This window comes from Streptomyces sp. NPDC093071, from assembly GCF_044754545.1.
Taxonomy (GTDB): Bacteria; Actinomycetota; Actinomycetes; order Streptomycetales; family Streptomycetaceae; genus Streptomyces.
This window is the reverse complement of sequence record NZ_JBIVPH010000016.1, coordinates 1-56802: the sequence shown is the minus strand read 5'-3', so window position 1 is coordinate 56802 and position 56802 is coordinate 1. Positions and strand designations below refer to the sequence as shown.

Annotated in this window: 46 protein-coding genes and 1 pseudogene (1 of these 47 only partly in view); 26 read left to right on the top strand and 21 right to left on the bottom strand. The window is 75.1% G+C overall.

All coding sequences use genetic code 11. The features are described from left to right. Both ACIQD7_RS33430 and ACIQD7_RS33425 read right to left on the bottom strand, forming a co-directional pair. On the bottom strand, positions 1-1424 hold the 5' portion of the coding sequence (locus tag ACIQD7_RS33430) for an AAA family ATPase (protein ID WP_402447019.1). The gene continues 487 nt to the left of window position 1, outside the view; the window shows 1424 of its 1911 coding nt (coding positions 1-1424); the start codon lies at positions 1422-1424; its stop codon lies off the left edge, out of view. A 330-nt stretch (positions 1425-1754) separates the two neighbouring features. Continuing rightward, the gene (locus ACIQD7_RS33425) at positions 1755-2384 is read right to left on the bottom strand and encodes a uridine kinase (protein ID WP_402446955.1); all 630 of its coding nucleotides are present in this window, start codon (positions 2382-2384) and stop codon (positions 1755-1757) included. 452 nt (positions 2385-2836) lie between these two features. On the opposite strand from ACIQD7_RS33425, the gene ACIQD7_RS33420 reads away from it, so the two are divergent. From ACIQD7_RS33420 to ACIQD7_RS33410, 3 genes are all read left to right on the top strand, one after another. After that, complete coding sequence (locus tag ACIQD7_RS33420) at positions 2837-4207, top strand: peptidase C39 family protein (RefSeq protein WP_402446952.1); 1371 nt, start codon at positions 2837-2839, stop codon at positions 4205-4207. 75 nt (positions 4208-4282) lie between these two features. After that, a complete protein-coding gene (locus ACIQD7_RS33415; RefSeq protein WP_234352161.1) occupies positions 4283-4432 on the top strand; it encodes an SCO1431 family membrane protein in 150 nt (49 codons plus the stop codon). A gap of 207 nt (positions 4433-4639) precedes the next feature. Beyond that, positions 4640-5812: an acyl-CoA dehydrogenase family protein gene (locus tag ACIQD7_RS33410; protein ID WP_402446949.1), complete on the top strand. Its 1173-nt coding sequence runs from the start codon at positions 4640-4642 to the stop codon at positions 5810-5812. Positions 5813-6648: 836 nt separating this feature from the next. Here the strand turns inward: ACIQD7_RS33410 and ACIQD7_RS33405 are convergent. After that, positions 6649-7017: a hypothetical protein gene (locus tag ACIQD7_RS33405; RefSeq protein WP_121828827.1), complete on the bottom strand. Its 369-nt coding sequence runs from the start codon at positions 7015-7017 to the stop codon at positions 6649-6651. Between the two features lie 226 nt (positions 7018-7243). Between ACIQD7_RS33405 and ACIQD7_RS33400 the strand changes: the two genes are divergently transcribed. The 4 genes from ACIQD7_RS33400 (at position 7244) to fxsA (ending at position 11289) form a co-directional block, all read left to right on the top strand. Beyond that, complete coding sequence (locus tag ACIQD7_RS33400; protein ID WP_017242178.1) at positions 7244-7684, top strand: Lrp/AsnC family transcriptional regulator; 441 nt, start codon at positions 7244-7246, stop codon at positions 7682-7684. A gap of 76 nt (positions 7685-7760) precedes the next feature. Then, positions 7761-9404: an amidohydrolase gene (locus ACIQD7_RS33395; RefSeq protein WP_402446946.1), complete on the top strand. Its 1644-nt coding sequence runs from the start codon at positions 7761-7763 to the stop codon at positions 9402-9404. Positions 9405-9834: 430 nt separating this feature from the next. After that, positions 9835-10611, top strand: coding sequence for a polyprenol monophosphomannose synthase (locus ACIQD7_RS33390; protein ID WP_161371717.1), 777 nt, complete (start codon positions 9835-9837; stop codon positions 10609-10611). 81 nt (positions 10612-10692) lie between these two features. Next, positions 10693-11289, top strand: coding sequence for an FxsA family membrane protein (gene fxsA / locus ACIQD7_RS33385; protein ID WP_402446943.1), 597 nt, complete (start codon positions 10693-10695; stop codon positions 11287-11289). Between the two features lie 98 nt (positions 11290-11387). On the opposite strand, the gene ACIQD7_RS33380 is transcribed toward fxsA, so the two are convergent. The 4 genes and pseudogenes from ACIQD7_RS33380 to ACIQD7_RS33365 all read right to left on the bottom strand — a co-directional run. Beyond that, on the bottom strand, positions 11388-11762 hold the full coding sequence (locus ACIQD7_RS33380; RefSeq protein ID WP_026278069.1) for an RNA polymerase-binding protein RbpA: 375 nt from the start codon (positions 11760-11762) through the stop codon (positions 11388-11390). A gap of 255 nt (positions 11763-12017) precedes the next feature. Next, the gene (locus ACIQD7_RS33375) at positions 12018-13385 is read right to left on the bottom strand and encodes an MFS transporter (RefSeq protein ID WP_402446940.1); all 1368 of its coding nucleotides are present in this window, start codon (positions 13383-13385) and stop codon (positions 12018-12020) included. Between the two features lie 73 nt (positions 13386-13458). Continuing rightward, complete coding sequence (locus ACIQD7_RS33370) at positions 13459-14223, bottom strand: glycerophosphodiester phosphodiesterase (RefSeq protein WP_402446938.1); 765 nt, start codon at positions 14221-14223, stop codon at positions 13459-13461. A 134-nt stretch (positions 14224-14357) separates the two neighbouring features. Then, positions 14358-15077 (bottom strand): annotated as a pseudogene (locus tag ACIQD7_RS33365) (YitT family protein); the annotation flags it as partial. Between the two features lie 103 nt (positions 15078-15180). On the opposite strand from ACIQD7_RS33365, the gene ACIQD7_RS33360 reads away from it, so the two are divergent. Beyond that, positions 15181-16680: a PLP-dependent aminotransferase family protein gene (locus ACIQD7_RS33360; protein WP_402446935.1), complete on the top strand. Its 1500-nt coding sequence runs from the start codon at positions 15181-15183 to the stop codon at positions 16678-16680. A gap of 95 nt (positions 16681-16775) precedes the next feature. Here ACIQD7_RS33360 and ACIQD7_RS33355 read toward each other — a convergent pair whose 3' ends face one another. Further along, positions 16776-18431 (bottom strand): hypothetical protein, encoded by a 1656-nt coding sequence (locus ACIQD7_RS33355; RefSeq protein WP_402446932.1) that lies wholly within the window; start codon positions 18429-18431, stop codon positions 16776-16778. A 37-nt stretch (positions 18432-18468) separates the two neighbouring features. Next, positions 18469-18663 carry a hypothetical protein gene (locus ACIQD7_RS33350; protein ID WP_030215129.1) on the bottom strand — a complete coding sequence of 65 codons (195 nt, stop codon included), beginning with the start codon at positions 18661-18663 and terminating at the stop codon, positions 18469-18471. A gap of 310 nt (positions 18664-18973) precedes the next feature. Here ACIQD7_RS33350 and ACIQD7_RS33345 point away from each other — a divergent pair, with 310 nt between their 5' ends. The 4 genes from ACIQD7_RS33345 (at position 18974) to ACIQD7_RS33330 (ending at position 24106) form a co-directional block, all read left to right on the top strand. Next, the gene (locus ACIQD7_RS33345) at positions 18974-19366 is read left to right on the top strand and encodes an ankyrin repeat domain-containing protein (protein WP_121828819.1); all 393 of its coding nucleotides are present in this window, start codon (positions 18974-18976) and stop codon (positions 19364-19366) included. 263 nt (positions 19367-19629) lie between these two features. Next, entirely contained in the window at positions 19630-21045 is a 1416-nt protein-coding gene (locus ACIQD7_RS33340; protein WP_402446929.1) for a HEAT repeat domain-containing protein, read from the top strand. 713 nt (positions 21046-21758) lie between these two features. Next, entirely contained in the window at positions 21759-22880 is a 1122-nt protein-coding gene (locus ACIQD7_RS33335) for a glycosyltransferase family 4 protein (RefSeq protein WP_402446926.1), read from the top strand. 95 nt (positions 22881-22975) lie between these two features. Beyond that, the gene (locus tag ACIQD7_RS33330) at positions 22976-24106 is read left to right on the top strand and encodes a glycosyltransferase (RefSeq protein ID WP_402447016.1); all 1131 of its coding nucleotides are present in this window, start codon (positions 22976-22978) and stop codon (positions 24104-24106) included. A gap of 58 nt (positions 24107-24164) precedes the next feature. Here the strand turns inward: ACIQD7_RS33330 and ACIQD7_RS33325 are convergent, their stop codons facing one another. From ACIQD7_RS33325 to ACIQD7_RS33315, 3 genes are read right to left on the bottom strand one after another with little or no spacing between them, the layout of a single operon-like run. Beyond that, positions 24165-25028, bottom strand: a complete 864-nt coding sequence (locus ACIQD7_RS33325; protein ID WP_402446922.1) for a biotin-dependent carboxyltransferase family protein — start codon at positions 25026-25028, stop codon at positions 24165-24167. Then, the gene (gene pxpB, locus ACIQD7_RS33320; protein WP_402446920.1) at positions 25025-25690 is read right to left on the bottom strand and encodes a 5-oxoprolinase subunit PxpB; all 666 of its coding nucleotides are present in this window, start codon (positions 25688-25690) and stop codon (positions 25025-25027) included. The genes ACIQD7_RS33325 and pxpB overlap by 4 nt, the downstream gene beginning before the upstream one ends. After that, complete coding sequence (locus ACIQD7_RS33315) at positions 25687-26457, bottom strand: LamB/YcsF family protein (RefSeq protein ID WP_402446917.1); 771 nt, start codon at positions 26455-26457, stop codon at positions 25687-25689. Before ACIQD7_RS33315 ends, pxpB begins: the two co-directional genes overlap by 4 nt. A 230-nt stretch (positions 26458-26687) precedes the next feature. On the opposite strand from ACIQD7_RS33315, the gene ACIQD7_RS33310 reads away from it, so the two are divergent. From ACIQD7_RS33310 to ACIQD7_RS33290, 5 genes are all read left to right on the top strand, one after another. After that, a complete protein-coding gene (locus tag ACIQD7_RS33310) occupies positions 26688-27407 on the top strand; it encodes a GntR family transcriptional regulator (protein ID WP_402446914.1) in 720 nt (239 codons plus the stop codon). A gap of 67 nt (positions 27408-27474) precedes the next feature. After that, complete coding sequence (locus tag ACIQD7_RS33305; protein WP_402446912.1) at positions 27475-29019, top strand: hypothetical protein; 1545 nt, start codon at positions 27475-27477, stop codon at positions 29017-29019. Further along, on the top strand, positions 29016-29588 hold the full coding sequence (locus ACIQD7_RS33300) for a hypothetical protein (protein ID WP_402446909.1): 573 nt from the start codon (positions 29016-29018) through the stop codon (positions 29586-29588). Before ACIQD7_RS33305 ends, ACIQD7_RS33300 begins: the two co-directional genes overlap by 4 nt. Further along, on the top strand, positions 29585-30511 hold the full coding sequence (locus tag ACIQD7_RS33295) for a hypothetical protein (RefSeq protein ID WP_402446907.1): 927 nt from the start codon (positions 29585-29587) through the stop codon (positions 30509-30511). Before ACIQD7_RS33300 ends, ACIQD7_RS33295 begins: the two co-directional genes overlap by 4 nt. Before the next feature lie 88 nt (positions 30512-30599). Continuing rightward, positions 30600-35213, top strand: a complete 4614-nt coding sequence (locus ACIQD7_RS33290; protein ID WP_402446904.1) for a hypothetical protein — start codon at positions 30600-30602, stop codon at positions 35211-35213. 72 nt (positions 35214-35285) lie between these two features. On the opposite strand, the gene ACIQD7_RS33285 is transcribed toward ACIQD7_RS33290, so the two are convergent. Next, the gene (locus tag ACIQD7_RS33285; RefSeq protein WP_402446901.1) at positions 35286-35654 is read right to left on the bottom strand and encodes a hypothetical protein; all 369 of its coding nucleotides are present in this window, start codon (positions 35652-35654) and stop codon (positions 35286-35288) included. Between the two features lie 436 nt (positions 35655-36090). Here ACIQD7_RS33285 and ACIQD7_RS33280 point away from each other — a divergent pair, with 436 nt between their 5' ends. The 4 genes from ACIQD7_RS33280 to ACIQD7_RS33265 are packed head-to-tail and all read left to right on the top strand — an operon-like array spanning position 36091 to position 40567. After that, entirely contained in the window at positions 36091-39111 is a 3021-nt protein-coding gene (locus tag ACIQD7_RS33280; protein ID WP_402446899.1) for a nitrate- and nitrite sensing domain-containing protein, read from the top strand. Next, positions 39108-39545 (top strand): roadblock/LC7 domain-containing protein, encoded by a 438-nt coding sequence (locus tag ACIQD7_RS33275; protein ID WP_121833550.1) that lies wholly within the window; start codon positions 39108-39110, stop codon positions 39543-39545. Before ACIQD7_RS33280 ends, ACIQD7_RS33275 begins: the two co-directional genes overlap by 4 nt. A gap of 10 nt (positions 39546-39555) precedes the next feature. Further along, a complete protein-coding gene (locus tag ACIQD7_RS33270; RefSeq protein ID WP_121833551.1) occupies positions 39556-39981 on the top strand; it encodes a DUF742 domain-containing protein in 426 nt (141 codons plus the stop codon). Beyond that, positions 39962-40567 (top strand): ATP/GTP-binding protein, encoded by a 606-nt coding sequence (locus tag ACIQD7_RS33265; protein WP_121833552.1) that lies wholly within the window; start codon positions 39962-39964, stop codon positions 40565-40567. Before ACIQD7_RS33270 ends, ACIQD7_RS33265 begins: the two co-directional genes overlap by 20 nt. Before the next feature lie 44 nt (positions 40568-40611). Here ACIQD7_RS33265 and ACIQD7_RS33260 read toward each other — a convergent pair whose 3' ends face one another. After that, on the bottom strand, positions 40612-41415 hold the full coding sequence (locus tag ACIQD7_RS33260) for a M15 family metallopeptidase (RefSeq protein ID WP_402446894.1): 804 nt from the start codon (positions 41413-41415) through the stop codon (positions 40612-40614). A 118-nt stretch (positions 41416-41533) separates the two neighbouring features. On the opposite strand from ACIQD7_RS33260, the gene ACIQD7_RS33255 reads away from it, so the two are divergent. Then, positions 41534-42034 carry an NUDIX domain-containing protein gene (locus ACIQD7_RS33255; protein WP_399759077.1) on the top strand — a complete coding sequence of 167 codons (501 nt, stop codon included), beginning with the start codon at positions 41534-41536 and terminating at the stop codon, positions 42032-42034. A 24-nt stretch (positions 42035-42058) separates the two neighbouring features. Here the strand turns inward: ACIQD7_RS33255 and ACIQD7_RS33250 are convergent, their stop codons facing one another. Beyond that, a complete protein-coding gene (locus ACIQD7_RS33250; RefSeq protein WP_402446892.1) occupies positions 42059-44335 on the bottom strand; it encodes a glycoside hydrolase family 31 protein in 2277 nt (758 codons plus the stop codon). Between the two features lie 214 nt (positions 44336-44549). Between ACIQD7_RS33250 and ACIQD7_RS33245 the strand changes: the two genes are divergently transcribed. Further along, complete coding sequence (locus ACIQD7_RS33245; protein WP_402446890.1) at positions 44550-46520, top strand: acetoacetate--CoA ligase; 1971 nt, start codon at positions 44550-44552, stop codon at positions 46518-46520. Between the two features lie 54 nt (positions 46521-46574). Here ACIQD7_RS33245 and ACIQD7_RS33240 read toward each other — a convergent pair whose 3' ends face one another. Both ACIQD7_RS33240 and ACIQD7_RS33235 read right to left on the bottom strand, forming a co-directional pair. Beyond that, entirely contained in the window at positions 46575-47690 is a 1116-nt protein-coding gene (locus ACIQD7_RS33240) for a CU044_5270 family protein (protein WP_402446889.1), read from the bottom strand. 2 nt (positions 47691-47692) lie between these two features. Then, entirely contained in the window at positions 47693-48451 is a 759-nt protein-coding gene (locus ACIQD7_RS33235; protein ID WP_402446886.1) for an RNA polymerase sigma factor, read from the bottom strand. 122 nt (positions 48452-48573) lie between these two features. Here ACIQD7_RS33235 and ACIQD7_RS33230 point away from each other — a divergent pair, with 122 nt between their 5' ends. After that, on the top strand, positions 48574-50226 hold the full coding sequence (locus ACIQD7_RS33230) for a serine protease (protein ID WP_402446884.1): 1653 nt from the start codon (positions 48574-48576) through the stop codon (positions 50224-50226). 128 nt (positions 50227-50354) lie between these two features. Here ACIQD7_RS33230 and ACIQD7_RS33225 read toward each other — a convergent pair whose 3' ends face one another. Continuing rightward, a complete protein-coding gene (locus tag ACIQD7_RS33225) occupies positions 50355-51674 on the bottom strand; it encodes an aminotransferase class I/II-fold pyridoxal phosphate-dependent enzyme (protein WP_402446882.1) in 1320 nt (439 codons plus the stop codon). An 88-nt stretch (positions 51675-51762) separates the two neighbouring features. On the opposite strand from ACIQD7_RS33225, the gene ACIQD7_RS33220 reads away from it, so the two are divergent. Together ACIQD7_RS33220 and ACIQD7_RS33215 are read left to right on the top strand one after the other, a co-directional pair. Beyond that, positions 51763-53085, top strand: a complete 1323-nt coding sequence (locus tag ACIQD7_RS33220) for an MFS transporter (protein WP_402446879.1) — start codon at positions 51763-51765, stop codon at positions 53083-53085. 23 nt (positions 53086-53108) lie between these two features. Further along, a complete protein-coding gene (locus tag ACIQD7_RS33215; RefSeq protein WP_402446877.1) occupies positions 53109-54011 on the top strand; it encodes a hypothetical protein in 903 nt (300 codons plus the stop codon). Positions 54012-54085: 74 nt separating this feature from the next. Here the strand turns inward: ACIQD7_RS33215 and ptsP are convergent, their stop codons facing one another. The 3 genes from ptsP to ACIQD7_RS33200 form a co-directional block, all read right to left on the bottom strand. Further along, on the bottom strand, positions 54086-55756 hold the full coding sequence (gene ptsP, locus ACIQD7_RS33210; protein ID WP_402446875.1) for a phosphoenolpyruvate--protein phosphotransferase: 1671 nt from the start codon (positions 55754-55756) through the stop codon (positions 54086-54088). An 81-nt stretch (positions 55757-55837) separates the two neighbouring features. Next, positions 55838-56287, bottom strand: a complete 450-nt coding sequence (locus ACIQD7_RS33205; RefSeq protein ID WP_121833518.1) for a PTS glucose transporter subunit IIA — start codon at positions 56285-56287, stop codon at positions 55838-55840. Between the two features lie 251 nt (positions 56288-56538). After that, positions 56539-56802, bottom strand: a 264-nt coding sequence (locus tag ACIQD7_RS33200; protein WP_402446873.1) for a hypothetical protein, incomplete at its 5' end; no start/stop codon positions are given.

Below are 56802 nucleotides of genomic sequence, written 5' to 3'. Positions count from 1 at the left end.
TCGCCGTACGCGTCGCCCTTGCTGTAGCCGGTGTTGGAGAGCGCGTAGGCCTCGTCCACGAAGAGCACCCCGCCGACCGCCGAGTCGATCAGCTCGTTCGCCTTGACCGCCGTCTGGCCCAGGAACTCCCCGACCAGATCGGCCCGCTGGGCCTCCACGAGGTGGTCGCCGCCGAGCAGCCCGAGCGCGTAGAAGACCCGGCCCAGGATTCGGGCGACCGTGGTCTTCCCGGTGCCCGAGGGCCCGGAGAAGACGAAGTGCCGCTTCGGCGGCTGGACCGGAAGCCCCTGGTCGGCCCGGAGCCGCGCCATCTCCAGCTGCGCCGAGAGCGCCTTGACCTGCCGCTTCACCGGTTCGAGGCCGACCATGCCCTCCAGCTCGGCGAGCGCCTCCGCGAGCAGGGCCGGATCGGTGGGCCCGGCCGGGAAGCGCGGCGGCTCCGGCTGCCGGGGGACCCGGGCCTTGTGCCGTACGGCCTCCGGGGGCGCGGCCGGCGGCACCGGCTCGGGCGCGAGCCGCAGCCCGTCGCCGAGCCCGCCGCCGTCGGGTTCGGCGCCCGGCACGGTGTCCACCGCGTCCTGGCCGAGTCCGCCGCCGACCGTGCCCAGGGCGACGGCGGCGAGCCCGGCCGGGTCCTCCGGGCCGTCGTAGCCCTCGAAGCCGTCGTACGCGGTGATCGCCGCCAGCCGCGCCGCCGTGTCCATGAACGCCGGGTCGATCCGGTGCACGGCCCGGTAGAGCGGCAGGGCGGCGGCGCTGCGCCCGGTGCCCTCGTGGGCGCGGGCGAGCCAGTACCGCAGCTCCTTGCGCTGCGGCTGCTCGCTGCGGCAGCGCATCAGGGAGGCCGAGAGCAGCGGTTCGGCCTGGCCGTACATCTCCAGGCGCACCCGGGCCATGCCGCCGAAGAGCCCGGCCTCGATGCCGAGCAGCGGGTCGTCGACCAGGGGCTCGGTGAGCCGGACGAGCTGGTCCCAGTCCTTGACGAGATAGGACCGGCAGGCGTGCAGGAAGCGCACCTGGGGGTCGGTGTCGACCGGGGGGAGCCCCGCGAGGGCCCGGTCGAGCTCGGGCACGTGGCGCCCGTCGAGCCAGTGGGAGGCGTGCGCGAGCAGCAGGTCGCGCGGGCTCTCCAGGACCGGCTGCACCCACCAGCCCAGCCAGTACCAGGAGTTCAGGGTGCGCCGGTAGCGGGTCCGCTGCTCGCCGAAGCGCTCGCGGTGGCGGTACATGCGCAGCAGCGCGGTCGTGGTGTCGACCCGGAGCGCGTGCAGCCCGAGCCAGGCGTCCGCCATCCCGGGATCGATCCGTACCGCCGCCCGGAACTCGTCCTCCGCCTGCGGATAGGCGCCCATCGTGTAGGCGTCGACTCCGCGCAGCCAGGCGAGCTCGGCCGGGGGCTGCGAGCCCTGTGTGCCGATGTCCATCGGGTCCCCCACAACCGTCATCGCATGGACGGGATTTGACCGCACCTGCGGGCATCGTACCTGCGCAGGGGGTGGGCGCTTAAGGAGAAGCGCATGATCCGGAAGCGGTGACCCTGGGTGAGCGCCGGGGAGCGCGAAGGGGCCCGGAAAGGGTCCGGAAGGGGGTCCGAGGGGGCTCCGGGGGCAGAACGAAGCCCCCGATCACGGGGGAACAACCGGGGGCTTCGCGTCCGCGGCGGCTCCGAAAAGCCGCACATTCAGAACGTAAGACCTGTACGCCCCTGGGGTCAAGCGGAGTTGGGGCACTTGCGCAAGCGGAGCCGGAGGCCCTCAGTTCACGGACAGAAACCCGTCACGGTGGGTGATGATCTGGTCCGTGCCCGCTGTCACACGGGGCCCGGGAAGCCACTCGTACCCCTCCCGGCACTCCCGTACCAGGGTGTCGGCGAAGGGCCGGGAGGGGTCCTCGGAGAAATGGCGAGTCTCCGCCACGGTCCAGCCGTCCCAGAAGGCCGCCTGCTCCGGGCCGTCCCGGCGCCGGCCCCGCTCCCAGGACTCCGCCGCGCCGCGCTCCATCCACAGCAGGCGCGCCAGGAAGGGCCGCACCTCCCGCCGGCCCGCGCCGACGCCCTCGACGAGGACCACCGGCGCCGGGGGCAGCGCGCGCGGCTCCCCGAAGCGCCGCAGCCGCCAGTCGTACGGACGGTAGGCCGCGGCCCCGCCCCGCGCGAGGGGCTCCAGGACCTGCTCCCGCAGCCGGCCGGTCCACGCGAAGAGCTCCTCGTGGGTGGCGAGGTCGTCGAGGTGGAGGACGGGGGCGTCGCCGAGGGCGGCGGAGAGGCGGGCCGCGAGGGTGGACTTGCCGGAGCCCGCGTGGCCGTCGACCGCGACCAGCCGGACCGGCCCGCAGGAGGGCGGCAGCCGGAGCAGCGCGTGCGCCGCGCGGTCGAGGTCGTCCATGGGCCCAGGGTAGGGGAGTGGGCACCTCCCCAGGTCAGGGAGGTGCCACCGTCAGTGGACGAGACCAATATTGGTGCGGCGACGCGGGGCGAAGTGCTGGCGGAGGCCCGCCGGAAGCCGGGATAGTGGGCCCGCGCGCCCGTGGTCCGGGGGCGCGCGGACGACGGCCCGGGGCCCCGCACGCCCGCGTGCCGCCACCTCCGTACGCCGACGGACTCCTCCGCCGAACACCAGCTTTCCGACGCACCAGCACCCGGCACACCAGCTTCCCGGCACGTCAGAACCTCGAAGCATCAGCACGCCGACGTACCAGCACCCGGCACACCAGCGCCTCGAAGCACCAGCACTCCGACGCACCCGCACCCGTACCCGGACCCGTACCCGCACCCCGGCCCGTCCGTACGCGCCTACGGGTCCGCACGTCCACCGTTCTCGACTGGGGGTCACCGCCCATGACCAGCTCCACCCCGCGCAGAACCCTCCTCGCCGCGGCGCTCGCGGCCGCCGCGGGAACGGCCGCCACCGCCGTCCCCGCCGTCGCCTCCGCCGGTCCCGGCACCGCCCGCCGGGGCCACGCCCCCGCGCCCGGCCTCGTCGACAACCGCTTCTGGTCCTCGTACACGGACTGGCGGTGCGGCACCGCCGACGGCACGAAGGCGGTCCCCGGCGAACGTCCGGGCCTGGTCCTCGCCCGGCCCGCCGGCCGCGCCGACCACACCGATCCGCACACCGGACGGACCTCGGCCTGGGAGTACGCGAGCTGGACCTCGCCCGTCCACACCTCCACCGTGCCCGCCACCGAGGTCATCGCCTCCTGGAACGCCCGTACGCCCCCCGGCACCTGGATCCAGGTCGAACTCTCCGGCACGTACTCCGACTCCACGGCCACCCCCTGGTACGTCCTGGGCCGCTGGGCCTCCGGCGACGGCGAGGAGGACATCCGGCGCACCTCGGTCGACGACCAGACCGACGGCAGGAGCAGCGTCTGGACCGACACCTTCGCGATCGACGACCCGGCGGGCGGGCTGCGGCTGCGCGCGTACCGGCTGCGCCTGACCCTGTACCGGAAGCCGGGCAGCGGCCTCACCCCCACCGTGTGGCGGATCGGCGCCATGGCCTCGGACGTCCCGGACCGCTTCACCGTCCCGGCCTCCGCGCCCGGCCCCGCCCGCGAGCTGGCCGTGCCCCGCTACTCGCAGAACACCCACGTCGGGCAGTACCCCGAGTACGACAACGGCGGCGAGGCCTGGTGCAGCCCGACCTCCTCCCAGATGGTCGTCGAGTACTGGGGACGCCGCCCCACGGCGGAGGACCTGGCCTGGGTGGATCCGGCCTTCGCCGACCCCCAGGTCTGCCACGCGGCCCGCTTCACCTACGACCACCAGTACGAGGGCTGCGGCAACTGGCCCTTCAACGCCGCCTACGCCGCCACCTACCCCGGCATGAACGCCGTGGTCACCCGGCTGCGCTCGCTCACCGAACTGGAGGACCTGGTCCGGGCCGGCATCCCGGTCATCACGTCGCAGTCCTTCCTCAAGGAGGAGCTGACCGGCGCCGGCTACGGCACCTCGGGCCATCTGATGACCGTCGTCGGCTTCACCCCGGACGGCGACGTCGTCGCCAACGACCCCGCCTCGCCCGACAACGAGGCCGTCCGCCGGGTCTACCGGCGGCGCGAGTGGGAGAACATCTGGCTCCGCACCAAGCGGTACAACGCCAGCGGAAAAGTGGCGTCCGGCACAGGAGGGGTCTGCTACCTCTACTTCCCCGACCGCCTCTCGCCCGCCCGGCGCAAGGCCCTCGCGGCCCTCGGCGTCCTCTGACGCGGCGGCGCGGCCCGGGGCGACGTGACGGACGTCTCTACCCCCGGGCCGCCCCCGTGGCGCATGGTGGTCGCCATGACCTCCACCACCCACAGCCCCGCCCTCGTCCGCGCCCGCACGGGCGGTCCCCGGGACGACGACGGCCCCAAGCTCCTGGAGCACGTCCTCGGCTGGACCCTGGTCGTACTGCTCGCCGTGCTCGTCACCCGGGCCGGCCTCATGTGACGGCCCCCTCCGGACCGGGCCGGTCTCATGGGACGTCTTCCGGACCGGATCGGTCTCATGGGGCGCCTTCCGGACCGGATCGGGCCGCGGCGTCGGTGTGATCCCCCGGCGGCCGTGTGATCCGGGCCCGCCGGGCGGGCATACTCCCCGCGACCCCGGCATCCCGCGCGCGACCCGCCCGCGCCCGGCAGGGAGGAGCGTCCGGCCGTGCCCGACACCCCCGCGGACGGCGTGGAGCGCCGGCTGCTCACCGACGAGGCCCGTGAACTGCTCGCCCTGGTGCGCGACATCGCCCGGCGCGAGATCCTCCCGTCCGCCGCGGCCGAGGAGGCCGCCGGGCGCTTCCCCCGCGAGCTGTTCGCCCTGCTCTCCCGCTCCGGACTCCTCGGACTGCCCTACGACCCCGCGTACGGCGGGGGAGGCCAGCCGTACGAGGTGTACCTCCAGGTCCTGGAGGAGCTCGCCGCGGCCCGGCTCACCGTCGGCCTCGGCGTCAGCGTCCACACCCTCTCCTGCCACGCGCTCGCCGGCTTCGGCACCGGGGAGCAGCGGGCCGCGCACCTGCCCGCGATGCTGGGCGGCGGCCTCCTCGGCGCCTACTGCCTCTCCGAGCCCTCTGCCGGGTCCGACGCGGCGGCGCTGCGGACCCGGGCCGTCCGCGAGGGCGACGGGTGGACGATCGACGGCACCAAGGCGTGGATCACGCACGGCGGGATCGCGGACTTCTGCACGGTCATGGCCCGCACCGGCGGACCGGGCGCGCGCGGCATCACGGCCTTCCTGGTCCCCGGGGACGCGCCGGGCCTGGTGGCGGACCCGCCCGAGCGGAAGATGGGCATGAGCGGCTCGCCCACCGCGCAACTGCGCTTCGACGGCGTACGGGTCCCCGACGCGCGGCGGCTCGGCGGGGAGGGGCAGGGCTTCGCGATCGCGCTCGACGCCCTGGACTCGGGGCGGCTCGGCATCGCCGCCTGCGCCGTGGGGCTCGCGCAGGCCGCTCTGGACGCGGCCGTCGGACACGCGCGCGAGCGGCGCCAGTTCGGCCGGCCGATCGCCGACTTCCAGGGGCTCCGCTTCCTCCTCGCGGACATGGCGACCCAGGTCGAGGCGGGCCGGGCGCTGTACCTGGAGGCGGCGCGGCTGCGGGACGAGGGGCGGCCCTTCGGGCGGTGCGCGGCGATGGCCAAGCTCTTCTGCACGGACGCCGCGATGCGGGTCGCGACGGACGCGGTGCAGGTGCTCGGCGGGTACGGCTACACGGCGGACTTCCCGGTGGAGCGCTTCCTGCGGGAGGCCAAGATGCTCCAGATCGTCGAGGGGACCAATCAGATCCAGCGGGTGGTCATCGCCCGTCACCTGGTCGGACCAGAGTCCCGCTGACCCGGACGGTCCGGTCCGCCCAGACGGGCCCCGCGGCGAGCCGGGCCCACTCCTGGTCGCGGTGGCCGGGCAGGGTGCGGCCCTGACTCGCCCAGAGGGAGAGCACGTCCTGGTAGATGGGCGGGTGCGCCGGGACGGGGGCGGGAGCCGGAAGCGCAACGGGGACCGGGGCCTGGGCACCGACCGGGACCGGGGCGGCGACCGGAACGGGAGTGCTGATCGTGACCGGCGGATTGGCCGGAAGGGGAGGGCTGACAGGAGCCCGGGCCGGAGCGGGGGCGGGGAGCGAGACCGGAACCGGAACCGGGGCCGAGAGCGGGGCCGGGGCCGGTGGTGGGGCCTGGGGCCGTACGCGCGACTGCACCTGGAGCCGTGCCTGCGCCTCCGGCCGGACACGCGCCGGGGCCTGTTCCCGCGCCTCGGGCAGGACGTGCGACCGGACCTGCGCCTCGGGCCGAGCCTGGCCCTGTGCCTGGACCCGGGGCTCCGCCTCCGTCTCGGCCTGGGGCTGCGCCTGCGCCGGTACGGGCACGGGGAGGGGCGCGGGGACGGGAAGGGGCGCGGACACGGCGGTGGTCGCCGGTGCCGCGGCCGGGTGAGGAACCGATTCTTCAATGCGCGGCTCGGCCTGCCGGTGCCGACCGTAACCGCTGGGAGTCGTGTGCAGCGTGGTCATGCCCGGACCAACGCGCTCCGGCGGCCCGGGGTCACCGCCGAGCGGATTCGAGCGGCAGTTCGCCCGGTACCCGGCGGGGGTCGGCGCGCCGGTCCGGCCGCCGGGTTCCCCGTACCGCACCACGGCGCGGCACGGGGGAGACGTCCAGTGGCGTACGGCCTCAGGCCGCGCGGCGCATCTGCGGCACCCTGATCGGGCGCGAGCCCGGGCCGCCGACGTGCGAGAAGGGCTGCGTGCGCCAGTCGAGTCCCTGGGGGAGCGTCAGGAGCAGCGCGGTGTCCTGCTCCTGGACCTCCAGGGTGTCGTCGGCCGGGCGCGCCTCGGAGGCCGCGAGACCCGTGCCCGGGCACACCGTGAGGACGAAGGGGTTCCACGGCGTGGGGCAGAGCGCGTGCTCCGGCAGCACGTCCTCGTCCGCGAGCAGCGCGAGGGGCTGCACGCACTCCGGGCAGACGACCCGGAACATCTCAAAGGTGTCGTACGCGTCGAGCTCGTCGGACGTGTCGACCGAATCAACAGGCTCCTGCATGGAGAATCTCCCCCTCGGGTGGGTCGGCCGGATCTGTGCGGCCTTCGACCACAGCAACCACTTCCCATACGAAACTCCGCATAATCGTGAGGCGGCATCCCGGGCCGGGCGCAAACCTGTGGCGTTCGTCACATGCCCGTCGCAGGTGCCCCGTGACGGCGCATAGCGCCCCATAGGGGCCGCCCCGGGCTGTGCTCCGGCCCCTCGGGAGCACTAGGGTCACCGCATGGAGGAGCTGGATCGTCAGATCGTGGAGTTGCTGGTCAAGGACGGGCGCATGAGCTACACCGACCTGGGCAAGGCCACCGGCCTGTCCACGTCGGCCGTGCATCAGCGCGTCCGCCGTCTGGAGCAGCGCGGTGTCATCCGCGGCTACGCCGCCGTCGTCGACCCGGAGGCCGTGGGCCTGCCGCTCACCGCCTTCATCTCGGTCAAACCCTTCGACCCCAGTGCCCCCGACGACACCCCCGACCGGCTCGCCGACATCCCCGAGATCGAGGCCTGCCACAGCGTCGCGGGCGACGAGAACTACATCCTCAAGGTCCGGGTCGCCACCCCGCTGGAGCTGGAGCACCTGCTCAGCCGCATCCGCTCCCAGGCCGGCGTGTCCAGCCGCACGACGGTCGTCCTGTCCACCCCGTACGAGGCCCGGCCCCCGCGCATCTGACCCGCCGGGGAGCCGTGGACGCCCGCCGGGGGACCTGCCGGACAAACCGGGTCCCCCCAGGTCCTAGCCTGGTGGCATGAGTGAGTCCACGTCTGCCGCGTCTCCCGGCGAACACCGCACCGTGCTGCTGCGCGGTGGAGAAGTCCACAGCCCCGCCGACCCCTTCGCCACCGCCATGGTGGTGGAGCGCGGGCACGTCGCCTGGGTGGGATCGGAGGGCGCGGCCGACGCCTTCGCGTCCGGCGTGGACGAGGTGGTCGACCTGGAGGGCGCGCTCGTCGCCCCGGCGTTCGTCGACGCGCACGTGCACACCACCGCCACCGGCTTCGCCCTCACGGGCCTCGACCTCTCCTCCGCCGCCTCGCTCGCCGAGGCGGCGGAGCGGGTCCGGGCCCACGCCGCCGCCCGCCCCGAGGACCGCGTCCTCCTCGGCCACGGCTGGGACGCCTCCCGCTGGCCCGAGCGCCGCCCGCTCACCCGCGAGGAGCTCGACGGGCTCACCGGCGGCCGCCCGCTCTACCTGACGCGGATCGACGTCCACTCGGCCGTCGTCACCACCGCCATGCTCGACCTCGTGCCCGGCGTCCGGGACCTGGACGGCTTCCACGACGGACTGCGGCCGCTCACCGGCGACGCCCACCACGCCGTGCGCGCCGCCGCCTTCGGCGCCGTGTCCGCGCGCCAGCGCACCGAGGCGCAGCGCGCCGCCCGTGCCCGGGCCGCCTCCCTCGGCATTGGCACCCTGCACGAGTGCGGCGGCCCCCGGATCTCCTCCGAGGAGGACTTCACCGGACTGCTCGACCTCGCGCGCGAGGAGGCCGGGCCCCGGGTCGTCGGCTACTGGGCCGACCTCGACGTCGAGCGGGCGCGGGACCTCGGCGCGCTCGGCGCCGCGGGCGACCTCTTCGCCGACGGCTCCCTCGGCTCCCACACGGCCTGCCTCCACGAGCCGTACGCCGACCACGTCGACGCCGGTCACACCGGCGCCGCCCACCTGGACGCGACCACCGTCGCCCTCCACGTCGTCGCCTGCACCGAGGCGGGGCTCCAGGCCGGTTTCCACGCCATCGGGGACGCCGCCGTCACCGCCGTCGTCGAGGGCTTCAGGGCCGCCGCCGAGAAGCTCGGCCTCGCCCGGATCCGGGCCGCCCGGCACCGCGTCGAGCACGTCGAGATGCTCACCCCCGAGACGATCGCCGCCTTCGCCGAGCTGGGCCTCACCGCCTCCGTCCAGCCCGCCTTCGACGCGCTCTGGGGCGGCGAGGAGGGCATGTACGCCGACCGGCTCGGCGCCGACCGGGCCCGCACCCTCAACCCGTACGCGGCCCTGCTGCGCGCCGGCGTGCCGCTGGCCTTCGGCTCCGACGCCCCCGTCACCCCGCTCGACCCCTGGGGCACCGTCCGGGCCGCCGCCTTCCACCGCACCCCGGAGCACCGGATCTCCGCCCGCGCCGCCTTCACCGCCCACACCCGGGGCGGCTGGCGGGCCGTCGGCCGCGACGACGCCGGGACGCTCGTCCCCGGCGCCCCCGCCGACTACGCGGTCTGGCGCACCGAGGAGCTCGTCGTCCAGGCGCCCGACGACCGGGTCGCCCGCTGGTCCACCGACCCGCGCTCCGGCACGCCCGGCCTGCCCGACCTCTCGCCCGGCGCCGACCTCCCCGTCTGCCTGCGCACGGTGGTGCACGGACGGACGGTGTTCGTGCGGCCGGACGTGTGACGGAGGGGATCCTCCCCCTCGGAACACCCCTTCGGACGCTCGTCCCCGACCTGCGGATCTTCCCCTCCGACCTGGCCTTTCGGGAGGAAACCGCAGGTCGGGCGGGTATTGACAGCGGACCGCCGGGGGCGGGTAGGTTCTCCGCGTCCACCACAGGACGTCCGACCGGACCGCGCCCCGCGCGTCAGCCGAACGCCGCCCGCGCCTCGGCCGCGAGGGAAAGCGCCCGGCGGAAGGTGCGACCCGGGTGGGGCCCGGACGTTCAGTAGACAACGGCTCCCGATCGACCCGCAGCCGGCGGATCCCGGGCCGGACCGAAGGACGACGGGCCCCGCGCCGCACGTCACCCGTCCCACCCGACCCGCCGCGCCGGAGCATCCCGGGGACCTCGCTATGGTGGGGGCCTGTGTTTGTATCCGAAGGGGCAGCAGTGAACGACGGTGGCCAGAGGCGTTACGGCCCGCTCGGCAAGGCCTTGGTGATCATTCCGACCTACAACGAGGCGGACAACATCAAGCCGATCGTCGCGCGGGTGCGGGAAGCCGTACCCGACGCGCACGTGCTCGTCGCCGACGACAACAGCCCCGACGGCACGGGCAAGTTCGCGGACGAGATCGCCGCCGACGACGACCACGTGCACGTCCTGCACCGCAAGGGCAAGGAGGGGCTCGGCGCCGCCTACCTCGCCGGCTTCCGGTGGGGCATCGAGCACGGCTACGGAGTCCTCGTCGAGATGGACGCCGACGGCTCCCACCAGCCCGAGGAGCTCCCGCGGCTGCTCACCGCCCTCAAGGGCGCGGACCTGGTGCTCGGCTCCCGCTGGGTGCCGGGCGGCCGGATCGTGAACTGGCCGAAGTCCCGCGAGTTCATCTCCCGGGGCGGCAGCCTCTACTCGCGCGTGATGCTCGACGTGCCGATCCGCGACGTCACCGGCGGCTACCGGGCCTTCCGCAAGGAGACCCTGGAAGGCCTGGGCCTGGAGGACGTGGCCTCGGCCGGGTACTGCTTCCAGGTCGACCTGGCCCGCCGCGCGGTCGCCGCGGGCTACCACGTCGTCGAGGTCCCGATCACGTTCGTGGAGCGGGAGGTCGGCGACTCGAAGATGAGCCGCGACATCCTCGTCGAGGCGCTGTGGCGGGTCACCGGCTGGGGCCTGACGGCGCGCGCGGAGAAGGTCGGCAAGCGGCTCGGCCGCAAGTCCTCCTGACCCCACGGGCCGGCGCGTGATCCGTACGCGCTGATCTTTCCTTTACGCCGTTCCGGCGGGGCTCCAGGCACACTGGGGACCATGACGACCGGCGTACCGCCCTCTCCCGCCCCCAAGAAGCGCTCCCGCGCGCGTACGTTCCTTCCGCTCGGCCTCGCCGCCTGGCTGGTCCTGGAGATCTGGCTGCTCACGGTGGTGGCGGACGCGGCGGGCGGACCGACCGTCCTCGCCCTGCTCGTCGGCGGTGCCCTGCTCGGCACCTTCGTCGTCAAGCGGGCGGGCCGGCGCGCCTTCCGGAACCTCACCTCGACCTTCCAGCAGGCCCAGGAGGCCGCGCGGACCGGCGGGGTGCCCGTCGCGCCGGAGCGGACCGGCGCGGAGGACCGCAACGGCTTCCTGATGCTGGGCGGCCTGCTCCTGATCCTCCCCGGCCTGGTCTCCGACGCGGCCGGCCTGCTCCTGCTGATCCCCCCGGTCCGCTCGTTCCTCGGGCGGCGCGCGGAGAGGGCGGTCGAGCGCCGGATGGCCACCGCGTCCCCCGGCGGCCTCCAGGACGCCTTCCAGCAGGCCCGCATCCACCGCCCGGACGGGAAGGTGGTCCAGGGCGAGGTCGTCCGCGAGGACGCCCCCCGGAGCCCGTACCGGGCCGACGGGACCCGCCCGCCCCTGACCCCCTGATTCCGGCGCCGTCCGGAGCGGCGCACGCGGAAACGCCGCGGGGCCCGGTACACGCCTTCGTGTACCGGGCCCCGCGGCGTTGATCGTCCGGCGGTCCGCTAGGCGGACTTGCGGCTGTCGCGCGGATGCACGGCGATGTTCATGGCGCCGGAGCGCAGGACGGCCAGCCTCTCGGCGAGGACCTCCTCCAGCTCCTCGCGGGTGCGCCGCTCCATGAGCATGTCCCAGTGCGTACGCGCAGGCTTGCCCTTCTTCTCCTCGGGACCGTCCCCGTCCACCAGGAGTGCCTGGCTTCCGCAGACCTTGCACTCCCACTCCGGCGGAATCTCCGCCTCTACGGAGAAGGGCATCTCGAAGCGATGTCCCTTCTCACATGCGTACTCCACCGCCTGGCGCGGGGCCAGATCGATGCCGCGGTCGGTCTCGTAGCTCGTCACCACGAGGCGCGTGCCGCGAAGAGCTCGCTCACTCATGAATCGTGCCTCCCGGGCTTGTCGCCCACAGGACAGATGTCGCTGTCGTCGTTATCCGGTCAACGTCCGGTCGGCGGTAAAGATTCCCGTGCCGGGACATGCGTCGCCCGTCGTGCCGCCCCTTGTTGTACCCACCAGTGCCCGTTTTGTCACATCTGACGGCAGGTGTGACGTGGTGTCTTCACCAAAGCAGCACGCAGTAACGGTCCGCCTGGCAGGCCAAACGCGTACACTACCGCCCTTTCACCGCCACGTCTAAATACGCCCCGGCACCGGATTTCCCGCGGCCTCGACCGCGCGCCGCACCGGCACCCTGGCGAGCAGGACGAAGCCGGCGATGAAGAAGATCAACAGGGAGATGATGGCATCCCGATAGCTTCCGGTCAGCTGATACGCGATACCGAACACGAGCGGACCCAGCCAGCTGAGCCCCCGGTCGCTCATCTCGTACGCCGAGAAGTACTCCGCCTCCTTGCCGCGCGGCACCAGGTGCGAGAACAGCGAGCGGGACAGGGCCTGGCTGCCGCCCAGGACCAGACCGATCGCGGCCGCCAGGAAGTAGAAGAACACGGGCGCGTCGGCCGGCAGGGCGTAGGCCGCCCCCAGGATCAGGGTCCAGACCGCGAGCGAGCCCAGGATCGTCCGCTTGGCGCCGTACGACCGGGCGAGCCGCCCCATGCCGAGGGCCCCCGCCACCGCGAGCACCTGGACGAGCAGGACCGCCGTGATGAGCGTCGTCTGGTCCAGGCCCAGCTCCTCGGAGCCGTACAGCGAGGCCTGTGAGATCACCGTCTGCACGCCGTCGTTGTAGACCAGGTAGGCGAGCAGGAAGGAGAGCGTCAGCGGGTGCCGGCGCATGTCCTTCAGGGTCGCCCGCAGCTGGCGCCAGCCGCCGCCGACCGCGCCCTCCCCGGCCCGCCGTCCCTCCCGGGGGATCCGCCGGTCGCGCAGCCGCCGCAGCGGCACCAGGGTGAACGCGCCCCACCACACGCCGGCCGAGGCCAGGCAGATCCGGACTGCCTCCCCCTCGGTGAGTCCGAAGGAGTCGTGGCCCGAGTAGAGGACCAGGTTCAGGACGAGGACCAGCGCGCCGGACGTGTAGCCGAAGGCCCAGCCGCGGGAGGAGACCGCGTCCCGCTCGTCCGGCTCCGAGATCTGCGGCAGATAGGCGTTGTAGAGCGCCATCGAGACCGAGAGCGAGGCGTTCGCCACGATCAGCAGGAAGGCGCCCAGGAGGTAGCGGTCGCCGTCTAGGAAGAACATCCCGGCCGTGGCCGTCGCCCCCAGGTACGCGGTCGCCGCGAGCAGCGGCTTCTTCCGGCCCGTGCGGTCGGCCGCCGCACCCGCCAGCGGCATCGCGAGCACCGCGACCACGAGGGAGGCCGACACGGCGTACGCGAAGAGGGAGCCCGCCCGCACGGGTATGCCCAGCGGGTGGACGAACCCCTCCGGGTCGGCCGCCGCCCGCGCCACCGAGGTCAGGTACGGGCCCAGGAAGACGGTGAGCACGCTCGTCGAGTACACCGAGCACGCGAAGTCGTAGAAGTACCAGCCCCGCTGCTCGCGCCGCCGTTCGGCGGGGCCGGAGGCGTACTCCTCCGGCTCGGTGGTGTCAGCGGTCACGGCCGCGCCCCCTCGTTCGTCCCCGTGGGCCCGTGCCCCTTGCGGTCCGTCCCCGGGCCGCCCGGGCGCGCGCTCAGTGCCACGCGCCCCGCTCGGTCAGCACCGAGCGCAGCGTCTCCAGGTGATCGGTCATGATGCCATCGACCCCCAGGTCGAGGAGAGAGGTCATGCGGGCCGGATCGTTCACGGTCCACACGTGGACCTGGAGCCCGCGCGCGTGCGCCTCCCGGACGAACCGCCGGTCGACCACCGGGATCCCGCCCTGGCGCTCCGGGACCTGCGCGGCCACCGCGCCGGCCCGCAGCGCCGCCGGGACGCCGAGGGAGCGCAGCCGCAGTCCGACCACCCCGCGCACCCCGTACGAGGTGGCGAGGCGCGGACCGGCCAGGCGCTGCGCCCGGGCCAGCCGGGCCTCGGTGAAGGAACTCACGCAGACCCGGTCCCAGGAGCCCGTCCGGCGGATCAGGTCGATCAGCGGGACCAGGGCCGACTCCGTCTTGAGGTCCACGTTCCAGCGGGCCTCCGGGAACTCCTCCAGGAGGTCGGCGAAGAGCGGCAGCGGCTCCCGGCCCGCCACCCGGGCCTCGCGCACCGCCTCCCACGGCAGGTCGCGGATCCGCCCCGAGGCGTCCGTCACCCGGTCCAGGGTCGCGTCGTGGAAGGCGACGAGCGCTCCGTCGGACGTCGTGTGGACGTCGGTCTCGAAGTAGCGGTAGCCCGCCGCGGCGGCCCGGCGGAAGGCGGCCGCGGTGTTCTCCAGGCCGTTCGCCGTGCCGCCGCGGTGGGCGAACGGGAGGGGAGAGGGGTGGTCGAGATAGGGGTGGCGTACGCGGGTCACCGCCGCAGTATGGCCTGTTCCGGTGTCCCGGGGGCGACCGCCGGGGGACGGGCGGCCGTCGCGGGGCCGGTGACCTCCGCCGGGGCGGGGTCACCGGCCGGGGCGGCGTCCTGAGCCGGGGCGGGGCCTTCCGCCGGGGCGGCGTCCTGAGCCGGGGCGGGGCCTTCCGCCGGGGCGGGGTCCTGCGTCCGGGCGGGGTCCTGTGTCGGGGAAGGGCCGGAGGAGGCCACCGTGAGGCCGCCCTCCCGCTCCGGGACCGCGAACCGGCGCAGGAAGAACTGGGCCAGCGGACCGATCGAGAGCGCGTAGAGCACCGTGCCGATCCCCACCGAGCCGCCGAGCAGGAAGCCGGTCGCCACCACGGCCACTTCGAGGGCCGTCCGCACCAGGCGGATGGAGCGGCCGGTGAGCCGGTGCAGCCCGGTCATCAGGCCGTCGCGCGGGCCGGGGCCGAACCGCGCCGCGATGTACAGACCGGTCGCGACCCCGTTGAGGACGATCCCCAGGACCAGCAGCGGCACCCGCACGGCCAGGCCGTCGGACTCCGGGACCAGGGCCAGGGTGCCGTCCATCGCCAGGCCGATCACGAAGACGTTGGACACCGTGCCCAGGCCGGGCCGCTGCCGGATCGGGATCCACAGCAGCAGCACCACCGCCCCCACCACGATCGACACCACGCCGATCGTCAGCCCGGTCTTCTCCGCGAGGCCCTGGTGGAGGACGCCCCAGGGCTCCAGGCCGAGCGAACCGCGCACGAGCAGCGCCGAGCTGACGCCGTACAGCGTCAGCCCCACGTACAGCTGGACCAGACGACGGGTGAGGTGCCGGCCGCGGAGGCCGGAGGCGATGGACAAGGTGCTGCCCCCCAGGGTGGTGGTAGTGGACTGACTCGTGCCACTCTGTGGCAGGGGATCGAAGGCCAACCATGGCCAATTCGAGGAAGGTGGACTGATTTCCATGGCTCAGTGGACTTCGGCGGTGGGACCGGCACAGCTCGCCCGACAGCTCCAGGCGCAGCAGCCCCGGCCCGCCGGGCCCGGCGCCCGCAAGCCGCCCGCCTACCGCGCCCTCGCCGACGGCATCCGGCTGCTCGTCCTGGAGGGCCGCGTCCCGGTCGCCGCCCGTCTGCCCGCCGAGCGGGAGCTCGCCCTCGCGCTCGCCGTCAGCCGGACGACGGTGGCCGCCGCCTACGAGGCGCTGCGCACCGAGGGCTTCCTGGAGTCGCGGCGCGGCGCCGGCAGCTGGACCGCCGTCCCCGCCGGGAACCCGCTGCCCGCGCGCGGCCTCGAACCGCTGCCGCCCGAGGCCCTCGGCTCGATGATCGACCTGGGTTGCGCGGCCCTCCCCGCCCCCGAGCCCTGGCTGTCCCGGGGCTTCCAGGGCGCCCTGGAGGAGCTGCCGCCCTACGCCCACACCCACGGGGACTACCCGGCCGGCCTTCCCGCGCTGCGGCAGATGCTCGCCGACCGGTACACCGCCCGGGGCATCCCCACCATGCCCGAGCAGATCATGGTCACGACCGGCGCCATGGGCGCCATGGACGCGATCTGCCACCTCTTCGCCGGGCGCGGCGAGCGCATCGCCGTCGAGTCCCCCTCGTACGCCAACATCCTCCAGCTGATGCGGGAGGCCGGGGCCCGGCTCGTGCCCGTCGCCATGTCCGAGGGGATCGGCAGCTGGGACCTGGGCCGCTGGCGCCAGGTGCTGCGGGACGCGGCGCCCCGCCTCGCGTACGTCGTCGCCGACTTCCACAACCCGACCGGCGCGCTCGCGGACGAGGACCAGCGGCGGCAGCTGGTGGAGGCGGCCCGCTCGGCCGGCACGGTGCTCGTCGTCGACGAGACCATGGCCGAGCTGCACCTCGACGACGACCTGGAGATGCCCCGGCCGGTCTGCGCCTTCGACCCGGCCGGCTCCACCGTCCTGACGGTCGGCTCGGCCAGCAAGGCCTTCTGGGCGGGGATGCGCATCGGCTGGGTCCGGGCCGCGCCCGACGTCATCCGCTCCCTGGTGGCCGCCCGCGCCTACGCGGACCTCGGCACCCCCGTCCTGGAGCAGCTCGGCGTGAACTGGCTGATGAGGACGGGCGGCTGGGAGGAGGCCGTGGGGCTGCGGCGCGAGCAGGCCAGGGAGAACCGGGACGCGCTGGTGACGGCGGTCCGCAGGGAGCTGCCGGAGTGGGAGTTCACGGTCCCGCGCGGCGGCCTGACCCTCTGGGTGCGCACCGGCGGCCTCTCCGGCTCCCGGCTCGCCGAGGTGGGGGAGCGGGTCGGCGTCCGGGTGCCGTCCGGGCCGCGCTTCGGCGTCGACGGCGCCTTCGAGGGCTTCGTCCGGCTGCCCTTCACGGTCGGCGGCCCGGTCGCGGACGAGGCGGCCGTCCGGCTCGCCGCCGCGGCCCGCCTGGTCGAGTCGGGGGCGGGCGGCGGGACGGAGCCGCCCCGGTCGTTCGTGGCGTAGTCCCTCCGGGGGTGTGCCGGTGCCGCCCGGGAGACGGCGGAGGGGCGGATACGGACACCACGGTCCGTATCCGCCCCTCCGCCGCGTCCGGCGTTTCAGCCCTCGGCCGGGACCGGCGCGTGGAGCGGGCCCGGACCCGCCGCCGGGGCCGGTTCGGGGGCGGTGACGGGGATCTTCTCGATCACCACCGTGGGAGCGGGAGCGGTGGCGGGTACGGGCGGGGCCGTGGGCGCCGCGGGCACGGCCGGGTTCCGCTCCGGGAGCAGGTCCAGGACCGCCTGGCGGTGCGCGTCGCTCGTCGCGTCGTCGTACGGGTCGGGCGTCGCCGGCACCTGGAGCCGCAGCACCGGACCGGTGCCCAGGCGCGCGTAGCCCCGGCCGGCGGGGACGTCGGGCGTCGGCGTGGTGTGCGGCGGGACGCCGAGGACGGCCTCGATCTGCCCCGGCGAGGCGGGGCCGAGGACGACCCGGGCCCCGGTGTGGCTCCGTACCGCCTCGCTCAGCATGTCCACGTGGTCGAACTGCTCGGCCGCCACCACCGTCACCTGAGCCGCCCGCCCGTGCCGCAGCGGCACCCGGAGCAGCTCCTGCGGGTCGGGGCGGCCGTCGGCGGCGGCCAGGTGGCCGAGGACGCCCGGCCGGTCGAGCAGGATCCACAGCGGGCGCCGGGTGTCCTCGGGCGCGGGCAGGCCCGCCTGCCGGGCCTGGTTCATGGCGATCAGACGCCGCTCGGTCTCGTGCGCCGCCCACTCCAGGCTCGTCAGGGCGCCGGAGAGTCCGCACTCGACGGCGAGGACCCCGGCCCGGCCGGTCAGGCACGCGTACTCGCCGGTGCCGCCGCCCTCGACGATCAGGACGTCGCCGTGGGGGAGCGCCTGGAGCGCGATCGAGCGCAGCAGGGAGGTGGTGCCGCTGCCCGGCCGGCCCACGGCCAGTAGGTGCGGCTCGGTGGAGCGGGGACCGGTGCGCCAGACCACGGCCGGGGCGTCCTCGGTGCCGTCCGCCGAGATTACCGGCACGGTCCGCTGCACGGCGTCGGCGTCGGTGAAGCCGAGGACGGTCTCGCCCGGCACGGTGACGAAGCGCTGGGCGGCGACGGCGGTGGACAGCGCGGGCAGCACGCTCAGGACGAGCCGGTTGTCCTCCTCGTCCCAGTCGAAGCGGTACTCGCGCCCGCGCCCCGACTTGGCGTGCAGCAGCTGCTCGACGCGGGCGCGCGCGGCCGGCTCGCCGTCGGCGAAGTACGGGGGGTACGCGATCCGCAGCCGGGTGAGACGCCCGTCCTCGTCGAAGGCGTACTCCCCGAAGGGTCCGCTCCAGTCGCCCCCGTGGGAGAAGAGCGGGGAGGGATCCTCGGGGACGGAGAAGTACGGCACGAGCGCCTCGTACAGGCCCTTGAGGCGGGCGGTCTCCGCCTCGTCGGGACCGGTCTTGACGACCGGACGCTCGCGCCCCTTCCACGCGGCGGCGCCCATCAGCGTGACGAGCGCGAGGAGCGGCCCGTACGGCAGGAGGGCGACGACCAGGACGCAGGCCGCGACCAGGAACAGCGTGGGACCACGCCGCTCCTTGGGGGTCGCGGCCCACTTGGCGCGCGCGGACGCGGCCAGCTTCCGCAGACCGCGGGAGACCGTGATCAGCGGATGGAGCACATCGGTGGCGCTGTCGGCGGCCGTGCGCGCGATCTCTCGACTGCGGGCGATCTGCGCGCTGCCGCTGCTCAGAATGCGGGGGAGTGGTCGCCGGGCCACGTCGTACTCCTGAAGTGGTGGAAGGGGCTGAGGGGCGTCAGAACTTGATCCCGCCCAGGAGACCGGCGAGGCTCTGCCCGCCCGCCGTGATGCTCGGGGCGATGGCCGTGCCCGCGAGGTAGAAGCCGAACAGCGAGCAGACGAGGGCGTGCGAGGCCTTGAGTCCGTCCTTCTTGAAGAACAGGAAGCAGATGATGCCGAGCAGGACCACGCCTGAGATGGACAGGATCATTGGTTGTTCTCCTGGTTGAGGGGACAGTCACCATGAGTTCTTCCAGGTTCACCGCAAGTATCTATGTGACTAAAGGTGCATTGGAGTGAAAAACGGGTGATTTCACTTGACCGGCGGACGGCGGACGCACGGCCGGGTGGCGAAACGCCCGAGGTGCGCTAAAGGGGAATCGGACGGGAACGGGACGCCGTGATCTTTGCCTCGGTCGCACAGGGTCATGTCTCCGAACGGGCAGTACCCTGTCGATTCACCCGTACGGCCGCGCTCGCCGTGCGCGGCCCGACACCACAGGAGAGAGGCGGTCCACCCGATGAGCGAGACTCCCGACCCCGAGGTCATCGAGCTGGCGTCGAAGGTCTTCGGCCTCGCGCGCACGGGGGACGCCGAAGCCCTCGCCGCCTACGTCGACGCGGGCGTCCCCGCGAACCTCACCAACGACCGGGGCGACTCGCTCGTCATGCTCGCCGCCTACCACGGCCACGCCGCCGCGGTCTCCGCCCTCCTGGAGCGGGGCGCCGACGCCGACCGCGCCAACGACCGCGGCCAGACCCCGCTCGCCGGCGCCGTCTTCAAGGGCCAGGAGGACGTGATCCGCGCGCTCCTCGCCGGCGGCGCGAATCCGGAGTCCGGGACTCCGTCCGCCGTCGACACCGCCCGGATGTTCGGCAGGGCCGAACTCCTGGAACTCTTCGGGACCCGGTGAACGGGCGCTGAACCCCAGGTGAGGCGGCGTCGTAAATGTGGTCGCGGTGGCGAAATGGGTGGGTCATCATGACGTCGGACCCGGCGAAACGGGCCACCGACGAGAGGCAGAGGAAGATGGTCACTGGCAAGCGCAGGACGACGAGCGGCCCGACATGTCGCCGCACGGCCTAGGCGTACACCGATGCACCGCCTGACCCGGTTCATCCCGGTCATCCCGGCATCCCCCGGTCGTGTCGACAGCTTGATGTGAGGCGTCTCCCCATGTTCGATCCAGTCATAGCGCCGAGCGGCACCCTGCTCGGCCTGCTGCAGCGGGGCCGCGGCGACGGCACCCTGCACGCCCTCGCCGCGCCGCGCGCCGAGGCCCTCGCGGCCCTCGCCCACTGCGTTCTCGACGACCCCCGCCACGACTGGCAGGTCGAGAACCGCTCCCTCTACTACGCCCGTCTCTACCTGGACCTCCACGGCGGTCTGGAGGAGATCGAGGCGCACCTCTTCGGCGCCGAGGACCACCTCGACACCGAGGAGTCCAGGACCGGGCTCGCGCTCGCCGTCCTCGGCCACCTCGCCTCCTACGGACGCCAGGACGCCCTGCTGCTGCTCCGGCGCTACGCCGCGACCGGCACCAACTGGGCCTGGGCCCTGGACGAGCTGGCCCTCCGCGACGACGACGCCGGACTCCGCGCGCTCGCCCCGCCCGTACTGGCCCGCTTCGCGGCCGACGCGGAGGGCGACGCCGAGCTGGCCCGCACCGTGCGCGACGCCTTCGAGCCCCGGCCCTGGCGCCTGTGGGCCGAGGACCGGCGCGACACCGTGGGCCCCCGCGTCAGGGCCGCCATGGAGCAGGGCTCCTTCGACCGCTGGCAACGCCAGATGCGCCCCACCGGGCCCCGCCCCGGCTGGAGCGTGCGCGCCGTCCTCGACTGGGCGCAGGAGGGGTACGAGCGCGGTGCCGTCCTCTACGGCCCCGCCGCCCGCTGCCTCACCGCCGTCGCCGGACCCGAGGACCGGCCCGAGCTCCTCGCCGCCGCCCGCGACGGCGCGGAAGGGGCCCGGGGCGCCGCCCTCCACCACCTCGCCGAGTCGGGGGACCCCGCCGTCCTCGACCTCGTCGAGCACGCCGCCGACGGCGCCCCCCGCCCGGTCGCCGAGGCCGCCGTCGCCGCCTACCGCCGGATGTGCGGCGAGGACGCGGTCGCCCGCGCCCGCGCGTGGGTCCGGCGCACCGACGCGCTCGGCGCCGCCGCCGCCGAGGTACTGGCCTGCCGCGGCACCGCCGAGGACTCCCCCTCCGTCCTCGGCGCGCTGCGCGAGACCGTACGCTCCCAGGGCCCCGACGCCCCCGAACTCGCCTGCCTCGTCGACGGGGCGGGGCGCCTCGGCATCGCCTGCGCGGCGCCCGTGCTGCGCCACGTCTACCGGGAGACGGCCTCCTCCCAGCTGCGCGGCCGCACGGCCCGCGCCCTCGCGGCCACCGACCCCACCTTCGCGACCGGCTTCGCCGTCGAGTGCCTCTGGGACTGCGAGGAGACCACCCGCGAGGTCGCCGCCCAGCACGCCGAGACCGGCGACATCCGCGTCGCCGAACGCCTCCGCCGCCTCGCCGCCGACCCGGCCGAGGAGGTCGAGGTCCAGCTGGCGGTGCGGAACCGGATAGGGCCGGATCTGCAGGTCTGAGGGCCCGGGGGCGTCTGCGGGCGCCCCGGGGCCGGGCGGGGCGGTGCTTTGTTCCGGCCGGGGTCGGGTGGGCCGGTGGCGTGTTTCGGCCGGGGTCGGGTGGGCCGGTGCTGTTCCTGCTGGGGCCGGTGGCGTGCTTCGGCCGGTGGCCGGTGGCCGGTCCTGAAGGCCGGTGCCGGCCCGGCCGCCGGTTGCCTAGGCCGCCGGCCGGTCGGGTTGCTCCGGCTGTCGGTTGCCTTGGCTGGCCCGGTTGCTCCGGCTGTCGGTTGCCCTGGCCGCCCCGGTTGTAGGTTGCGCCAGCCGCCAGCCGCCAGCCGCCAGCCGCCAGCCGCCAGCCGCCAGCCGCCCCGGCCACCGGCCACCGGCCGCCGGTCGTTTCCTGAACCCGGCCCGGGGCGGCAGGGCCTCCGCCGCAGATCCCGCCCCCGCATCCGCCCCCACCTCGGTGCGGCGGCGGCCGGAAGGCACGCCGCCGGAGCCGGACCGCCGGGCGTGGAAGCCCCGGACCCCCTGCCGGCGGCGCCGGAGCACGCGGCGGCGCGCTGCCGGGGCCGGAGACGGAGCCGTACCGCCGGCACCGAAACCCCGCCGCGCCCCGTCCCCGCCCCCACGCGCCCCGTAAGGGGCCCACGCGGGGAAACGCTCACGGGACGTTCTCCCCCCGTCCAGATCGACTTCGGCGGGGACACGCCGGGCGCGACGACAACACCCGTATGCGTGTCGTCATCGTCACCGAATCCTTCCCTCCCGACGTCAACGGTGTGGCGCACTGCGCCCTGCAGACCGCGCGCCACCTCGTCCGGCGGGGCCACGTCCCGCTCGTCATCGCCCCCGCCGTCGCCGACCCGGCGGCGGACGCCGACGCCCCCTGCGCCGTCGTCCGGGTGCCCTCGCTGCCCCTGCCCGGCTATCCGCAGGTACGGGTCGCCCTGCCCAGCCGCCGGGTCGCCGCGGCCATCGCCGCGCACCGCGCCGACCTCGTGCACCTCGCCGGACCGTTCGTGCTCGGAGCGCGCGGGATGACGGCCGCCGCCCGGCTCGGCATCCCCGCCGTCGCCGTCTACCAGACGGACCTCGCCGGCTACGCGCGCACGTACGTGGGAACCGGCGAGGGCGCCGCCTGGCGCCGCCTCCGCGCCGTGCACGGCGCGGCCGACCGCACCCTCGCCCCGTCCACCGCCGCCCTGCGCGACCTGGAGGCCCACGGCGTCGGCCGCGTCCGGCTCTGGGGCCGCGGGGTCGACACCCTCCGCTTCCGTCCCGGACTGCGCGACGCCGCCCTGCGCCGCGCCCTCGCCCCGGACGGCGAACTCCTCGTCGGCTACGTGGGCCGCCTCGCTCCCGAGAAGCGCGTGGACCTGCTCGCCGGGGTCTGCGGGCTCCCCGGCGTACGGGTCGTGGTCGTCGGGGACGGCCCGAGCGGGCCCGCGCTGCGCACCGCGCTGCCGGGCGCCCGGTTCCTGGGCCGCCGCACCGGCGCCGACCTCGCCCGGATCTTCGCCTCGCTCGACGTCTTCGCCCACACCGGCCCGTACGAGACCTTCTGCCAGACCGTTCAGGAGGCCATGGCCAGCGGGGTGCCGGTGGTCGCCCCGGCCGTCGGCGGGCCCCTGGACCTGGTCGACCACGGCCTCACCGGCCTCCTCGTGCCCCCGGGCGACCCGGACGCCCTGCGCGACGCCGTCGCCGCGCTCGCCGCCGCGCCGGACCTGCGCGCCGCCCAGGGCCGGGCCGGCCGCGCCGCCGTCCGGGACCGCACCTGGGAGGCCCTGGGCGACGAACTGATCGGCCACTATCGGGAGGTCCTGCGCGAGCGGACGGCGGTGGCGGCGTGAACGGCACCCGTACGACGGCCACGACCAAGACCAAGACCACGGCCACGGCCACGCGCACGCGTACGGACGCCCGGGCCGGCCGCGACGGGCTCCGGATCGTGCGGCTCGCGAACTTCGTGACCCCCACGTCCGGCGGCCTCCGCACCGCCCTCGACCGGCTCGGCCGCGGCTATCTGGAGGCCGGGCACGAACCGGTCCTCGTCGTCCCCGGCGAGGCCGCGAGCGACCGCCGCACCGCGCAGGGCCGGATCGTCACCCTCCCCGGTCCCGTGCTGCCCGGCACCGGCGGCTACCGGGTCCTCGCCGACCGGCGCCGGGTCGCCCGCCTCCTCGACGAGCTCGCCCCCGACCGCATCGAGGTCTCGGACCGCACGACCCTGCGGTGGACGGGCGAGTGGGCGCGACGCGCCCGCGTGCCGTCGGTCATGGTCTCCCACGAGACCGCCGACGGGGTCCTGCGCACCTGGGGCGTGCCGCCCGCCCTCGCGGCCCGCGCGGCGGACCGGCTCAACCGCCGCACCGCCTGGGCGTTCGCCCGGATCGTCTGCACGACGGAGTGGGCGGAGCGCGAGTTCGTACGGGTCGGGGCCCGCAACGTCGTACGGGCTCCGCTCGGCGTCGACCTGGACCACTGCCGGCCCGGCCGCCGCGACACCGCGACGCGGGCCCGGTACGCGGACGGGCAGCGGGTGCTGCTCCTGCTGTGCTCGCGGCTCTCCGTCGAGAAGCGGCCCGGCACGGCCCTGGACGCCCTGGAGGAGCTGCGCGGCGCGGGGATCGAGGCGGCGCTCGTGGTCGCGGGCGACGGGCCGCTGCGGGCCGGCCTGGAGCGGCGGGCGCGCGAGCGGCGCCTCCCGGTGCGGTTCGTCGGGCACCTCGCCGACCGGGAGGACCTGGCCGACCTCCAGGCGGCGGCCGACGTCTGCCTGGCGCCGGGGCCCGCCGAGACGTTCGGGCTCTCCGCCCTGGAAGCCCTCGCCTGCGGCACTCCGGTCGTGGTCAGCGCCTCCTCGGCCCTCCCTGAGGTCGTCGGCACGGCCGGGGTGGCCGCCGCCGACACCCCGGCGGCCTTCGCCTCCGGCGTCCAGGGCCTCCTCGCCGTCCCGGAGACCGTCCGCCGCCGGGCCGCACGCGCGCGTGCGGAGGGCTTCGCCTGGGACCGCTCCGTCACCGCCTTCCTCCGTGCCCACGACGCCCTCCCCGCCCCGGAGACGCCCGGCCGATGAACCGGGGACGCCACGCGCGCGAAGGCGCCACGTGTGCGAAGAGAGGGGGCCGCCTTGTTCACCGCACCGGCACGAACCGCACCGGCGTCCCCGGCACCGCCTGGGCCGCCGCGCCCAGGTCGGCCTCCCGGACGACCCCGACGACCGGATAGCCCCCGGTCGTCGGATGGTCCGCGAGGAAGACCACCGGGCGCCCGTCCGGCGGCACCTGGACCGCGCCGAGCACCATGCCCTCGCTCGCCAGTTCCCCGGTCACGGACCGTTCCAGGGCCGGTCCTTCGAGCCGCAGCCCGATCCGGTTGCTCGCCGGGGACACCCGGTACGCGCGCGTGGCGAGGGTGCGCAGGGCGCCGGGGGTGAACCAGTCGTCGCGGGGACCGAGCCGGACCCGCAGGACGAGCGCGTCCGGCGGCCCCGGCCAGGGAGGCGCGTCGACCGGCGTCCGTACCGTCCCGTCCGCGCCCAGCGGCAGGACCGTCCCCCGCGTCAGGGGCGCCGGGCCCAGGCCGGACAGCAGGTCGGTGGAGCGGCTGCCGAGCACCGGCTCGACCTCGATCCCGCCGCCGAACGCCACGTACGCCCGCAGTCCCCGCGAAGCCGTGCCGACCTCGACCACCGATCCGGCCGCCACCCGGACCGCCGTGCCCCAGGCCGCCGGGCGCCCGTCCACCCGGACCGGGCAGGGCGCGCCGCCCACCGCCACGGTCACCGCGCACCGGGGCCGCACCGCGCACCCGTCGACGGTGGTCTCCAGGACCGCCGCCCCCTCCGCGTTGCCCACGAGCCGGTTGACGAGCCGGGCGGCCGCCGGGTCGAGCGCGCCCGAACGGACCACGCCCAGGTGCGCGTACCCCGGGCGCCCCAGGTCCTGCACGGTGGTCAGCGCCCCCGGCCGGACCACGTCGACGGCCCTGCCCGTCATCGCCCGCCTCCCGGGCCGGGGCCCTCCGCCGTGAACCGGACCCGGGTGCCGGGGGAGAGCAGCGCCGCCGGGTCCCGTCCGGTGTCCCAGAGAACCGCGTCCGTGGTGCCGATCAGCTGCCAGCCGCCGGGGGAGGAGCGCGGGTACACGCCCGTGTACGGCCCGGCCAGGGCGACCGAGCCGGCCGGGACGGCGGTGCGCGGGGTGGCCCGCCGGGGGACCTCGTACCGCTCCCCGAGCCCCGTCAGATAGCCGAAGCCCGGCGCGAACCCGCAGAAGGCGACCCGGAAGTCGGCCGCCGTGTGGATCCGCACCGCCTCCTCGACGGACACGCCCCAGCAGGCGGCGACGTCCGCCAGATCGGGTCCGTCGTAGCGGACCGGCACCTCCACCACCCGCTCCACGCGCGCGGAGAGCGGCCCCACCTCCCATCCGGGCAGCTCGGCCGCGAGCCGGTCCGGGTCCGTCACCCCGTCGAGCAGCACGGTCCGCGCCGCCGGCACGACCTCCCGTACGCCGGGAAGGGCACCGGCCGCCCGCCGGCGCAGCACCTCGGCGTGGAACGCCTCCGCCTCGGCGCCGCCGTCCAGCTCCACGAGCAGCGCCCGCTCGCCCACGCGCAGCACGCGCACGCGTACCCCCGCGGAACGCCCCCCGCTCATGCGAAGGCCTCCACCCGCACCCCGGAGGCTTCGAGGCCCTCCCGGACCTGCCGGGCGAGTTCCACCGCGCCCGGGGTGTCCCCGTGCAGACAGAGCGACCGGGCCCGGACGGCCACGGGGGTCCCGTCGTGCGCGGTGACCGTCCCGAGCCGGGCCAGGGCCAGCGACCGCTCCACGACCTCGGCGGGATCGGTGACGACCGCCCCCTCCCGCCCGCGCGGCAGCAGGGAGCCGTCCCCCTGGTAGGCCCGGTCGCCGAAGGCCTCGGCGACGACCGGGAGCCCGGCCGCCGCGGCGGCCCTGTGCAGCCGGGACCCGGGCAGCCCCAGGACCGGCAGCGTCCGGTCCGCGAGCAGCACGCCCTCGACGACCGCCGCCGCCTGCTCCGCGTCCCCGACCACCCGGTTGTAGAGCGCGCCGTGCGGCTTCACGTACGCGACCCGGGAGCCCGCCGCCCGGGCGAAGACCTCCAGGGCGCCGATCTGGTAGGCCACCTCGGCGGCCAGCTCCGCCGCCGGGACGTCCATCGACCGCCGCCCGAAGCCGGCCAGGTCCCGGTAGGACACCTGCGCCCCGATCCGCACCCCGCGCGCGGCGGCCAGCTCGCACACCCGCCGCATGGTGGCCGCGTCCCCGGCGTGGAAGCCGCAGGCCACGTTGGCGCTGGTGACCACGGACAGGAGTTCCTCGTCGTCGGTCAGGGTCCAGCGGCCGAAGCCCTCGCCGAGATCGGCGTTGAGGTCGATCGACACCCGGTTCGTGCTCATCTGCGCCTCGCGGGACGGGGCGTGCCCACGCGGGCACGGCAGGACCATGGGACGCTTTCAACGTAGAGGATCGTTGAACGATCCGACAAGAAGTCTGTCGTTCCGCCCCCTCCATGCGGTTGACTGCCCTGCGGTCGGCTTCCGCGTGGTCGACTTCCGTGTAGTCGACCTTCCGCGCGTCGGCTTTCCGCGCGGTCGGACCGGCGGAGAGCGGAGAGGGAGGGAGCACCGTGGCGGAGCCGGTGGAGGACAGGGCCGGGGGCCTGGCGGAGGACCGCGCGCTGCTCGGCCGTACGAGCACCGCGGAGCGGGTCGCGGACATCCTGCGCGCCCGCGTCGCCGAGGGCTGGTTCCCGCCCGGGACCCGGCTCTCCGAGGACGGCATCGGCGGCGCCCTCGGCGTGTCCCGCAACACCCTGCGGGAGGCCTTCCGCCTCCTCACCCACGAGCGCCTCCTCGTCCACGAACTGAACCGGGGCGTCTTCGTCCGCGTCCTCGACGCCGACGACGTGGCCGACATCTACCGCACCCGCGGGCTCGTCGAGTGCGCCGTCGTCCGGGGCCTGGGACGGCCGCCGTTCCCCCTCGACGGCCTCGCCGCCGCCGTCGCGGCGGGCGAGACCGCCGCCCGCGCCGGCGACTGGAACGGCGTCTCCACGGCCAACATCTACTTCCACCGCGCACTCGTCGCCCTCGCGGGCAGCGCCCGTACCGACGAACTGATGCGCGGCGTCCTCGCCGAACTCCGCCTCGCCCTCCACCTCGTGGAGGACCCGCGCGCCCTCCACGAGCCGTTCCTCGCGCGGAACGCGGAGATCCTGGGCGCCCTGCGCGCCGGCGAGCGCGGCACGGCGGAACGCCTCCTCGCCCGCTACCTCGACGACTCCCGCGCCCGGGTCGCGGACGCCTGCGGCCGCGCCTCCGGCACCCCGCCGGGCGCCCGTCGCTGACCCCGGGGGTCCGGGCGTATCCGCACTGTTTCGACCGTTGTCAGGGTGAGGACCTAATCTGTGCACCGTGACTTCGCCTGCCTCGACGGACCTCGCTCCGCCCCAGCTCAGCGCGGGGCCGCGGCCCGCGCAGGGCCCGGCCGCCGACGAAGGGCTCGCGCGGCGGCTCCGCGCGCTCGCGTGCACCGCCCCGCTGCACGACCTCGACGCCCGCAAGGCGAACCTGGCCGGCGAGTACACGGTCTACGCGATGGCCGAGGTGGCCCTCGCCGCGATCGACCTCATCACCCTGAACATGGACTTCGACACCGGCGCCGACCACGAGCAGATCGTCGCCCGCCTGCTCCCCCGCGTCGCCGCCCAGGCCCCCGACCGCCCCGCCGCCGAGCACGAGCGCGTGGCCCGCTGGGTCCTGGAGAACCTGATCAACGTCGGCAGCGTCGACCGCGGCTTCCGCGCCGTCTACGGCACCTTCGGCACCGACGGCGTCTACGTCCGCAGGGACTACGACTTCAAACTCGTCGAGGAGGTCCCGGGATACGGCGGCGGGGTCTACCTCCGCACCACCGACGAAGCGGTCAACGTCCTCGTCGGAGCCCTCGACACCGACGTCACCAGCGCCCAGATCGCCGCCGAGGTGAAGCTGGAGGTCCTCATCAGCCGGGGCCGCCTCGCCGACGCCCAACTCGCCGCCGAGCAGGCCCGCTACCGGACCGTGCAGTACGCCGAGACCCTCCGCAGGACCCTGGAGGCCACCCGGCGCAACGTCCGGGCCGTCGACTGGCTCCAGACGGTCCCCGACATGATCGCCGAGGCGCTCGACCACGTGGCCGACCGCTACCGCCACGAGAACGCGATCCTCACCAACATCCGCCGGGCCCGCGACGAGGCCGAGGCCGCCACCGACGCGAAGACGGCCGAGCACAAGCGGCGCGCCGCCGAACTCGTCGACATCGTCAAGGACTGCATCCGGCGCCACACCCAGCTCCAGTCCCGCCTCCTGGAGGCCGGACCGCTCTTCCGCGCCGAGCAGGACCGCCAGGCCTTCGCCGCCCCCGCCGCGTACACCGGACTCGACCTGTACGGGCAGCTGGTCGCCCCGCTCCTCACGCTCCCCGTCGAGCAGGCCACCCGCGCCACCGACGCCTTCTTCGCCCACGGCACCGGACTGCGCACCCCCGCCTCCGTCCGCCTCGGCGACCTCGTCGACCTGCTCCTCACCCCGCCCGTCGAGCGCGAGCACCTGGGCGCGGAGATGCCCGAGCCCGACCTGATCGCCACCCCCGACGACTCCCGCTTCAGCGAGGAGCAGCTCGGACAGGCCATGCGCCTGCTCGACCTGGAGCACGACGCCCCGCGCCGCCTCTCCGGCCTGCTCGCCGAGGCCCGCGCGACCGACCCCGACCTGCCGTACCTCGTGGCCCTCCTCGCCGTCCACGCGGCGAGCCCCCCGGTCGGCACCGCCTACCGCCAGGGCGAGGAGCGGCTGCTCTTCGCCGTCGACGACGGCACCCCGCTCGACGACCCCGAGTTCGGAGGCGCCGACCTCATCGTCGGTACGGCCCTCCTCGACGCGGCGGGCATGGCCGCCGACCGCACGGAGGCGACGTGACCCTCGTACCCCCCGCCCCGGCCTCCTGTACCGACGGGACCGGCCCCGCCCCGGCCGACGCGCCCGCCCCGGCCGATGTCCTCGACCCGGCCGACGCGCTCGGCCTGCCGGCCCCGGCGGTCCCGACCGCTCCGGAGGACACCGCCGTACCCGCGCCCCGGCCGGAGGCCGACGTCGTGGCGGCACCGGAGCCGATGCCGGAAGCCGGAACGGAACCCGACGCGCCCCCGGCCCCGGCGGCCGACCGCGACCGCGCCCTGGAACCGGCAGCCGATCCCGGTCACGCGCCCGACCCCGCCCCGGGCCCCGACCCCGACGCCGCGCGGACCCCCCGCACCCGCCCCCGTCTCGGCACCGTCCCCCTCGCGCCCGGGCCGTCCCGCTCCGGGGCCGCGCGGCGGCGGGGCGACGTTCCCTCCGTCCGGGCCGTGCGGCTCGCGGACGGGCCGCCCGCGCCCGCCGAGCGGGGCCCGGCACCGGCCGCCGTCACCCCTGTCCCGCTGCCCGTGCCCCGACCTGCCGTCCGCGCCGTACCGACCGAGAACCGTCCCGAGGAGCCCCAGCCGTGAGCGAGACCCACGCCGAGCACGCCGACGCGTGGAGCGAGCAGGAGGCCCCGCACGCCGACGCGTGGAACAGGCCGGAGGCCCCCGCCGCCTCCGGCGGCCCCGCGGTCACCCCCGCCGACGCCGCCGACGCGGCCCGGCTCGTCTCCTTCGGGCTCCAGCCCAAGCTGCTCCCGGCCCGCGACGCCGAATACGCCGACCTCCTGCGCCGCTACCGCGAGGACCCCGCCTTCGCGCGCCTCGCCGACGCCGTCGCCACCGGCCTCGGCCTCGTCGTCCTGGAGGTCTCCCCGCGCGCGGGGATGGCCGTCACCGCCGCCGAGGACTCCGTCTTCGCCGTCCGCATGGGCGACTACGCCCGCCGCGCCTCCACGGACTCCGCCGACCGGTTCCTGCACGGCCTGGCCCACCTCGCCGTCGCCGCCATGGCCTTCCCCCGGCCCGAGGACCTCGCCGACGACGCGTACATCGGCCGGTTCACCGTCAACGGCGTCGACGCCTTCGTGCGCCAGGCCTGCCTGCGCCTGGAGCAGCGCGCCGAGGAGGAGGGCGAGAACACCGACCCGGCCTCCGACGCCCCAGGCCTGGAGGCCGCCTGGCGGACCTACGCCCGCCGCAGCGCCACCGGCGCCACCAAGGACGCCCGCAGACTCGCCGGATCCACCACCGGCATCGTCGGCAAGGCCGCCGCGTTCCTCACCGACTCCGGCTTCCTCCAGCGCACCGGCGACGAGGGCGGCGGCTCCTACCGCACCACCGCCCGCTACCAGCTCCAGGTCCGCGACATGGCCGGCTCCGCCGCCATGGCCGAACTCCTCGAACTCGGCGTCGTCCCCGTCAGCGACGGCTCCGCGACCCTCCTGCCGCCGCACGAGGGCGACGACCTGGAGCTCGCGGCCGACGCGGGCCTCCCGTTCCACTCGTAGTCCCGCCCACGCGCCATCCCGCCGACCCCGTCCACCCCGCGCGCGGTCCCGCCGCCCCGCCGATCTTCCCAGCACGAGAGTCCCCGCCATGTACGAGCTGTCCCGGGTCCGCCTCTACTCCATCGGCCCCGCCGGCGCGCGCTACGCCGACACGGTCCTGGACCTGCGCGGAGTCGGCGCCCCCGTGCCCCACCCCGCCCCCACCCAGGCGGAGTTCTTCGAGGACGAGCCGGTCGGCCCGCCGCGCCGCCCGGCCCCCGCGGGCGTGCTCTTCCTGGAGAACGGCGGCGGCAAGTCCGTCCTCCTCAAGCTGATCTTCTCGGTCATGCTCCCCGGCCACCGCAACACCCTCGGCGGCGCCAGCTCCGGCGTGCTCCGCAAGTTCCTCCTCGCCGACGACTGCGGCCACGTCGCCCTGGAGTGGCAGCACACCCTCACCGGCGAACTCGTCGTCGTCGGCAAGGCCAGCGAGTGGCGCGGCCGCCAGGTCTCCAACGACCCCAGGAAGTTCGCCGAGGCCTGGTACTCCTTCCGCCCCGGACCCGGCCTCAGCCTGGACAACCTCCCCGTCGCCGAGGCCACGTCGGTCCGCCCGCCCGTCGAGGGCGCCTCCGGCGCGCGCGGCCGCCGCCGCACCATGAAGGGCTTCCGCGACGCCCTGACCGAGGCCGGCAAGGCCTACCCGCACCTGGAGGTGGTCTGGGAGGAGATCCACGACCGCTGGAACGAGCACCTCGGCGAACTCGGCCTCGATCCCGAACTCTTCCGCTACCAGCGCGAGATGAACGCCGACGAGGGCGAGGCCGCCGGCCTCTTCGCGGTCAAGAAGGACTCCGACTTCACCGACCTGCTGCTGCGCGCCGTCACCGACACCCGGGACACCGACGGCCTCGCCGACCTCGTCGGCGGCTTCGGCAACAAGCTCGGCCGCCGCGCCGAACTCACCGCCGAACGCGACTTCACGGCCGGCTCCGTCGACCTCCTGAACCGGATCGTCGAGGCCGCCGGAATCCGGACCCACGCGCGCGAGGTCCACACCGCCGCCGAGCGCCGCACCCGCACCCTCGCCCGCCGGCTCTCCGCCCGCGCCGCCGAGGAGCGCGGCCGGGGCGCCGCACTCGCCCAGCAGGTCACCACCGCCGCCCACGCCGTCGCCGAGGCCGAGGACGCCCGCGGCCGCAGCTCCCTCATCGCCGCCGAACTCGCCTACCGGCACGCCTCCCTGGCCCTGGCCGCCGCCGAGAAGGGCGCGGCCTCCCAGCGCCGCGAACTCACCGACGCCCGCACCCTGCACTCCGCCTGGCAGGCCGCCGAGGCCGTGCTCCGCCACCGCGCCGCGGGCGACCGCTCCGCGCGCGTGGCCGCCGCCATCCGCGAGGCCGAGCGGGACGCCGCCCCCGCCCTCGCCGCCCGCGCCACGGCCGCCGCCGACCTCGTACGGGCTCTCGCCGCCGCCGCCGAGGAGGGCGAGCGGCACGCGGCCGAGGAGGAGGAGCGCTCCACCGCCCTCCAGGAGGCGGGCGAGACCGCCCACCGCGACGCCACCGCCGCCGCGACCGAGGCCCAGCGCGCCCGCAGCGAGGCCGGCCACCTGCGCCAGCGGCTCGCCGAGGTCGAGCAGGAGACCGCCGAGGCCGTACGGGCCGGCTGGCTCGACGACACCGCGCCCGACGCCGACCCGGCCCGCGCCGCGCTCGCCGCCAGCGACGCCGAGAAGACCGCGGTCGCCGCCTGGGACACCGCCCGCGAGACCGCCGCCGCCCTCGTCGAGCGCGCCCGCGAGGCCGCCGGGGCCGAGTCCCGCGCCGAACTCGCCGCCGCCCGCGCCGCCGACGCGGCCGGGGCCGCCGGAAACGCCCACGACGCGGAGCGCCGCGCCGCCGAGGCCCTCGCCTCCGAGGAGCGCCTCGCCGAACTCCTGAGCCTGCCCCCGGCCGGTGAGGGCCCCACCGGGCCCGCCTCCCACGGACCGCTCACCGTCACCGACTTCGACCGGTACGCCGACGAACTGCGCTCCCTCCTCGACGGGGCCGTCTCCTCCGCCGAACGGCAGCTCTTCGAGCTGCGCACCGCCGCCGCCGACGACTCCCGGATCCTCGGCGCCCTCGGCGACGGCGGCCTGCTGCCGCCGGGACCCGACGTCCTGGCCACCGTCGAGCACCTCGGCGAGCACGGCATCCCCGCCCTCCCCGGCTGGCGCTACCTCGCCCAGGCCGTGGACCCCGCCGACCACGCGCGCGTGCTCGCCGCCCGCCCCGAACTCGTCGACGGCGTCGTCATCACCGACCCCGTCTCGTACGGACGCGCGCGCGAGGTCCTCGCCGCCGCCGCGCTGCTGCCCCGCTCCGCCGTCGCCGTCGGCACCGCCGCCGCCCTGCTCGCCCCCGTACCGGCGCGGACGGGGGACGAGGACGCGGGCGTCTTCCTCGTACCGCCGAACCCGGCCATGCACGACGAGCACGCGGCCGACGAGGAGCGGCACGCCCTGCGCGCGCGGGCCGCCGCCCGCGACGAGGAGATCCGCGCCCTCGCCGGCCGCCTCGCCGCCGACCGCTCCCTGGCCGCCCGGATCGGCGCCTGGCGCGCCGACTGCCCGCCCGGGATGCTCGCCGAGCTCGCCGAAGCCGCCACGGCCGCCCGCGAGAGCGCCGAAGCGGCCGCCGCGACCCTCGAAGAGGCCCGTACGGCCCGTGCCGAGGCCGACGAGACCGCCGCCGAGGCGATCCGCGTCCGCGACGAGCGCCAGGAGGCCGCCCAGCGCGCCCGCCGGGTCGCCGACGCCCTCGCGGGCCTGGCGTACCGGCTGCGCGAGCGGTCCGCCTGGCAGGCCAGGCTCCGCGAACTCGCGGACGACGCCGCCGAGTCCGAGGCCCGCGCCCAGACCTGTCTGGAGCGCGCCCGCGCCGCCGACGAGGACCGCCGCGCCGCCCAGCGCGCCGCCGACGACGCCCACCGCACCGCCCGCGCCCTGCGGGCCGAGCGCGCCGAGATCGCGGGCGCCCCCGACCCGCTCCCCGAGGCCGATCCGGCCGCGCCCCGCACCGCCCTGCCCACCCTCCGCGAGGCCTACCGGGCCGCTTCCCAGCTGTACGAGAAGGTCGGCGTCGGCGCCGACCTGCGCGCCGAGCAGGCCCGCGCCGAGAGCGACGAGTCCGCCGCCCTCGCCGAGCTCAACCGCCTCACCAACAAGGTCCGCACCCGCGCCGAACAGCTCCTGGAGTCCACCGACGGCGCCGACGGCCCGTCCCGCCAGGCCGCCGCCGCCCGCGCCGAGTCCCTGGTCCAGATGCTGGAGACCCGCGCCTCCGAGGCCAGCGAGAAGCTCGGCCGGCTCCGGGGCGAGGCCGAGCGCCTCGCCCCCGAGGACGGCGGGGCGCACACCGAACTGCCCGAGGAGCTGGTCCCCGCCGACGCCGAGCGCGCCCAGGCCCTCCTGCGCACCGCCACCGCCGAACTCGCCTCCCGCAGCGCCGCCCTGGAGTCGGCCCGTGCCGCCCACGCCGGACTGCTCCGGGACCACCGGGCCGCCGAGGACGCGGCCGGCGGCTTCGACGAGACGGCGGCCCTCCTCCGGGACCTGCTCCGCGACCACCCGGACGAGGAGCGCGAGGAGACCGAGCCGTACCCCGGCACCCTGGAGGAGGCCCGTACGACGGCCGCCGAGGCGCGCCGGGCGCTGCGCGGCCGGACCGGCGAGCTGTCCGCCGCCGACGCGGCCGTGCGCGAGGCGAGCGACGTCCTCGTCCGGCACGCCAACTCCACCCGCTACGAGCAGGTCCGCACCCCGGCCCGCCAGCAGATCCGCGAACTCCCGGCGTCCGCGCTCCCCGAGCACGCCGCCAAGTGGGCCGAGGCCTTCGCGCCCCGGCTGCGGGTCCTCACCGACGAGCTGGAGCAGCTGGAGCGCAACCGGGACTCGATCGTGGACCGCCTCCGCGGCCTCGTGGAGTCCTCCCTCGCGACCCTCCGCTCGGCCCAGCGGCTCTCCAGGCTCCCCGAGGGCCTCGGGGAGTGGTCCGGCCAGGAGTTCCTGCGGATCCGCTTCGAGGAGCCCGACCAGGCCACCCTCGCGGAGCGGCTCGGCGAGGTCGTCGACGAGGCCACCCGCGCCGCCGTCAAGAAGAACTCCGACCTGCGCCGCGACGGCATGTCCCTGCTCCTGCGGGGCGTGCAGGCGGCCCTCGAACCCAAGGGCGTCTCCGTCGAGATCCTCAAGCCGGACGCGGTGCTCCGCGCCGAGCGGGTCCCCGTCGGGCAGATGGGCGACGTCTTCTCCGGCGGCCAGCTGCTCACCGCCGCCATCGCCCTGTACTGCACGATGGCGGCGCTCCGCTCCAACGACCGGGGCCGCGACAAGCACCGGCACGCGGGCACGCTGTTCCTGGACAACCCGATCGGCCGCGCCAACGCCACGTACCTCCTGGAGCTCCAGCGGGCCGTGTCCGACGCGCTCGGCGTCCAGCTCCTGTACACGACGGGCCTGTTCGACACGACCGCGCTCGCGGAGTTCCCGCTGGTGATCCGGCTCCGCAACGACGCCGACCTGCGGGCGGGGCTCAAGTACATCAGCGTGGAGGAGCACCTGCGCCCGGGGCTTCCGCAGACGGACCCGGAGGGGGAGACCGTCCACGGCGAGATCACGGCGACGCGGATGTTCCGCCGCCACCAGTCCGACGACCCGGCCCCGACGGACGCCGCGTAGCGGACTGCTCGGAGACAGAAGAACGGCCCGGCCCCTTCACACGCGAAGGGGCCGGGCCGTTCTTCCTGTTGCTCAGGCCGCCTCGGACAGCGGCACCGCGTCCGTCCGGCCCTCGTCCCGTCGCGCCCGCAGCGGCGGACGCGCCGTGCTGCTCGGCTCCGACACCACTCCGTTGCGCTGGCGCCAGACCTGACGGGTGATCCAGACGTCGAGGATGCTCCACGTCGCCACGACCGTCGAGACCACCGCCGTGATGGTGATCGGAAACGCCAGCCACGCGCCCGCGAGGCTGCAGAAGAACGCCACCACCGCCTGGATGAGGGTCACCGATGTGATCATCACGGCCCGTACGGCGGCGTCGCGCACCGGGTCGGGCATGCGACGCCGGCCCCGCTCGTCCTCCACCCACAACTGCCGCGCCGACCGCGCCTCGTGTTCCATTGTCCTGTCACTCCCCACCACTGAACGACTTCAGGGACGGCTGCCCGTTGTGAGCGCCTTTACGCGGACAGAACCCTCCCCGTACCTATTGACGCACGCCAGAGGGAAAAGGTTTCGCCCCCTCAGGGGTGAACGCGAGACCCCCTACGAGCGGAACGCACACTTCCAGCCATCTCCGCAGGCCGGCGGAGTGGCACGTCATCAGGTGTCCTGCGCCACAGTGACCGACCCCAACTCCCCGAATAACAGGACATCTCATGATCAACGCTCACTCGACAGGCTGAAAATAGCCCGGACACACCTTCGGGATGGCCGCGATGCAGTAGTAGGCTCGCGCCGCCGTTTGTTGAAACTCAAGGTTGACGCCGTGTGTTGACGCCCGACGTCACGAAGTGAAGGACCCTCGCGACGAACGGGGGCCGAGCTGGGGGAGGCCATGCGCTTTCGCGGGAAGTCCATCCGCAGGAAGATCGTGGCGTTGCTGCTCGTACCGCTCGTCTCCCTCACCGGCCTGTGGGGCTTCGCCACGGTCCTCACCGGGCGCGAGGCCGACCAGCTCCTCGACGTCGGCTACATCGTCGACAAGGTCGGCTACCCCCTGGAGGACACCGCCCGGGTCATCCAGCTCGAACGCCGCCAGTCCCTCGTCTACCTCGCCGACCCCCGGGGCTCCGACACCCTCGGCTCGCTCCAGGAGACCCGCCGCGCCACCGACCGGCAGATCGCCCGCATCCGCGCCAACGCCGCCGAACCCGGCGTCCGCGAGGAGATGCGGCCCGTCACCGCCCAGCGGCTCACCAGCCTCCTCGAAGCGCTCGACGGCCTCGAATCGCTCCGCCGCTCCGTGGAGAACCGCAGCATCGGCCGGATGCAGGCCCTCGACTTCTACAACCGGCTCGTCGACCCCTGCTACAGCTTCCTCATCACCCTCCACGCCCTCGAGAACGTGGAGATGGACAAGCAGGGCCGCGCCCTCGTCGGCGTGACCCGAGCCCGCGAACTGCTCTCCCGCGAGGACGCCCTCGTGCTCTCCGCGCTCGTCGCGGACCGCGTCACCGCGCAGGAGATCCGCGCGATATCCGACCTGATCGCCAACCGGAAGCAGTTCTACGAGGTCAACCTCGAACTCCTGCCGGCCGCCGAACGCGACCGCTTCGAGAAGTTCTGGCGCGGCCCCGAGACCCTCCCGCTGCGCACCGCCGAGAACGCCCTCGTCGAGGAGGGCCCCACCGACAACCCGCGCGCCGTCACCGCCGCCCACTGGCAGGACCGGGCCGGCCCCGTCCTCGACGTCCTCGCCCGCGAGAACACCGCCGCGGGCGACCGCTACCAGGAACGCGTCCAGCCCGCCGCGTACAGCGTCCTCCTCAAGGTCGGCGTCGCCGGCGTCCTCGGCTTCCTCGCCCTGCTCGCCTCGATCGTCATCTCCGTCCGCATCGGCCGCGATCTCGTCCGCGACCTGCGCCGCCTCCAGAAGGAGGCCCAGGAGGTCTCCGGGGTCCGACTGCCCAGCGTCATGCGCAGGCTCGCCGCCGGTGAACAGGTCGACGTCACCACCGAAGTCCCCCACCTGCGGTACGGGGAGGACGAGGTCGGCCAGGTCGGCCAGGCCCTCAACACCCTCCAGCGCGCCGCCGTCGAGGCCGCCGTCAAGCAGGCGGAGTTGCGCCGCGGCGTCTCCGAGGTGTTCGTCAACCTCGCCCGCCGCAACCAGGTCCTGCTCCACCGCCAGCTCACCCTCCTCGACACCATGGAGCGGCGTACGGAGGACACCGACGAGCTGGCCGACCTCTTCCGGCTCGACCACCTCACCACCCGTATGCGCCGGCACGCCGAGGGCCTCGTCATCCTGTCCGGCGCCGCCCCCTCCCGCCAGTGGCGCAAGCCCGTCCAGCTCATGGACGTCGTTCGCGCCGCCGTCGCCGAGGTCGAGGACTACGAGCGGATCGAGGTGCGCCGGCTGCCCCGCCTCGGCGTGGGCGGCCCCGCCGTCGCGGACCTCACCCACCTCATCGCCGAACTCCTGGAGAACGCCACGGTGTTCTCGCCGCCGCACACCGCCGTCCAGGTGCTCGGCGAGCGGGTCGCCAACGGCTTCACCCTGGAGATCCACGACCGCGGCCTCGGCATGAACCCCGACGCCCTGCTCGACGCCAACCTCCGGCTCGCCGAGACCCCCGAGTTCGAGCTCTCGGACACCGACCGTCTCGGTCTCTTCGTGGTCAGCCGCCTCGCCCAGCGCCAGAACGTCCGGGTCTCGCTCCAGACCTCCCCGTACGGGGGGACCACCGCGGTCGTCTTCATCCCGGCCGCGCTGCTCACCGACGCGCCCGAGACGGAGGGCGCCGGCTTCCGCCTGGACCGCAAGGCCTCCGGCCGCGCCGACGACGACACCGGCGCCCCGTCCGCCCGCCGCCCGGCGCTCGCCAGGGTTCCCGACGGGCCCGTCGAGCTGGAGGCCCCGCTCGACGACGACTTCGACGCGCTCCTCGACCGGTCGGCGGACATCCTCGACACCGACAGTGAGCGCGGCGGCCTCTTCAAGCCCCGGGACCGGCGCCGCACCGGCCTCGCCCCCGCGGGCGAGCAGCACGAGCAGGCCCCGGACCGGACCGCCGCGGGCCGCGACGAGGCGGACGGGCCCGACGACGGGGCCGCCCGCCGCCCCGTACCGCTGCCGCGCCGCCACACCCCGACGCTCGTCGTGGACCACGGCCGCCGCCTCGACGGCCCCGACCGCGCCCATCCGCTCCCGGGCCGCGCCCACCCGGCCCCGGACCGCCCGGCCGACGCCCCCGGCCACGACGCCCGCCGCCCCACCCCGGGCCCCACCCTCGTCCCGGTCCGCCCTACGGGCCCCGCGCGCCCGGAGACCCCTACGGGCCCCGCGCGCCCGGAGACCCCTACGGGTTCCGCGCGCCCTGAGGGCCAGGCGCGTCCGGGAAGCCCCGTACAGCCGGAAGGCCTCGTACGCCCCGGGGGCTCCGCGCGCCCGGAAGGCCCCGTACGCCCCGAGGGCTTCGCCCGCCCGGGAAGCCCCGCCCGCCCGGAGGGTCCCGTACCCCCGGAGGGCCTCGCCCCGGCGAAGAGCCCCGCGCCGCCCGCGACCGACCCGGCCCCGGTCCCGGTCCGGCCGGAGGCTCCAGCCCGGCCGGAGGCCGCCTCCCCGCAGGAGGCCCCGGCCCCGCCCGAGGCCCCCGCCCTCTTCGACGGACTGCCCCGCCGCGTCCGTCAGGCCAGCCTCGCGCCCCAGCTGCGCGAGGCCGACCGGCCGGCCCGCCGCGACGAGGGGACCCGGGCCGCACCCCAGGGCCCGGACTCCTTCGAGCGCGACGCCGAGGAGGTGCGCGCCCGGATGGCCGCCATGCAGCGCGGCTGGCAGCGCGGGCGGGGGCACACCACCGACCCTGACGAACCGACAGCACCAGGAACGACACCCGAGGGGGACGGTCGATGACCGCACCGAACGCCGCAGCACCCAGCACGACCTCCGGAAACGGCGAACTGAACTGGCTCCTCGACGAGCTCGTCCAGCGCGTCGGCTCCATCCGGAAGGCCCTGGTGCTCTCCGGCGACGGCCTTCCCACCGGTGCCTCCCAGGACCTGACCCGGGAGGACGGCGAGCACCTGGCCGCCGTCGCCTCCGGCTTCCACAGCCTCGCCAAGGGCGTCGGCCGTCACTTCGAGGCGGGCAAGGTGCGCCAGACGGTCGTCGAGCTGGAGGACGCCTTCCTCTTCGTCACGGCCGCCGGCGACGGCAGCTGCCTGGCGGTGCTCGCGGACGCCGACTCCGACGTCGGCCAGGTCGCCTACGAGATGACGCTGATGGTGAAGCGGGTCGGGGCCCACCTCGCGACGGCCCCCCGGACCGGACTGCCCTCGGGAGGGTGAGTGGGACGGCATGAGTGACGAAGCCGAGCGGAACCGGACCGAGGAGGGGCGCACCCCGCGCCCCCACCACTGGTTCGACGACGAGGCCGGACCGGTGGTCCGTCCGTACGCGATGACCCGTGGCCGGACGAGCGCCGCCACCCGCCACCGGCTCGACCTGATCGCGCTGGTCGTCCCCGAACCCGCCGCCGAAGACCCCGGCCGGGACCAGACGCTCTCCCCGGAACACGTGGAGATCGTCGAACGCTGCTCCGAGCAGCCCCAGTCGATCGCCGAGCTCGCCGCCGGACTCGACCTCCCCGTAGGGGTGGTCAGGGTCCTCGTCGGCGACCTCGTCGAGGACGAACTCGTCCACGTGACCCGCCCCGTTCCGCCGGCCGAGCTGCCGGACGTGAACATCCTCCGCGAGGTGATCAATGGCCTTCGGGCGCTCTAGCCGCACCAAGCCCTTCGTCGAACCGGTGACCCTGAAGATCCTCGTCGCCGGCGGGTTCGGGGTCGGCAAGACGACCCTGGTCGGCGCGGTCAGCGAGATCAGGCCCCTGCGGACCGAGGAGATCCTCAGCGAGGCGGGCCGTCCCGTCGACGACCTGCACGGCGTCGAGTCCAAGACGACCACCACGGTCGCCATGGACTTCGGCCGGATCACCCTGCGCGAGGACCTCGTCCTGTACCTGTTCGGCACGCCCGGCCAGGACCGCTTCTGGTTCCTCTGGGACGAGCTGGCCCAGGGGGCCCTGGGCGCGATCGTCCTCGCGGACACCCGCCGCCTGGAGGACAGCTTCGCGGCCATCGACTACTTCGAGCGGCGCGGCATCCCGTTCACGGTGGCCGTCAACTGCTTCGAGGGCGCCCAGCGGTTCCCCGCCGAGAGCGTGCGCGGGGCCCTCGACCTCGACCCCGAGGTCGAGCTGGTCATGTGCGACGCCCGGGACCGCGAGTCCGTGAAGAACGTCCTCGTGGCGGTCGTCGAACACGCCCTCGTCCTCGCCGACCGCACCCACGCGGCTGTCACCTCCTGACCCTCCGGTGGAGGGCCCTTTGCCGGGGCCCTCCACCGGGAGGTTCAGTGCCCGGCCACCGACCGCCACGCCACCGGGAAGTCGAAGAACGTCTCCGGGAACGGCTCCGGCGCGAACGTGAAGTGCCACCACTCCTCCGGCAGGTTCACGAACCCCTGCTCCGCGAGCACCCCCTTGAGCAGCTGCCGGTTGGCCCGCTGCACGCCCGTGATCCTCGGGTCGTCGGTGTGCGACCTCGTGTCGAAGCAGTCGTACCCGGTCCCCATGTCAACGGAGTTGTCGGGGAACCGCTCCGCCTTCGGGGCGTAGCACTCCACGAGCTCCTGCCCCGGCCGGTACGGGCGCGTGGGCCACGCCGGCAGCCGTACGACCGTCAGGTCCACCGTCGAACCCCGGCTGTGCCCGGACTTCTCCGCGATGTAACCGTCCGCGAACAGCCTCGACTTGTCGACGAGCGGATAGAACTCCTTCTTCATCCGCTCGTCCTCCAGGTCCTTGGCCCACCGCACGAAGTGGTCGACGGCCCGCTGCGGCCGGTAGCAGTCGTACACCTTCAGGGTGTAGCCCCGGGCGAGCAGCCGCACCTGCGCCCGGTGCAGCGCCTCCGCCGCCGGCCGGGTCAGGACGCACAGCGGCTGCCGGTAGCCGTCCACCGGCTCGCCGACGAAGTTGTGCGCCGTCGTGTAGCGCATCTCCTGGAGGATCGTCGGGTCCACGGAACCCAGGGCCACGAACTCCCGTGGCGCCCGGGGTTCCTGGGCGGCCGCCACCGGGGGAGCGGAGGCGGCGAACAGCCCGGCGGCAAGGGCGATGGCGAGGGTACGGAGAGCGGAAGCGAGTCCTGTCATGGGCCCCGTCTACCAGTTCCGGCAGCGCTGGGGAAGGACGATCGCATACGGTCGGACCGTGAAGGACCCGAAGGCGAAGGACCTGACGGTGAAGCACTCGACCGTGAGGGACCCGGCCGTGAAGGACTCCCACTGCTCCTCCTGCGGCGCGGCCCATCCGGCCGGCGCGGGCTGGCCCCGCACCTGCCCGGGCTGCGGCCACACCGCCTACCGCAACCCGCTGCCCGTCGCCGTCGCCCTCCTGCCCGTCACGGACGCGGACGGCACGGGACTCGTCGTCATCACCCGCACCATCGAGCCGCAGCGGGGCGGGATCGCGCTCCCCGGCGGCTTCATCGACCACGGCGAGGACTGGCACGCCGCCGTCGCCCGGGAACTGCGCGAGGAGACCGGCATCGAGGCCGCTGCCGAGGAGGTCCGCCTCGCCGACGCGCTGAGCTCCCCGGCCGGCCACCTCCTCCTCTTCGGCCTCCTCCCGCCCCGCCCGGCCGCTTCCCTGCCCGCCTCGGCACCCACGGACGAGACCAGCGGCCACCACCTGCTCAGGGCTCCGGCGGAACTGGCCTTCCCGCTCCACACGGAGGCGGTACGGAAGTGGTTCGCGGGGGAGTACGGCTGAGGCGACGGGAAGCCGGAAGGCGGCTCAGAGCCCCCGCACCCGCACCGGCAGCCCCGCCTCCGCCACCCCGTCGTCCGTCACCCGCTCCACCACCACCCGCCCGTCGACCAGCCGCGACTGGTACCGCTCGATCTCGGCCGGCTCCCAGCCGTCCCCCGTGTCCCGTACGACGAGCCCCCCGCCCGTCCGTCCGACGGCGGGCGCCCACACCTCCAGCGCCGGACCGCCCTCCTCGCCCCGCACCGGAAGCACCGCGCCCGCCCGGGCCAGGACCGGCACCCGCGACAGCGGCGCGTCGAGCAGCACCTGCCCGGGCCCCTCGTACGCCCGCCCCGTCGCCGTGTCGTACCAGCGCCCGCGCGGCAGCCGCACCGCCCGCCGGTCGGCGCCGGGCGCCAGGACCGGGGCCACGAGCAGCGAGTCACCCAGCAGGAACGCGTCCTCGCAGTCCCGCAGCGTCCGGTCCTCCGGCGTCCCCCACCACACCGGCCGGACGTACGGCGCGCCCGTCATCCGGGCGAGCCGCGCCAGGGTCGTGAAGTACGGCCGCAGCCGCTCCCGCTCGGCCAGCGCCCCGCGCGCGTACTCCAGGATTTCCGGTCCCAACTCCCACGGCTCGGGACCGGTCCCCGCGCGCGTACGGAACAACGGGAGCCAGGCCGCCAGCTGGTACCGGCGCAGGAACAGCTCCGGCGATCCCCCCGCGTCGGGGCCGGAACCGGAGCCCGGTCCGGAACCCTCCACGTCCGGCCCCGAGTACGGCACCCCGCACAGACCGAGCCCCAAGACCAGGGAGAGCGAGCCCCGCAGCCCCGGCCACCCGGCCGGCACCTCGCCCACCCAGGTGCCCCCGTACCGCTGTACGCCCGCCCATCCCGAGCGCGACAGCAGGAAGGGCCGCTCGTCGGGCCGCAGCTGGCGCAGCCCCTCGTATCCGGCCCGGGCCATCGCCAGGCCGTACACGCCGTTCGTCTCCCGGCGATCGCCGTCGTGCACCCGGTTCCCGGGCTCCGCCCGCACCGCCGGATCCACGGCGGCCACCAGCCGCACGTCCTCCTTCCGCAGCTCCTCCGCGAGTCCGGACAGACCGTTCGAATGCCCGGCACCCGGATGCCCGGCGTGCAGGTGTACGGCGTCCAGGTGTACGGCGGACAGCGGAAGCCCGTGCTTCCGGTACGCGTCCACCGCCTCCCGCACCTCCGCCGCGCCCCCGGAGCCCTCGCGCGCGTGCTGCGGGCCCAGCGCCCAGGACGGCGGGAGCGCGGGCGCGCCCGTGAGCGCCGCCCAGCCATGCAGCACGCGCGCGGGGGTGCCGACCACCACCCAGCAGCGCAGCGGACCGCCCGCCATCCGGACCTCGCAGGTCCCGGGCCGGTCGTGCCCGGACCCGGCCCCCTCCTCGCCCTCGGAGAGGGTGACCCGGCCGTCCCAGGAGGTGTCGTGGAACACCAGGTGCGTACCGGCGTCCGAGACGATGAACTGCACAGGCATGGCGAGGTGCGACGGAACGTCTCCGGAACCCGACCGGGAGCCGGATCCTGATCCGGCCCCGAGCCTTGATCCGGCCCCAAGCCTTGATTCGGCCCCGAGCCCCGACCCCGACCTCGACCCGGACCAGAGCCCCGACCCCGGCCCGAGCCCGGCCCCCCTCCCCGAAGCCGTGCTCCGCAACCGGTACGAGCCGTCCCGCAGCCGCAGTCCCCCCGACCGCCCGCCGAGCCCGAAGAACCGCGCGTCGGCCGGCACCTCGCTCCGCTGCACCCAGCGCGCGGTCCCGGGGGCGTCTCCGGACCCGGAGGGAGCCGCGACCCCGGAAGGACCCGCGCCCCCGGACGTCTCCACCGGCTCCCACCACCGCGGCGGCAGGTCCCGCCGGAGCAGCAGTCCGCCCGGCGTCCGGACCTCCACCGCCCCGTGCCGGGAGACCGCCACCGTCACCCGCTCCGACACGATCCGCCACCCGCCGTCCGTGTCCGGCTCCAGGGCCGCCCGGGGATCCGCCTCGGGCGCCTCACCGGCCAGCGCGTACGAGGGCAGCGGCCCGGCCCCGTCCCACCCCCAGAACACCGTGCCGCCCGCCGACACGCACACCCGCAGCGAGGACCGCGCGAACCGGACCGTCCCCCCGCCCGGCGCGGACTCCGCCGCCTCCGCGAGCCCCGGCACCCGGGCCCGCTCCGCCCCCCTCGGCGGCGTCCCCCACGCGTCCGTCCGACGCTGCCGCCACGCCGACCGCACCGTTCGCAAGCCCTCCACAGAACCGAACACCTTCATCGAACGCAGCAGTTCACGACCGTCCATGCGGCTCACCCTGCCACCCGCGAAAGCCGTCACAAGCCGCGTTCAACTGCCGTTCACCCGTGGTGGGAGCACATATTCAACTACCGGACCATGGGCGGGCAGCCCTGGTGCGAAAGACGATCACATGGCATCGTCCTGTCAGCCGCGTCGCGCGCACACCCCAGCACGTGCGCGGGACACACGCAGACCCCGCGTACAGCCAGGGAGCCGCCCCATGACATCAGCGCAGACCGAGCCGCTCTGGCAGCCGGACGAGGAACGCATCGCCACGGCCGCCGTCACCCGTTTCCAGTCCTGGGCGGCCGAACGCCACGGCGCCCCGGCCGAGGGCGGGTACCCGGCGCTCCACCGCTGGTCCGTCGAGGAGCTCGAAGCGTTCTGGCAGGCGATCGTCGAGTGGTTCGACATCCGCTTCTCCACCCCGTACGAGCGCGTCCTCGGCGACCGCTCCATGCCCGGCGCCGACTGGTTCCCGGGCGCCACCCTCAACTACGCCGAGCACGCCCTGCGCGCCGCCGACGAGCGCCCCCACGACACGGCCCTGCTCCATGTGGACGAGACACATGAGCCGGCCCCGATGACCTGGGGCGAGCTCCGCCGCCAGGTCGGCTCCCTCGCCGCCGAGCTGCGCGCCCTCGGCGTACGCCCCGGCGACCGGGTCAGCGGCTACCTGCCCAACGTCCCGCAGTCCGTCGTGGCCCTCCTCGCCACCGCCGCCGTCGGCGGCGTGTGGACCTCCTGCGCCCCCGACTTCGGCGCCCGCAGCGTCCTCGACCGCTTCCAGCAGGTCGAACCGGTCGTCCTCTTCACCGTCGACGGCTACCGCTACGGCGGCAAGGAGCACGACCGCCGCGACACCGTGGCCGAACTGCGCGCCGAGCTCCCGACCCTCCGCGCCGTCGTCCACATCCCGCTCCTCGGCACCCCGGCCCCCGAGGGCACCCTCGCCTGGGACGACCTGGTCGCCGCCGACACCGAGCCGGTCTACGAGCAGGTCCCCTTCTCCCACCCGCTGTGGGTCCTGTACTCCTCCGGCACCACCGGCCTGCCCAAGGCGATCGTCCAGTCCCAGGGCGGCATCCTCGTCGAGCACGTCAAGCAGCTGGGCCTGCACTGCGACCTCGGCCCGGAGGACGTGTTCTTCTGGTACACCTCCACCGGCTGGATGATGTGGAACTTCCTCGTCTCCGGCCTGCTCACCGGAACGACGATCGTCCTGTACGACGGAAGCCCGGGCTACCCCGACACCGCCGCCCAGTGGCGCGTCGCCGAACGCACCCGCGCCACCCTGTACGGCACCTCCGCCGCGTACGTGATGGCCTGCGCCAAGGCGGACGTGCACCCCGGCCGGGACTTCGACCTCTCGGCCGTGCGGTGCGTCGCCACCACCGGCTCCCCGCTGCCCCCCGACGGCTTCCGCTGGCTCCACGACGAGGTCCGCGAGAACCTCTGGATCGCCTCCGTCAGCGGCGGCACGGACGTCTGCTCCTGCTTCGCCGGAGCCGTCCCCACCCTCCCCGTCCACATCGGCGAGCTCCAGGCGGCGGGCCTCGGCACCGACCTCCAGTCCTGGGACCCCTCCGGCAAGCCCGTCGTCGGCGAGGTCGGCGAGCTCGTCGTCACCAACCCGATGCCGTCCATGCCGATCCACTTCTGGAACGACCCCGACGGCAGCCGCTACCGGGACAGCTACTTCGAGATGTTCCCGGGCGTGTGGCGCCACGGCGACTGGATCACGATCACCGACCACGGCTCGGTCGTCATCCACGGCCGCTCCGACTCCACCCTCAACCGGCAGGGCGTCCGGATGGGGAGCGCCGATATCTACGAGGCCGTCGAGCGCCTCCCGGAGATCCGCGAATCCCTCGTCATCGGCCTGGAGGAGCCGGACGGCGGCTACTGGATGCCGCTCTTCGTCCACCTCGTGGAGGGCGTCACCCTCGACGAGGAGCTGATCGCCCGCATCAAGCGGACCATCCGCTCCGAACTCTCCCCGCGCCACGTCCCCGACGAGATCATCGAGGTCCCCGGCGTCCCGCACACCCTCACCGGCAAGCGCATCGAGGTCCCGGTCAAGCGCCTCCTCCAGGGCACCCCGCTCGCCAAGGCCGTCAACGCCGGCTCGGTCGACGACCTCGGCCTCCTCCACTTCTACGAGACCCTGGCCGCCAACCGCCGCGCCTAGACCCGCGAACGCCCCGGGCCCCGATCTCCACGGATCGGGGCCCGAGGCGCTCCCCTACGCCCTCGGCGGCTCACCGGGCGCGGAGGCGGCCCCCTTCACGAGCACCGCCGACACCCCGAGGACGGTCCCCGCCCGCCCTGCCTGGGTGGACTCGACGAGGACGGTGCGCTCCCCGAGGAACGCCGACGTCGTACGGTCGAAGATCCACTGCGTCTGCTCGCCGTGGGCGGCACGGGCCACGGCGACGCCCTCGCGCCCGGCCGCGTCGGTCGCGGACGGCAGCACGGTCACGCCGGGGATCAGGGCCGCGGCCCGGTACAGCGCGGCGGTGACCTCCGGGGGAGCCCAGGTCTCCGCGAGCAGCGTCCCGATCGCGGTGAACGCCCGCTGGTCGGCATCGCTCCCGGAGCCCCCAGAACCCCCGGAGCCCCCGGATGCCCCGGCCCCCCGGGTCTGCTCCCGTACCAGCCGCAACAGTGCCTCCGGCTCCGTGGGAAGCGCCGCCACGTACGCGTGCGTCGGGCGGGTGACGGACGGCGGTTCCGCCCCCAGCGTGCTCTTCCGGGGCTCGGCCCCGGGGCCGTCCAGCTCGTACACGGGCCCCGGGGACCCGAGCGGGGTGTCGGCGGCCCCCGCCTCGCGCAGCAGACCGGGACGGCTGCCGTCGGCCGAGAGCCACACCTCGCGCGCGCGTGCGGGCGGCAGCACGGCGGGACCACCGGCCGCGTCCCGCCCCGCGTACGCGACGAGGCTCTTCACGTAGACGTACTCCCCGGGCCGCACCTCCGGCGCGGGCGCGGCGGCCGCCGCGAGCGCCGCGCCGGACAGGAACCGTACGGCGTCGGACGGGCCCGGCTGCCCGGCCGAGACCCGGCCCGGCGGCCCGGCCGGCCCCTCCCCGGGCGCGACCACGACGACACCGGCGACGACCACGCAGGCCGCCACCGGCACGGCGAGCAGGCCGACCGGGATTTTCCTCCGGCGCGGCCGGACGGCCGGACCGCCGTCCCCGGCGGCCAGGGCGGACCGCAGCACGGCGTGCCGCAGGTCGAGGTTCCGCTCCGGCGTCAGCTCGGGCACCGGCGGCGGGGGCAGCAACTCGGCGAGCTCGGCCCGCAGGAGCGCGTCGGCGTCGGCACCGCGCGGCGGACGGGGGGTGAAGGCGTTCATGCCTACTTCTCCGGATTCGATCGGGACGAGAGAGGACCTGCCGCCCGCACGGCCGGCGGTACGGACAGCCGCTCGGGTACGGGGAGGGGCGCGGGTTCGGGCAGGGGTACGGACACGGGCGCGGGGTCGGGTGCGGGCGCGGGTGCGTGCGCGGGTTTGGGCGCGGCTGCACGCCCGCCGCCCCCCGCCCGGACCGCGACGGCGGCGGACCGCTCCCGCCGCCGCGCCGCCCTCAGCTCGGCGTCCGCGAGCTTCCGCAGCCGTTCACGCGCGCGGGACAGCCGGGAGCGGACGGTCCCGATCGGGATGCCGAGAGCCTCGCCGGCCGCCGCGTAGTCGAGGCCGGCCCACACCACGAGCGTGAAGACCTCGCGCTCGCGCCGCCGGAGCCTGCCGAGCGCGACGCGGGCGGCCCGTATCTGCTCCCCGTCCGTCATCCGGGCGAGGACGTCGTCGGCGAAGTCCGGCAGGACACCGCGCTCGGGCAGGCGGGCTAGGGCCGCGTCCCGCCGCCGGGCCTCGCGGGCGGCGCCGCGCATGATGTTGGTCGCGATGCCGAGCAGCCACGGGCGCAGGCTCCCGCCGTCGGCGTGCACCTTCCCGCGACAGCGCCAGGCCTCAAGGAAGGCGGCGGAGACGACGTCCTCCGCGGCCGCCCGGTCCCCGCACACCCGGAACGCGTAGTGGTACAGCACGCGTGCGTGCTCGTCGTACGCCTCGCCGAGCGCCGAGGGGTCCCCGGCACGGAAACGATCTCTCATAGGTGATTCCACAACTGGCACTGGACGGCGGTTCGTCCGGGTTCCCGTGACCTGGAACACACCCCTCCGCCGCTGTGTCCCAGGTCACGGGAACGCCTCCGCCGCCACGAGCAGTGCTGAGCATGAACGATTCCTCAACACCCGGCCGCACGAAGGCACTCGACCACACGACGGCACCCGGCCGCACGACAACCCCCGCCCATAAGACGACCCCCCGCCGGACACCCCTCCGCACCCTCGCCCTCGCCGCGGTCCTCGCCGGCATGTCGCTCTCCGCGCTGCCCCCGGCCGCCGTGGCGGCGCCCCGCGCCCCGGAGACGTACGCCCTGACCATCCGTCACCTCGACCGCGCGGGCGCCGCCACCGACGCGTACCTCACCCACGTCACCGGCGTCTCGGGCCCCGGCGCGGCCGAGGAGGTCACGCCCCACGACGATTCCGGCACGGTCACCGTCCGCCTCCCCAAGGGCCGTTACCTGCTGGACTCCACCCTGTCCGGGCCCGAGGAGGGCTCCGGAACCGACTGGATCGTCCAGCCCCGCCTAGACCTGGACCGCGACACCACGGTCACCGTCGACGCCCGCACGACCGCCCCGGTGGACGTCCGCCCGCAGGACCCGGACGCCCGCTTCGTCAGCGGCCTCGGGTTCGTCGAGGTCACCCACGGCGGCACGACCCGCTCCGCGAACGTCATGGCGGGCCCCGGCCTGCGCGTCGCCCACCTCGGCCCCGACGCCGAGCCCGGCTCGGTCAAGGAGTGGTTCGACACGTACTGGGCCGGCCGGGGCAACGACTACGCCCTCGGCTACACCTTCACCTCCTCGCGCGCCCTGACCGGCCTCGTCCGGCACCCGTCCGCCGCCGCCCTCGCCACCGTCGAGATCCGCCGCGCCGCCCCGGCAGGGGAGACCGGCACCGGGTTCGTCTCGGTCCAGCCCAGCGCGGGCCCCACCGTCGGACTGGTCCAGCCCCTCCGCCCGCTCGGCACCGCGACCGTGCTCGTGACCCCCGAGCGGGGCCTGTGGAACGTCGAGTACGAGGGCCCCGCCGCCCCCGGGACGAAGCCCAACCGGTACGCGGCGAACGGGTTCGCTGTGCGCGCGGGCGCCACCACCACCCACACCTTCGACAACGCCGTCTTCGGCCCCGCCCTCGACACCGCGCCCGGCGCCCGCCCGGCGGGCGTCCGCGACGGCGCCGCCCTCTCCCTCGACGTCCCGCTGCTCGCCGACGGCGAGGGCCACGCGCCGAGCGCGCCGCGCTTCCGCGCCGCCACCACCACGCTCCACCGCGACGGGGTCCTGGTCGGCACCCGCCGGGGCGAGCCCGGCCGGGGCACGTTCACCACCACCCCGGGAGCGGCCTCGTACCGGCTGACCGCCACCGCGACCCGCGGCGGCGGCGCGTCCCCGGGCGGACGGGTCACCGCCGCCTGGACCTTCACCTCGGCCGCGACCGCCCGCCCGACCGCGCTGCCCCTCAGCACCGTCCGCTTCGCCCCGGCCCTCGCCCTCGACGGCACCACCCCGGCGGGCGCCGGGGTCCGCGTCCCGGTGACCGTCCAGGGCGCGGCGGCCGGTTCCGGCGTCCGCTCCCTGACCGTGTCGGTGTCGACCGACGACGGCGCCACCTGGACCCGCGTCCCCGTCGTCGACGGCCGGGCCGTCTACCGCGACCCCGCCCCGGGACGGTCCGTCTCGCTCCGCGCCGAACTCACCGACACCAAGGGCAACACCCTCACCCAGACCCTGACGGACGCGTACCGGACCCGCTGAACGACCGGCGACCCGAAGCCCGACCACCCGTGCCGGAACGCTCCGGGGAGGCCCGCCCTCCCCGGAGCGTTCCCGTTCCGACCCCGTACGCCGTCGACCCCCGTCAGCCGTTCAACCCCCGTACGCCGTCAACCCCCGTACGTCGCCTGCCCGTCGCCCAGCACCTCCGCGAAGTCCGCCGCGAGCCGCACCGCGTCGGTGGGCGCGAGCGTCGCCGTCGTGATCCGCACCGCGGGCGGGGACGCGATCCGGAAGCGTGCCCCCGCGGCGACCCACCAGCCGCGCGTCCGCAGCCCGTTGACCACGTCCGACTCGCCCCGCACCGGCACCCACACGTTCAGCCCGCTCGCCCCCACCGCCCGGATCCGGTGCGCGCCGAGCGCGTCGATCAGCGCCGTGCGCCGCTCCGCGTACGCCTCCTCGCCCGCCGCCACGAGCGCGCGCACGGCCCCGTCGGTGAACAGGTCGACCACGGTCTCCTGGAGCACGTGACTGACCCAGCCCGAGGTCATCAGCATCCGTCCGTCGTGCCGCGCGAGGGTCACCGCGTCGCACGCCACCCCGGCCCACCGCAGGTCGATCCCGAGGTGCTTCGACACCGTCCGCACCTGCGCCCACCGGTCGAGCCCGGCCGCCCCGAGCGTGTACGCGGCGGCCCCGCCCACCTCCGCGTTGTGGTCGTCCTCGACGACCAGCACCTCGGGGAACTCCCGCAGCACCTCCACCAGTTCGTCCCGCCGCGACCGGGTGAAGAACGCCCCGGTCGGACACTGGCCCCGGGGACTGCACACCACCGCGCGCACCCCGCCCCGCAGCGCCGCCCGCAGTGACTCCGGCACGAGCCCCTCGCCGTCCACCGTCACCGGCACCGTCCGCAGCCCGAGCGCGGGCACCAGGTCGAGCAGGTGGTGGAAGCCCGGATCCTCCACGGCCACGGCGTCCCCGGGCCGCAGTTCCGTCGAGAGCAGCCGCGCGATGCAGTCGAGCGCGCCGTGCGCGAACGTCACGTGCCGCCCGGACACCCCGTCCCGCCCGAACCACGTCCTGGTCAGCTCTTCGAGCGCCGCGAGACGGGGCGCGGCGCGATGCGAGCCGTACGCGGGGGTGACGGCGGACGGCGGACGCAGTACGGGGAGGAACTCCGGGTCCGGATGCCCGCCGGCGAGGTCCACCAGACCGTCCGGCACGCGCGGCGGGCGCCGGGAGGCCACCGCGGGCGCCTCGGCCACCACGGTCCCGCCCCGGCCCCGGGTGAGGACCAGGCCCCGCCGCCGCAACTCCTTGTAGGCCGTGGCGACGGTCCCCGGACTCACCCCCAGCTCGTCCGCGAGCCGCCGCACCGGCGGCAGGGCGTCCCCCGGGGCGAGCCCGCCCTCGGTCACGCCCCGCTCCACGGACGCGGCAATCCCCTTGGCCGTCGTCCCCTCGATCGCATATTGTGCTGCCACGTAATCAAGTATGTATCAATACAAAGAAGAGCGCAAGGCGTCCCCGGTACGGAACGCGACCGGAGGCGCCCCGCGCACAGGGGGACCCATGAGCCGCACCGCCCGCCCCGCCCGAACACCCCACGAAGAACGCGCACCCCGCAGAAACCGCACCCCCCTCAAGGACCGCGTCCCCGGCGGGCCCGACGGCCGCCGCATGATCCTCATCGGCTTCATCGACAAGTGCGGCACCGGCCTCTGGTCCACCGCCATGGCCCTCTACTTCACCTACGTCACCGGACTCGGCCTCGGCCAGGTCGGCCTCCTCATCGCCCTGTCCGGCGCCGCGGGCATCGCCGGCGCACCCCTCGGCGGACGCCTCGCCGACCGCTTCCTCCTCGTCCGCGTCATCGTCTGCGCCCAACTCCTGCGCGCCGCCGCCCTCCTCGCCCTCCTCACCACCGACCACTACCTCCTCCTGGTCCTCTTCTCCGCCGCCGGAGCCCTTCCCGACCGCGCCACCAACGTCCTCACCAAGCTCTACGCCGCCCGCGTCGCCGGCCCCGACCGCGTCCGCTACCAGGCCATCAACCGCACCACCTCCAACCTCGGCTGGACCGTCGGCGGCCTCGGCGCCGCCGCCGCGCTCGCCGTCGGCTCCACCACCGCCTTCCAGCTCCTGCTCGTCGGCGACGCCCTCTCCTATCTCGTGATGGCCGCCCTCACCCTCCGCTGCGCCGAACCCCCCTCCCCGGCCGCCTCCCGCATCGCCGCCTCCTCCGCCGACCCCGCCCCCACAGCCAAGCCCTCCAACCCCTGGCGCGACCGGGGCTTCCTCTCCTTCACCGCGGGGGAGGCTGTCTTCTTCCTCCACGACTCGATCCTCCAGGTCGCCCTGCCGCTCTGGATCGTCCACGCCACCGACGCCCCCGCCGGCCTCGCCCCGCTCCTCCTGGTCGTCAACAGCGTCCTCGTCGTGCTCTTCCAGGTCCCGCTCTCCCGCTTCGGCGCCACCACCGAGGCCGCCCGCCGCCTGTTCCTCCCGCTCGCCGTCCTCTTCGCCGCCGGCACGCTCGCCGTCGGCGCCTCCGCCCTCGGCGGCCGCACCCTGGCCATCGGCGCCCTGATCACCGCGGCCGTCGTCCTCACCTTCGCCGAGATGATCCACACCCTCGCCTCCTGGGAACTCTCCGTCGCCCTCGCCCCCGACGACGCTCAGGGCGCCTACCTCGGAGTCCACGGCCTCGCCCAGTCCACCCAGCGCTTCGCGGGCCCCCTCCTCATAACCGGCCTCGTCTCCGCCGGTCCCTTCGCCTGGCCCGTCCTCGGCGCCGCCCTCGTCGCCACCACCGCCACCCAGAACCGCCTCGTCCGCCGACGCCTCTCCGAATCGTCACTGTCAGTGGCGAAGGTTACGGTGAGTGAGCATTGATCGCACCGTCACCAGGGGGAGACATGACACGGACCACAACCGACCCGACGAACCTCCGCCGCGCCCTGCGCCGCGAGATCCCCAGCACCGTCGCACTCCTCGCCGACGAACAGGACTTCGCGGCCATGCGCCGGTACCGCACGTTCCTCTTCGACGACCACACCGCCTACCTGCGCCAGATCGAAGGACTCCTCAAGACCCTCGCCCGCCAGGGCGGCCACACCACCGTCGCCCTCTTCGACCCCGAGGAGTACGCGGCCTGGTGCGCCGAGACCGCCACCGACCCCGACCTGCCCGCGAGCCGCAGCCGCTTCACCGCCCACCTCGCCGCCACCGGAGCCCGCGTCACCTACACCGGACAGCCCCTCACCACCCTCCTCCCCGAACTCGTCGACACCGCCGTCCGCCAGGCCACCTGGGAGTACGCCACCACCGTCCTCGCCACCGCCGGCGACTGCGCGACCTGCGGCAAGGACATCGGCAAAGCCGCCTACGAGCGGGCCGCCCGCCTGCTCGTCCGCCTCCTCGCGGCCGCCGGCCCCGGCACCCACCACCTCGTCTGCAGCGTCCCCGCCGCCGACGACCAACTCCTCGCCGTCCTCCACACCGAAGGCACCGCACTACCCGAGGACGCTCCCGGCACCGGATTCGCCGCCGAGTTCACCGCCGTCCTCGCCGCGGGCATCGCCCTCTCCGCCCCCGGCGGACTCGTCCTGCGCACCAGCGCCCCCGACACCCCCGACCGCCTCCACGGCTGGCGCCTCACCGACGGCACCCTGACCCCGCTCACCGAGGCCGAGGTCTTCTCCGCCTACTGCACCGACGCCCGCACGGGAGAACCCCTCTCCCCGGAACCGGGCGTCGAGTACCGCGCCGGCTTCCCCCTCGCCCCCGGACCCGACGACGACCGGACCACCCACCACTGACCCCGCACACGACGAAGGGGCTCCCCGCCACCTCCGTGACGGAAAGCCCCTTCGTCCTCACTCGCCTCCGGGAATCACTCCCCGGACAGCACCGCCTGCGCGGCCAGCCGCGCCTCGTGCGCGGTGTCCGCGGCCCGCGCCGCGGCAGCGGCCCGCTCGCACTGCGCCAGCGTGTACTTGGCCAGCGTCGCCCGCACGTACGGAATCGACGCCGCACCCATGGAGAGGGAGGTGACGCCCAGACCCGTCAGCACACACGCGAGCAGCGGATCCGAAGCGGCCTCGCCACAGACGCCACAGCTCTTGCCCTCGGCCTTGGCCGCCTCGGCGGACAGCGCCACCAGGTCGAGCAGCGCCGGCTGCCACGGGTCCTGGAGCCGGGACACCGCACCGACCTGACGGTCGGCCGCGAAGGTGTACTGCGCCAGGTCGTTGGTGCCCAGCGACAGGAACTCGACCTCCTGGAGGATCGAGCGTGCCCGCAGCGCGGCCGACGGAATCTCGACCATCGCACCGAACTTCGCCCGCAGCCCCGCCTCACGGCAGGCGTCCGCGAACGCCTTCGCGTCCGTACGGTCGGCCACCATCGGCGCCATGACCTCGAGGTACACCGGCAGCCCCTCGGCCGCCCTCGCCAGCGCGGACAGCTGCGTCCGCAGCACCTCCGGGTGGTCGAGCAGCGACCGCAGACCCCGCACGCCCAGCGCCGGGTTCGGCTCGTCCGCCGGCGTCAGGAAGTCCAGCGGCTTGTCGGCGCCCGCGTCGAGCACCCGCACGACCACGCGCCCCTCGGGGAACGCCTCCAGGACCTGACGGTAGGCCTCGACCTGCTTCTCCTCGGACGGCGCCTGCTTGCTGTCGTCCAGGAAGAGGAACTCCGTACGGAACAGACCGACGCCCTCCGCACCGGCCTCCACCGCCGCCGGCACGTCCGCCGGACCGCCGACGTTGGCCAGCAGCGGCACCTTGTGCCCGTCCGAGGTCGCGCCCGGCCCGGTCGACGTGGCCAGCGCGGCCCTGCGCTCGGCGGCGGCCTTCGTCAGCTCCGCCTTCTTCTCCTCGCTCGGGTCCACGAAGAGCTCACCGGTGGAACCGTCGACCGCGATGAGCGTGCCCTCGGCCAGCTCGCCCGCGCCCGGCAGCGCCACGATGGCCGGCACGCCCAGGGCCCGCGCGAGGATCGCGCTGTGGCTGGTCGGCCCGCCCTCCTCGGTCACGAACCCGAGCACCAGCGCCGGGTCGAGCAGCGCCGTGTCGGCGGGCGCCAGGTCCCGCGCGATCAGCACGTACGGCTCGTCGCTGTCCGGCACGCCCGGCATCGGCACGCCGAGCAGCCGCGCCACGATCCGGTTCCGCACGTCGTCCAGGTCGGCGACCCGGCCCGCCATGTACTCGCCGGCCCCGGCGAGCAGCTCGCGGTAGTGCGAGAAGGCGTCGTAGATGCCGCGCTCGGCCGTACTGCCGACCGCGATCCGGCGGTCCACGTCGGCGATGAGCTCCGGGTCCTGGGCGATCATCGCCTGGGCCTCCAGCACCGCCTGGGCCTCGCCACCGGCCAGATTGCCCCGGGCGTTCAGATCGGCGGCCACCGCCTCCACGGCCTGACGGGCACGCCCCTGTTCGCGCTCCGCCTCCTCGGCCGGAATCGACTTGGCCGGCGGCTCCAGAACCGCGGTGCCCATGTGCCGGACCTCGCCGATCGCCACTCCGTGGCTGACGCCGACGCCTCGCAGCGTTGTCTCCATCTCACCCGTCTCCGATTGAGCGACGGCCCCGGCCGCCGCGTTGAATGTCGAACTCGCGGTCGTCACAGCGGACGAACCGGCTCAGTTCCAGCCGAAGAGGTGGTCGCCGGCCTTCAGGTCGCCGCTCTCGGCGACGTCGAAGAGCGACTCCGCACCGGCCTCCAGGGCCACGACGGGAGAGATGGGGGACTTGCCGGCCGCCTCGACGGCGGCGGGGTTCCAGCGCACGACGGCCTGTCCGCGCGTCACGGTGTCACCCTTGCTGGCAAGCAGCTCGAAGCCTTCTCCATTGAGCTGGACGGTGTCGATGCCGAGGTGCGTCAGCACACCGCGTCCCTCGGAGTCGACGACGACGAAGGCGTGCGGGTGCATGGAGACGATGACCCCGTCGACGGGGGAGACGGCCTCGGAGGGCTCACGTACGGGATCGATGGCGGTACCGGGACCGACCATCGCACCGGAGAAGACCGGATCGGGAACTGCGGCGAGACCGATGGCACGGCCGGCAAGCGGCGAGGTCACGGTTGTCATGGGAAGCCTCCCAGGGGCGGAGATTGTGTGGCGCCGTCACTACCTGTCCTGGACGGCGTACTGTTCAGAAGCGTATGTCATAGGAAGTCCCGGTTCCGCCCGAGACGTACCAGTTGGACGGAGCTAGGGACCACCGGCGACGGTTTGCCTCTACTGACGGTGGGATGTACTGTCGTACTCCTGCCTGACCCCAACGCGGCTTGAGTCGCGGGTCGGCAGCACCTATCAAGCCAGATCCTAACCCCAGTGGTCTACACCTCTGCGTGCTTGCAGCGGGACGTGGTCAGGGGGACCGAGAAAGCCTGGTAATGTTTGACCCCGCCGGGAACGGAAAGCGCGAAAGCGAATTCCAGCCCCAGCAGCCCGCTCCAGCGGGTGGCAGAAACGGAAAACGGATCTGCTAAGCTGGAAACACGAAATACCGAAGGGAAAAGCCCGGAGGAAAGCCCGCGAGGGTGAGTACGAAGGAAGCGTCCGTTCCTTGAGAACTCAACAGCGTGCCAAAAATCAACGCC

Excerpts from the sequence above, each read along its gene's own strand:
- ACIQD7_RS33250 (WP_402446892.1), bottom strand. The coding sequence starts at position 44,335 with ATGGACGGTCGTGAACTGCTGCGTTCGATGAAGGTGTTCGGTTCTGTG.
- ACIQD7_RS33350 (WP_030215129.1), bottom strand. The coding sequence starts at position 18,663 with ATGATCCTGTCCATCTCAGGCGTGGTCCTGCTCGGCATCATCTGCTTC.
- ACIQD7_RS33315 (WP_402446917.1), bottom strand. The coding sequence starts at position 26,457 with ATGAGCACGAACCGGGTGTCGATCGACCTCAACGCCGATCTCGGCGAG.
- ACIQD7_RS33395 (WP_402446946.1), top strand. The coding sequence starts at position 7,761 with ATGAGTGAGTCCACGTCTGCCGCGTCTCCCGGCGAACACCGCACCGTG.
- ACIQD7_RS33405 (WP_121828827.1), bottom strand. The coding sequence starts at position 7,017 with ATGCAGGAGCCTGTTGATTCGGTCGACACGTCCGACGAGCTCGACGCG.
- ACIQD7_RS33425 (WP_402446955.1), bottom strand. The coding sequence starts at position 2,384 with ATGGACGACCTCGACCGCGCGGCGCACGCGCTGCTCCGGCTGCCGCCC.
- ACIQD7_RS33220 (WP_402446879.1), top strand. The coding sequence starts at position 51,763 with ATGAGCCGCACCGCCCGCCCCGCCCGAACACCCCACGAAGAACGCGCA.
- ACIQD7_RS33380 (WP_026278069.1), bottom strand. The coding sequence starts at position 11,762 with ATGAGTGAGCGAGCTCTTCGCGGCACGCGCCTCGTGGTGACGAGCTAC.
- ptsP (WP_402446875.1), bottom strand. The coding sequence starts at position 55,756 with ATGGAGACAACGCTGCGAGGCGTCGGCGTCAGCCACGGAGTGGCGATC.
- ACIQD7_RS33415 (WP_234352161.1), top strand. The coding sequence starts at position 4,283 with ATGACCTCCACCACCCACAGCCCCGCCCTCGTCCGCGCCCGCACGGGC.
- ACIQD7_RS33400 (WP_017242178.1), top strand. The coding sequence starts at position 7,244 with ATGGAGGAGCTGGATCGTCAGATCGTGGAGTTGCTGGTCAAGGACGGG.
- pxpB (WP_402446920.1), bottom strand. The coding sequence starts at position 25,690 with ATGAGCGGGGGGCGTTCCGCGGGGGTACGCGTGCGCGTGCTGCGCGTG.
- ACIQD7_RS33235 (WP_402446886.1), bottom strand. The coding sequence starts at position 48,451 with ATGAGAGATCGTTTCCGTGCCGGGGACCCCTCGGCGCTCGGCGAGGCG.
- ACIQD7_RS33325 (WP_402446922.1), bottom strand. The coding sequence starts at position 25,028 with ATGACGGGCAGGGCCGTCGACGTGGTCCGGCCGGGGGCGCTGACCACC.
- ACIQD7_RS33205 (WP_121833518.1), bottom strand. The coding sequence starts at position 56,287 with ATGACAACCGTGACCTCGCCGCTTGCCGGCCGTGCCATCGGTCTCGCC.
- fxsA (WP_402446943.1), top strand. The coding sequence starts at position 10,693 with ATGACGACCGGCGTACCGCCCTCTCCCGCCCCCAAGAAGCGCTCCCGC.
- ACIQD7_RS33285 (WP_402446901.1), bottom strand. The coding sequence starts at position 35,654 with ATGGAACACGAGGCGCGGTCGGCGCGGCAGTTGTGGGTGGAGGACGAG.
- ACIQD7_RS33245 (WP_402446890.1), top strand. The coding sequence starts at position 44,550 with ATGACATCAGCGCAGACCGAGCCGCTCTGGCAGCCGGACGAGGAACGC.
- ACIQD7_RS33270 (WP_121833551.1), top strand. The coding sequence starts at position 39,556 with ATGAGTGACGAAGCCGAGCGGAACCGGACCGAGGAGGGGCGCACCCCG.
- ACIQD7_RS33230 (WP_402446884.1), top strand. The coding sequence starts at position 48,574 with ATGAACGATTCCTCAACACCCGGCCGCACGAAGGCACTCGACCACACG.
- ACIQD7_RS33240 (WP_402446889.1), bottom strand. The coding sequence starts at position 47,690 with ATGAACGCCTTCACCCCCCGTCCGCCGCGCGGTGCCGACGCCGACGCG.
- ACIQD7_RS33335 (WP_402446926.1), top strand. The coding sequence starts at position 21,759 with ATGCGTGTCGTCATCGTCACCGAATCCTTCCCTCCCGACGTCAACGGT.
- ACIQD7_RS33215 (WP_402446877.1), top strand. The coding sequence starts at position 53,109 with ATGACACGGACCACAACCGACCCGACGAACCTCCGCCGCGCCCTGCGC.
- ACIQD7_RS33275 (WP_121833550.1), top strand. The coding sequence starts at position 39,108 with ATGACCGCACCGAACGCCGCAGCACCCAGCACGACCTCCGGAAACGGC.
- ACIQD7_RS33345 (WP_121828819.1), top strand. The coding sequence starts at position 18,974 with ATGAGCGAGACTCCCGACCCCGAGGTCATCGAGCTGGCGTCGAAGGTC.
- ACIQD7_RS33290 (WP_402446904.1), top strand. The coding sequence starts at position 30,600 with ATGTACGAGCTGTCCCGGGTCCGCCTCTACTCCATCGGCCCCGCCGGC.
- ACIQD7_RS33260 (WP_402446894.1), bottom strand. The coding sequence starts at position 41,415 with ATGACAGGACTCGCTTCCGCTCTCCGTACCCTCGCCATCGCCCTTGCC.
- ACIQD7_RS33265 (WP_121833552.1), top strand. The coding sequence starts at position 39,962 with ATGGCCTTCGGGCGCTCTAGCCGCACCAAGCCCTTCGTCGAACCGGTG.
- ACIQD7_RS33340 (WP_402446929.1), top strand. The coding sequence starts at position 19,630 with ATGTTCGATCCAGTCATAGCGCCGAGCGGCACCCTGCTCGGCCTGCTG.
- ACIQD7_RS33280 (WP_402446899.1), top strand. The coding sequence starts at position 36,091 with ATGCGCTTTCGCGGGAAGTCCATCCGCAGGAAGATCGTGGCGTTGCTG.
- ACIQD7_RS33360 (WP_402446935.1), top strand. The coding sequence starts at position 15,181 with ATGGCTCAGTGGACTTCGGCGGTGGGACCGGCACAGCTCGCCCGACAG.
- ACIQD7_RS33420 (WP_402446952.1), top strand. The coding sequence starts at position 2,837 with ATGACCAGCTCCACCCCGCGCAGAACCCTCCTCGCCGCGGCGCTCGCG.